The organism is Serratia sp. S4, assembly GCF_000347995.1.
Taxonomy (GTDB): Bacteria; Pseudomonadota; Gammaproteobacteria; order Enterobacterales; family Enterobacteriaceae; genus Serratia; species Serratia quinivorans.
Genome location: NZ_KB661120.1, coordinates 3,279,107 through 3,336,777, shown reverse-complemented (window position 1 = coordinate 3,336,777; position 57,671 = coordinate 3,279,107). Strand labels below are relative to the sequence as shown.

Sequence of the window (57,671 nt, the reverse complement as noted above, 5' to 3'; positions counted from 1 at the left end):
CCGGAGCTGCGGTCTTTATCCTCAGTTCCATGTCTACCGATCCTTCCAGCGCCGGACGAGTTGCCGCGCAAATTGTCTCCGGTATCGGCTTTTTGGGTGCCGGGGTGATCATGCGTGAAGGGTTGAATATCCGCGGGCTGAATACCGCCGCCACGCTGTGGTGTTCTGCGGCGATCGGCGTGCTGTGCGGCCTTGGGCAGTATTGGAACGCGGTACTGGCGACGTTGGTGATCCTGTGTGCGAATATCCTGCTGCGCGAAGCGGCGCAGCGTATCAACCTGCAACCCCAGCAGCAGGCGACCGATCTGGAAGTGTGCTACCGCATTCAGGTCACCTGCGGTGAGCAGGATGAAATACTGGTGCGTACCCTGATATTGCAGGCGCTAAATGGTGTGGCATTAAAATTACAATCGCTGCGCAGTGCGGATATTTCCATTCCCGGTCAGTTGGAGGTTTGCGCGGAAATAACCGCAAATCCCTCGGTGCAAAAAGAAATTGAGGGCATAGTCTGTCGTGTCAGCCTGGAAAAAAGCGTGAGTGCCGTGCGCTGGCGCATTGCTTCCGAATTGCCTGTTTGATTATTGATAAATATTCACTTTATTAAGTGATAAGGAGGCGTCATGGACGGTGACCCCGAAAGTTTGATTATTCAACGTTTCTGGCGTGGAAATAAACCGCGTTAATTACGTCAATTAAATAAATTCCACTTTGTGCTTATTCACCCATTAATTGGGCGGGGTAACCCTGTGCGCAGAGTAAAATAAGAGAATAGCGTTATGACCTATATTAATGAAAACGTACGCCGTCGTGATAAAAAAACGACGCCTTACGCCATCGCCCAAGAGGCGAAAAACAGCGTTGATCAGACGCTGGCCAATTTAAAATGTAATCGCAATGGTTTGACCCAGGACGATGCGGTCGAACGCCTGGAGCAGTATGGCGTTAATCAGGTGGCTCATGAGAAGGCGCCCCATGCGCTGGTGCAGTTATTCGCCGCGTTTAACAACCCGTTTATCTATGTGCTGATGGTGCTGGCCGCGATCAGTTTCTTTACCGATTACTGGCTGCCGGCCCGGCGCGGTGAAGAAACCGATCTTACCGGCGTGATCATCATACTGGTGATGGTTTCACTCAGCGGGTTACTGCGTTTTTGGCAGGAGTACCGCACCAACAAGGCGGCTGAGACGCTAAAGTCGATGGTGCGTACTACCGCCACGGTACTGCGCCGCAGCAGTTACAGCGCGCAGGCTTTGACGCTGGAGATACCGATCCGCGAACTGGTGCCGGGCGATATTATTAAGCTCTCTGCCGGCGATATGATACCGGCGGACGTGCGTCTGCTGGCCTCACGCGATCTGTTTATCAGCCAGGCGATACTGACTGGGGAAGCGATCCCGATCGAGAAATACGATGCGCTGGGCAATGTCAGTCAAAAATCGAGCGAAGACGAAGTTTCCAGTGAACATGCGCTGCTGGAACTGTCGAATATCTGCCTGATGGGCACCAACGTCGCTAGCGGTACCGCCACGGCGGTGGTGGTCGCGACCGGCGGGCGCACCTATTTTGGTTCCTTGGCAAAGTCGATAGTCGGTTCCCGTTCGCAAACCGCGTTTGATCGCGGAGTGAACAGCGTCAGTTGGCTGCTGATCCGCTTTATGCTGGTGATGGTGCCGATTGTATTGTTGATCAATGGCTTCACCAAGGGCGACTGGAGCGAAGCGGCGCTGTTTGCTTTGGCAGTAGCGGTCGGGCTGACGCCAGAGATGCTGCCGATGATCGTCAGTTCCAATCTGGCGAAGGGCGCCATTGCCATGTCACGGCGTAAAGTGGTGGTCAAACGTTTGAACGCCATCCAGAACTTTGGCGCGATGGACGTACTCTGCACCGACAAAACCGGCACCCTGACCCAGGATCGCATCATCCTCGAACACCACCTGGACGTCAGCGGCGTCAGAGACAATGAAGTGCTGCATCTGGCCTGGCTGAACAGCTTCCACCAGAGCGGGATGAAAAACCTGATGGATCAGGCGGTGATCCGCTTTGGGCGTGGCAAACCGGGCGTTGAAGCATTGGGGCGTTTCAGCAAGGTTGACGAGTTGCCGTTCGATTTTGTGCGTCGCCGCCTGTCGATCGTCGTAGCGGATGAAAACCACCAACAGCGGCTGATCTGTAAAGGGGCCGTGGAGGAAATGCTGGAAATCGCTACCCATGTACGTGAAGGGCAGCAGATTTTACCGCTGGATCAGGTGCGACGTGAGGCACTGCAGGCGCTGGCCGCCCAGTATAACGAGGATGGATTCCGCGTACTGGTGTTGGCAACCCGGGAGCTTGGGGAACAAAACAATGCCTTGCCGCTGAGCGTGACCGATGAACGCGATATGGTGATCCAGGGCGTCCTGACCTTCCTTGACCCACCGAAAGAAAGTGCGCAAGAAGCTATTGCTGCACTGCAGGAAAACGGTGTGGCGGTGAAAGTCCTGACCGGTGATAACCCGGTGATCACCTGCAAGATTTGCCGTGATGTTGGCCTGGAGCCTAGCGAACCGCTTTCCGGACCGCAAATTGCCGAAATGGACGATGCCACACTGGCGCGTGAAGTGGAGCAGCGCACGGTCTTTACCAAACTGACGCCGCTGCAAAAGTCGCGGGTGTTGAAAATGTTGCAGGCGAATGGTCATACCGTCGGTTTCCTTGGTGACGGCATTAATGATGCCCCGGCGCTGCGCGATGCCGACGTAGGTATTTCGGTGGACACCGGCACTGATATTGCCAAGGAATCGGCAGACATCATTTTGCTGGAAAAAAACCTGATGGTGCTGGAAGAGGGCGTGATCAAAGGGCGCGAGACCTTCGGCAATATCATCAAGTACCTGAACATGACCGCCAGCTCCAACTTCGGCAACGTGTTCTCCGTGCTGGTGGCCAGCGCATTTATTCCGTTCTTGCCGATGCTGGCGATCCACCTGCTGATCCAGAACCTGATGTACGATATTTCTCAGCTGTCGCTGCCGTGGGACAAGATGGACAAGGAGTTCCTGCGTAAACCGCGCAAGTGGGATGCGAAAAACATTGGCCGCTTTATGCTGTGGATTGGGCCGACCTCGTCGATTTTCGATATCACTACCTATGCGCTGATGTGGTTTGTCTTCGCTGCCAACAGCGTGGAGCATCAGGCCCTGTTCCAGTCCGGGTGGTTTATTGAGGGGTTACTGTCGCAAACGCTGGTGGTGCATATGCTGCGTACCCAGAAAATTCCGTTTATTCAGAGCACCGCTGCATTGCCGGTCCTGCTGACCACGATATTGGTGATGGCGTTGGGGATTTATCTGCCGTTCTCACCGCTTGGCGCCCTGGTTGGGCTGCAGCCGCTGCCCTGGGAATACTTCCCGTGGCTGGCCGGTACCTTGATCAGCTACTGCGTTGTCGCGCAGCTGATGAAGCGGTTCTATATTCGCCGTTTCGGTGAGTGGTTGTAATTATTGCGGGCGCAGCCTACTGCGCCCCTACAGCAGTTTCTTCACCAACAGACCCAGCATGATGGTCAGCGTAAAGGAAAACAGCGTACCGAGCAGCACATACTCGGTACGCATTTTGTCATCACTCTGGCGTAAATCACCAAAGCGAAAGATTGACTTGGCCGCCAGCAAAAAACCGATAGCCGGGATCTGCCCTATCAGCACAAAGGTCAGGATCAGCGTTCTTTCCAGATAACCGATTTGTTTGCCTGCGCGTAACAGCGAATCGTTATCCGCTTTGGCTGACGGCGGCATCTGTGGCGTCCAGCGAGCCAGCAATTGCCCCATCAGAATGCCCATCGGCATATAAATCAATAAATAAGCCAGTAGCACCAGCCCGGATTGCCAGCGAGCCGCGGCGCTAGCCAGCACGCTAATCAGGGCGAGGGCATTCGGCGTAAGCAACAGCCACAGCAAAACAATCACCGTCAGGTGCAGGCCTTGATCGAGCAAAAAACCACGTGCCTGGCTGAGGCGGGTTAACAGGGTGACTTTCAGCAGGTCGGTCAGCCAGTGGCTGATGGCAATAACCAACAGGGCGAACAGCACTTGAGCGGAAGAGATCCCGCCATACAACAGAGCAAAAACGGCCACGACCCAGGCAGCCAGCACGCCGTGCAGCAGGGCATGCAGCAGCAGGAAGCGAGAGCCGGCCCGATGACGTATTTTATCCTCAACCCAACTACGCGGTTGCAGTGGGAAGTCGGCAAGCAAGTGGGCTATCAGCAACCAGATCAGCAGGGGCAGGTAGCTTAAATCCATATTCAGGTGATCCTGTTAATCGCGTGAATAAATCGCATGATTTCCTCGTAGGCCGCGCGTTTGAGCGTTGCGGAGACCGTGGAGGCGGCCTTTTGCAGTTTCTCTGCCACTTCCTGGTTACTGGTGGCGAACATACGGGCCTGGACTATCCGCGCTTCGGTCTGCGAAAGGCGGCTAACCACATGATCTAACATTGGCAACAGATCGCTGACAATGGTATTGGTCTGATCGTTATCATTTTTCAGAGCCAGTCGGCAATTTTTCATCAGGCCGTCCAACGCCTGACCCGAATTCACAAAGGCACTGCCATAGCCGGCGCTCTGAGCCTGCTTTGTGCCCAGGCCGACAGCGATACGGGCATCCCAGCGTTGGGCGTCCATGGCTTTGAGCGCGATGCGGATATACACCGCCAGCAGCAAACCAGACTGCGGCTCGGCCACTGCCTGAAAGGCATCGCCACGGAAAATATCGAACTGCTGAATAAGCTTAGCCTGTTGCAGCTGGCTAAGCAGGGCATTTAAGCCGCTAAGGTAGTGAGTGGTGTCTAACTGCCGGGAATTGACCAGATCGCCGGTGATCACGCTGACTTGGGCTGGCATGTGTTTGTCTGCTCTGAAGCGGGGAGTGATGGTTGAATTTCGCATCTAAATACGAATATGTCAATAATTCGTATCTGAATGCGAATATGTGGATTATTCGCCTCTCAATACGAAAAATGAGGGTCGATTGAGTGGGTCTGAGTTGTTCAGCCGGGAATACGCGGGCCAGAAGGCTCGCCACCGGCGAAGCGGGAGGTATAGCGGTTATGAGCGGGTGTTTAGAAGCTTTGTACCAACACTTCGCGCGGCTGTTCGCTGCCGTGCTTCAACAGATAGTCGAAGGATTTCTCGCTGCTTTTCAGTTGCTGCAGAAACTCCTGCGGGGACAGATCGTGTTTTTTGCCGCTCATATAAGCCAGCGCCAGCTCTTTTGCCTGATAACGTGAGAAGTTGTACATATTGGTTAGCCCTCGAAACGGTGGATTTCAGTGCTAACGATTGTAACCAAAGAGCACATAATGAACAGACGCTTTGGCGTATGGATTCGATAGCTAAAACTTAACCTGACGTTTCGGCATAGTATCAATGCGTCAAATCTCCGCGGACAGGAACTCGACAACGCTGCGGTTGAAGAGATCCGGACAGGCAATATTGGAGATATGCGAAGCAGGCAGGCATTGCAGTTCGGCATGGGGGGCGTTGGCGACCAGGAATTCGGCGTCCGCTATCGTAGTCACCGGGTCCAGTTCTCCGGCTATCACTCTCATTGGCCGCGTCATAGAGACAATTTCCGCACGGAGATCAGCCAGCGCCAGTGCATCGCAGCAGGCGGCATAACCTTCGGCATTACCGGCCGCCAGCCCGGCGACCAGTGGGGCAACCCGTTCAGGATGCTGCTGTAAAAAAACTTCGCTGAACCAGCGAGTGGGAGAGGCGGCGGCGATCGGTGCCAGCCCGGTGTGGCGTACCTGTTGGGCACGCTGCTGCCAACCTTCGGCACTGCCGATGCGGGCGGCAGTATTGGCGACCACCAGTCGCCTGATGCGTTGCGGGTGGTAGCGGTTGAGCCATAACCCGGTCAGGCCGCCCATCGAGATGCCGCAAAAATGGGCGCTTGGTGCATCCAGATGATCGAGCAGGGCGATCACATCCTGGCCCAGATCCTCAAGCCGCAGCGGAAGCGTTGGCAACGGTGTGGCACCGTGCCCGCGCTGGTTATAGCGCAAGACGTGAAAGCGCTCAATCAACACCGGCAGTTGCGCCTGCCACATGTCGAAGGTGGTACCGAGCGAGTTGGACAGCACCAACAGCGGCGCTCCGGCGTGGCCATCAAGGCGATAGTTGATATCCATGCTGTTTCTCCGTCTCATACCCGTTCGATAATCAGTGCAATACCCTGGCCGACGCCAATACACATAGTGCACAAGCCATAGCGGCCGCGCGTCTTTTGCAATTGCCAGGCGGCGTTCATCACCAGCCTGCCACCGGAAGCACCCAGCGGATGACCGAGGGCGATCGCACCGCCATTGGGATTCACCTGAGCGGCGTCGTCACTCAGCCCCAGTTCACGCGTCACCGCCAATGCCTGTGCCGCAAAAGCTTCGTTAAGCTCAATCACGTCCATTTGGTCGAGGCTCAGCCCGGCAATTTTTAATACCTTGCGTACCGCTTGAGCCGGGGCAAAGCCCATAATTGAAGGCTCAATACCGGTAACGGCGCTGGCGATAATACGGGCCATGGGTTGCAGTCCGTGGCGAGTCATCCCGGTTTCGCTGGCCAGCAGCAGCGCGCAGGCACCGTCGTTCAGCCCGGAAGCATTACCGGCGGTCACCGTTCCCTGAGGGTTAACCACCGGTTTCAGCTTCGACAGGGCTTCCAGCGAGGTGGCGCGCGGGTGTTCGTCCTGAGTGAACAGTAACGGTGCGCCTTTTTTCTGCGCAACGCTGACTTCAATCAACTGCTCGGCGAAAAAGCCGCGCTCCTGCGCGCTAGCGGTGCGCTGCTGGCTGCGCAGGGCAAAGGCGTCCTGATCCTGGCGGCTAATCCCGAATTTGAGGGCGACGTTTTCGGCGGTTTGCGGCATCGACTCCACGCCATATAGCGCCTGCATCTGTGGGTTGATAAACCGCCAGCCCATGGTGGTGTCTTCCAGTTTCATCATTCGGCTGAAGGCGCTTTCCGCCTTGCCCATCACGAAGGGGGCACGGGACATGCTTTCTACACCGCCGGCGATCATCAGTTCACTTTCGCCGGTTTTGATCGCCCGGGCCGCCATTGCCACGGCGTCCAGACTGGAGCCGCACAGGCGGTTGAGGGTACAACCGGGGATCTGTACCGGCAGCCCGGCCAGCAGCAACGCCATGCGCGCCACGTTGCGGTTATCCTCTCCGGCCTGATTGGCACAGCCAAGCAGCACGTCGTCCACTGCCGCCCAGTCAAGTTGTGGGTGGCGTGCCTGCAACGCTTTGAGCGGCAGGGCGGCCAGGTCGTCGGCGCGAATGCTGGCCAGGCTGCCGTTGAGTCGACCAAAAGGCGTACGGACGGCATCACACAGGTAGGCGGGGATCATGCGGTGGTTCTCCGTGCTGAAGGGCAAAGGTCAGTTCGACCGGGGTGACTGCTTGCAATTGCTGCGGGGTCAGCCCGCCGAATATTTCGCGTACCACCAGACCCTGAGATGTCACGTCCATCACCGCCAGATCGCTGTAGATGCGATCGATACAGCCGACGCCGGTCAGGGGATAAGTACAGTGCTGAACAATTTTGCATTCGCCTTTTTTGGTCAGGTGTTCGGTCATCACAAACACCTGACGGGCGCCAATCGCCAGATCCATTGCGCCGCCGACCGCCGGGATTGCCCCCGCTGCGCCGGTACTCCAGTTGGCCAGATCGCCGCGTTCGGAAACCTGATAGGCGCCGAGCACGCAGATATCCAGATGACCACCGCGCATCATGGCAAAAGAGTCGCCGTGATGGAAAAAGCAGCCGCCTTTGAGCAGGGTAACCGGCTGTTTACCGGCGTTGATCAGTTCGGGATCTTCCTGGCCGGCCGCCGGTGCCGGGCCCATACCGAGAATGCCGTTTTCGCTGTGCAGGAAGATCTCTTTATCCGCCGGCAGGAAGTTGGCTATCTGGGTTGGGATCCCAATGCCCAGGTTGACGTAGGCACCTTCCGGGATATCGCGGGCAATACGTTCGGCCAACTGTTGATGTGTAAGTTTGGTCATGGGGGCGCTCCTTAAGCCGACGCTGGCGCAGGGTGATCGGGCGTAGTCACCAGGCGTTGCACGAAGATCCCCGGCGTAATGATATTTTCAGGATCCAATTCCCCCAGCGGCACCATGCGGTTGACTTCGGCAATGGTGCAGGCGGCGGCCATGGCCATAATCGGCCCAAAGTTGCGCCCGGTTTTGTTGTACAGCAGGTTACCCCAGCGATCGGCTTTATCGGCCTTGATCAGCGCGAAATCCGCCTTCAGCGGTAGCTCGAACACATAGTGTTTGCCGTCGATCTCGCGCGTTTCTTTACCTTGCGCCAGTTCGGTGCCATAGCCGGTCGGGGTGTAAAAACCGCCGAGCCCCGAACCGGCGGCCTGAATGCGCGCCGCCAGATTGCCCTGCGGGATCAGCTCCAGCTCCAGCTCGCCACGGCGGTACAAGTCATCAAATACCCAGGAGTCCGACTGGCGCGGGAATGAACAGACAACCTTGCGCACGCAACCGGCCTTTAACAGCGCCGCCAAGCCAAAATCCCCGTTACCGGCGTTGTTGCTGATCAGCGTTAGCCCGCGCGGCCGATGGCGGATCAGAGCGTCCAGCAGCGTATAGGGCTGACCGGCCGGGCCAAAACCGCCGACCATAATGGTCGCGCCATCGGGAATATCGGCGACGGCGGCATCGATGGACGCCACGTATTTATCGATCATCTGCTCTCCTGATTGCGCAACGGTAATTTCTGCGTGACGCTTATGGGCCTGGATTTACCTTAAGGGATGAAAAAAACAGCGACAAGTGCGAATATCAGCGTATTGTGCGATTATCGAAACATTAGTCCTTTGGTGATCAATTCTGTGATACGGATAACTATATTGAGTCGGAGGTCAGGATGAGTGATGCGTCGGAGTCTGGTGCTGGAGAACTGCGTCGGTTGCAGGAGATCGGGGAGTTAAGCAACGATCAATATAAGGGTGACCCCAATTTTATGGCGTCGTTGGCCAGGGGACTGGAGGTGCTGCAGGCCTTCCAGCCGCAGTATTCACAAATGTCGGTTTCTGAAATCAGCCAAATTACCGGTATCCCACGTGCGGCGGTGCGGCGTTGCCTGTACACCCTGCGTGCGTTGGGATTTGTGCATTGCCCTGACGGCCGCCATTACCGGCTGCTGCCGCGGGTGCTGACCATCGGGCACGCCTATCTTTCTTCTTCCGAACTGGCGAAAGCGGCGCAGAACTCGCTGGACTACCTCAGTAAGCTGCTGAATGAATCCTGCTCGGTGGCGACGCTGGACGGTGACAATATCCTGTATATCGCCCGCGCTTCGGTGAAGCGTATTATGACAATCGATTTGGGGCGCGGCAGCCGCCTGCCGGCCTATGCGACTTCGATGGGACTGGTCTTGCTCAGTTCGCTGGATGAAGAACAGTTGGACGATTATCTGTCGCGGGTCAGTTTCGAACCGCTGACCGAATTCACCGTGACCAGCGCCGAGCAACTGCGTGAACAGTTGGCTAAAGTGCGTCGGCAAGGCTATGCCATCAACGATCAACAGTTGGAAATTGGTCTGCGTTCTATCGCGGTGCCGATGCATTCCCGCAAGGGCGGCGTAGTCGCGGCGATGAACGTGGGCGTCAACGCTTCGCAGATTTCGGCGGCGGAGTTACGTGAGCGGGTGCTGCCACAGCTGCAGCGCACGGCAATGGAGCTGGCGCTGCTGCTGTAGCTTGCGGTTGGATGAGCACCGCTGAATGGTCAGGCGGTAAGGGGGACCAAAAGCAGGCTCAACCGGCTGGTGCGGCCTGCGTTTTTACCAGGACCAACGGACACCGAGGTTGGCGCTCCAGGGGGATTCAATTTTGTCCCCTTTACTGTAGCTTGCATCGGTATACATCTGGACATCAGGGGTAAACTGCAGGGAAAGCCCCATGCCGTATTCACCCCGGGTACCGGACAAATCGTTGTTGAATCCGTTCCCATTAATACTGACGGGGTTGGTGTTTACGAATTCCTGAATGGCGGCCATACGTAGCCAGGGTTGCAGCGTCATGCCATTCTCCAGAGGCAGCGTTCGCCCTAAAACACCATTCAGGATTGCCTGTTGGGATTTGGCGACGCCGCTGGTGGCCTGCAAGCCATTGTCGAACGTATAGGATTGCCCCTTCACCCACAGCGTAGCCAGTTGCAAAGAGGGTTCAACAAACCAACCGCTACCCAGCACAAATTGGCGGCCGACTTCCAGCGACAGACCAAAGCCAGGCGTGTTGTAACCGCCCCTGGTTTTTTCCCCGTCAGTCATTCGGACATCAGCATGGCTACTAAAATTATTGGCTTTGAGTAGCGCATCGACAAACCAGCCCGATTCCAGTAGCCAGGTATTGTAGCCACCAATAAAGAAGCTATTGATGGTGCCAGTGCTGCCCTGACTGAAATCGAGCGCATTGCGACTCACGCCGCTGAATAACCCTGTCAGCCATTGGCCATTATTGGTGTCGCGTGCGTTGTCGACACCCACGGAAATGCCTGATTGTGTTTGGCGGTAACCAAGGCCTGCGCGATCATTAACCCGATAGCGGCTCCCCAGTGTGCGAACCCAGGCGCCACCCCGTTGTTTTCCCTGCCGCACCTCTCCCATACGGGTGCGAAGGCTGGTCAATTCGCCATACCAGAGGGTCGGTGTGGCATTGAACAAACCCAGCGCGGTGTGGGTGACAGGCGTCACTACCGGTTTTTCTTCGGCATCATATTTTTGCGCCAGCACCCAATCATTGTCGCGTTGTTGCAATTCATACTGATAGGTCCCGGCGTCCACGGCACCGTTGTTCAGCGCAAAGTGACTCTTGCCGCCACCGGTCGTTACCAGGGTTAAAGCGCTGTCCGTAATGTCGGGTTCCCGGCCACTGTTTTTGATCATCAACAGATGTTCCCCGTTAGCTTCCCCGCTGACGGCAATTAAATCACCGTTTAATGTCGCTAAATCCGTATTCATGACAAAGGCCCCGTTCCCCGACAGTGAATCCAGCGATAAGGTCTGGAAATTGCTGTCAGCGTGACGAAAGACGACCTGGCCGTCGTTATTTAGCTCCCTCAGCGTGGAGTTATGGGTCACTGTCCACTGGCTGGAATCGCTCAGGCTCAGACGGTTGACCCCGTTGACGGCGCCATTGAGCAATGTGGCCTGACTCAACGCCACATCAACCGGGTTTTCAACGGCAGAACGGATATCCCCGTTGAGCACCACCCGATTGTCGGCAATCAAATCCACAACCCGGCTGTCATTTGGATCAACGCCGCTACCGGCCAGATTCTCCAGTAAAATGCCATTGCCGGCGGTGAGCTGCGAACCGTTTTTTATCGTCAGTTTTAGCGCTGCGCCGTTGGTTTTTATCGCCGGGCCCAGGCCGCTGGACAATGTGACGTTATCCAATACAACGTTACTGACGCCGCCGCTGGAAGTATTGCTGATGTAGAGTCCGGCGGCATCACCTTGTGTGGTCAGCGTACTGTTGCTGATATTCAACGTGCCGGTTAGCGCCCACAGTGCGTGGCTGTCTTGTCCCGCCGTGGTGACCGACAGCGCATTGCCATTAATGACCGAACCGGGATAGGCCAATAATCCGGAGCTGTCGCTGTCGGCAGTTTCAATGCGTGCGTTATCAAGGTTAATGATGCCGCCACGGGCTGCAAAGACACCGATGCTACGCCTCCCGAGTGTGGTGATGTGCAGATTATTGCCTTGTACCCTGGATTCGCTGTACAACCCGTAGCCGCCGGTGCCGGAGGTGTTTAAGCTGGTGTCTGCCAATGTGGCTGGGCCCAAATGCGCACTGAAGGCGTGCGAGCCAACGCCGTGGGTAGTGAAGGTCGCGCCGACGACGTCAGCTGAGGATTCTGGCGTCGCTATCCATAGCGCATCCCTATAGTTTCTGTGTGTGGTAAAGCTGCCGCCCCGAATTGAGGCCTGGGCCGCAACATTGAGATTGAGGGCAAGCCCTCCCTGCGTGTTGATGGTGGTGTTATCAAGCATGACTTGGCCGTTCAATATGTAGATCCCATCCCCTTGTTGGGTATTGATATTACTGTTATTCAATAAAACGCTACCCCGCCCCCCGTTGCTGTTATAGATTTCTACACCCCGATTTTCTCCGTTGGTTGAAATATTAACGCCATTCCCTTCGATCCTTCCATTACTCACTTCCAACGCCGCCTGGACTCCGGTTCCGCTTAAAAAAATATTAACGTTTTCTAACGTGGCATGGGCGAATTCGGCATTTGAACCCGTTAGGGAAATACCTTTACGGTTTGCATCGGTGGCAACAATAGTTGAATGGCTCATTGTTAATGTGCCGTCCGTTAGGGTGACGCCGCCACTGCGAGGGCCGTTGGCTGAAATTTTCAAATTATTCAGTGATAGCCTGGCCCCGTTGCGGCCAAAAACGCCGGCGCTGTAACTGCCGTCGACGGTAATATTGCCGCTGTTCATCACTAAATTCCCGCCATCAACATTGACGGCATGTGCTTGTAGGCCGTTTGTCGTTAACAAGGTTCCGTCCAGGCGGGCACTGCCCCCGGCGCGGATATTCGCCGCATAAAGCGAATTACCGGTCGTACTAAAACTCAGCCCGGTCAGTGACGTTTGCAACAGGCTGCCGTCACCGGAGCTAAACAGAGGGTAATCACCGGCCGTTGTGCCGGTATAGCCGTGGGTAACGTCCAGTGTTGAACCATCAACGACGCGCCAGGGTGAGGCTGCATTGACGACGGCGGAAAATCCACCGGTGGTCGCCAGGGCTAACAAACAGCCGCGGGAGAAAAATGAAGAGGTAAAAGAGGCCATGTTACTATCCTTGAATGGTCTGATTATTTTTAATTCCATGCGAATTGACTTATATATAAAAATTATAACTCGAAAGATTAAATTATATTTTTATATAAATTAATTACTTTGCCGTGAGGGCGAGTTTTGAGATTTAGGTTTAATGGCGTGTAATTATTAACCCAATTGGCGTCCTGTATCAAGAGTTATCTTGTTGCTTTTCGAACTATGTCGACAATATTTTATTCTGTGAGTGATAATAATAAATGGCTGTCGTTAATTAAATCGATATTAATAATATTATAACTTGGACACGGGTTATTCTTGATGCTCTTTTCTGGTGGTATAGAGCCTATTTTACTAAAGGGGGACGCCAACAGATTACCCCCTGTTGGCGTAAGGAGCCGCTAAACGTTGATAGCGGACAAAATGCCACCCTCAGCGTTGTGTCACCAGGACATTCTCATTAGGTCAGGGCATTTAATTCTTTCACTAAACCGAAGGCCAGTTTCATATGATCTTCACTAACGATAAACGCGCGTAACTGCTGGTGCTGATCAAAGCCTTTAGCGATCATTCCCTGCGGCTCAGCGACAATTGTCCAGCTCAAATCCTGCCGATGGGTTTCCCCTGCCAGCTGCAGCGGCAAGCTGGGGGTTTTCACCTTGACCAGCATGGCGGGCAGCTTCACCCCTTCAGCCGCGCCCAGCAGGTTTTTTGCCAGGGTCATGGCGCTGAACTGAATCGGCTGGAGGAATGGCAACAGTTGCCCCTCGATCTCCGCGCAATCACCAAGAGCGTAAACATCCACTTGCGAGGTCTGTAAACGGTTATTCACCTGGATGCCACGATTAACCTGCAAACCGGCCTGACGCGCCAGCCCGACGTTTGGCCGCAAGCCGACCGACGCTATCGCTGCATCAACCCACAATGGGCGACCGTTGCTCAGCGTGGCTTGTATCCCCTCATCATGTTGTGTCAGTGCGCCCAGTTGCTGGTTGAGCAGCAATTCTACCCCCATCTGTTGCAGAGCATGTTGCAGGCGGCAGCTCGCTTCAACCGGCATTAACCCCGACAGCAGGCTGCCGGATCTGTCCACCAGGGTGACCTGTTTACCGGCCCGGCACATGTCCATCGCCAGTTCACAGCCGATCAGCCCCCCGCCCAAAATCAACACCTTCTGCGCCTGAAGCAGGGTCAATTGGCTGTCGCGAAATTCCTGTTGGCTGTTGAGCGTCAGCATTAACTCATGGCCCGGCACCGGCGGCACGATGGCAGCAGCGCCGATCGCCAAAACCAGTTTGTCGTAATGCCAGACTTGCTCGCCACTGCGCACCATTTTTTGCTGCGTATCTATAGCCGTAATACGCGTATGGGGGTGTACCGTCAGTTGGAACTGTTCGGCGAAGTCACCGAAGCTTTGCCGGGTCAGGGCGTCAGCGGTTTGGTTTAGGCTGAATACATGGCTCAGTTCCGGTTTGTTATATTCATCGCAACTGTCGGCGGCTATCAGCCGAATAGGGACTTCGCCATCTTGCCTGCGCAGATTCTTGACCAACTGTCGGGCGGCAAAGCCGGAGCCGACGATCAGGATGCCGGGGTTCATTTTGCCTCCGAAGAGAGTGGGTCGAACACCTCTTTACCCATGGCACATTCCGGGCACAGGAAATCATCCGGCACGTCTTGCCAGCAGGTTCCGGGCGCCACATCTTGCATAGGTTCGCCCAACGCCGGATCGTAGATCCACAGACAGACGCTGCATTGCATGCGCGGGCCAAGATCGGCATCGGCACAGGACACTTCGGGTTCAGACGCCGGCTGAACGGCAGTGACCGCAGGGGCTGAGACAGTCAACGTCGAAGGAGACAATGCCCATTGGCGAGCGATATCCCGGCCATGTTGACGACAGACGGCCAGCATATCGCCGTCAGGGCGCCATTTGGCCTTCAGCGCCAGCGTGGTTTCAAAGCCGCAATCCATCAATCGGGTTTGAATGCGGTCTACCGCACCGCCATTCCAGCCGTAGCTGCCGAAGGCCGAAGCTTTCTTATTGCGAAAACGCAGCCCGGTTATCTCCTCCAACAGCCCGGCGACTTTCGGCATCATCACGTTATTCATGGTCGACGAGCCCACTAACACCCCTTTGGAACGGAATACGTTAGTCAGGATCTCGTTCTTGTCATGACGCGCCACGTTAAAAATCTTCACTGCCACACGCGGGTCGACTTCATTGATGCCTTGTGCCATCGCATCCGCCATCATGCGGGTGTTGTTGGACATGGTGTCGTAAAAAATAGTGATACGATCTTCCTGATAATCAGCCGCCCACTCTAAATAGCGCTGTACGATTTGGGTTGGGTTATCACGCCATACCACGCCGTGTGAGGTGGCTATCATGTCTACCGGCAGGTTGAAATCGAGGATCTCGTTGATTTTTGGCGTCACCAGTCGGCTGAACGGCGTCAGGATATTGGCGTAGTAACGCTGACATTGTTCAAACAATTCATTCTGATCGACTTCATCATTAAACAAATGCTCATCGCAGTAGTGCTGGCCAAAGGCGTCATTGCTGAACAGCACCGCATCGCCGGTCATATAGGTCATCATGCTGTCCGGCCAGTGCAGCATCGGCGTTTCAACGAAGATCAGCTGTTTGCCGTTGCCGATATCCAGGCTGTCGCCGGTGTGTACTACGTGGAAATTCCACTCCGGGTGATGATGGTGGCCGTTGATCGAATCAATACCATTCTCGGTGCAGTAGATAGGCGTCCCCGGGATCTGCGCCATCAGTTCGGTCAACGCCCCGGCGTGATCTTCTTCGGCGTGATTGATGATGATGTAATCCAGGGTTTTAAGATCAATTTCCGCCGACAGATTTTGTACAAACTCACGGCTAAATTTATGGTCTACCGTATCGATCAGCACCGTTTTCTCTTCACGGATCAGATAGCTGTTATAGCTGCTGCCCTTTAGGGTTTTGTACTCTGTCCCATGAAAGTCACGGACTTCCCAGTCACGTTGTCCTACCCATTGGATATTGTTTTTTACCTGAATTGCCATGCTCTTTACCTTTGTTGTCAGCGACTCAATTTCGATACTTGTAATGAGCAATGGGCGTGCCAGTTATTATCTTATTGTTTTATAAATACTAATAATTATTTGATGTCATTTTGACATCGGCGTAGCATTGTCTTTATGACTAGTAAGTGTCGGAATGACAATCATGACCCTCTCCATACAATCCCTCGCCAGCATCGCTATTGAACTGCAAAGCGGCCTGACGCAACGCGACCGCTTTCAACGTTTGATCAATAGCTTGCGTAGCCTGCTGCGTTGCGACGCTTCCGCCTTATTACGTTTTGAAGGACAACAGTTCCGCCCATTGGCTATCGACGGGTTGGCCCAGGACGTGCTGGGGCGGCGCTTCGCGCTGGATGCTCATCCACGCCTGGAGGCGATTGCCCGCGCCGGTGGCGTGGTACGTTTCCCTGCGGACAGCGAATTACCGGATCCTTACGATGGGTTGATCCCAGGTCATGACCAACTGAAGGTTCATGCCTGCATTGGGTTGCCGCTGTTTGCCGAGCAGGATTTAATCGGTGCGCTGACTTTCGACAGTTTGGATCCGATGCAATTCGATCGCTTTAGCGATGAGGAACTGCGGTTAATCAGTGCGCTGGCGGGGGGGGCGCTAAACAATGCGTTATTGGTCGAAGCGCTGGAGCGACAGGCGCTGTCTCCGCTGGCCTCTCCAGGGGGAAGCTCCCCGAGAGAAAATGATGAAATCATCGGGCTTTCGCCGGTGATGCAGCAGCTCAAGCAAGAAATCAGCATCGTTGCCGGTTCCGAGCTCAACGTATTGATCACCGGAGAGACCGGTGTCGGGAAAGAGCTGGTAGTGCGGGCGATCCATCAGGGATCGGCGCGGGCGGCCAATCCGCTGGTCTATCTAAACTGCGCCGCGCTGCCGGAAAGCGTGGCGGAAAGTGAGCTGTTCGGCCATGTCAAAGGCGCATTTACCGGTGCCATTCAACATCGCGCCGGAAAATTTGAAATGGCGGATAATGGCACTCTGTTCCTCGATGAGATTGGCGAGCTGTCGTTATCGTTACAGGCCAAGTTGCTAAGGGTGATCCAATACGGTGACCTCCAGCGGGTGGGGGATGACCGGGTCAAGCGCGTTAACGTGCGCATTTTGGCGGCCACCAATCGTGACCTGAAACAGGCTGCGGTGGATGGGGCATTCCGCCTGGATTTATACCATCGGCTGAGCGTGTTCCCACTTGCCGTGCCGCCATTGCGTGAACGGGTCAGCGATATTGCCCTGCTGGCGGGGTACTTTTGCGAACGCTGTCGCATCAAACTGGGCTTGATGCAGTTAACGCTCTCGGTACAGGCGTTATCCGCGCTCGAGCAGTATTCATGGCCGGGGAATATTCGCGAACTGGAACATTCGATCTATCGGGCGGCGATTTTAGCCCGCGCCGAGCAAAGCAGCAGCGAGCTACAACTGTTACCGGCGCATTTCACTATCAAGGCTGGAGCCTTGCCGGCCAGGATCATAGATGACGCCCTGCCGGAGAGTGCTATTGGGGTGAGTCTTGCCACTCTGACGCAGCATTTCCAGCGCAGCGTGATTGAGAAAACCCTGGTGGAATGCGAGATGAACTGGGCCGCCACGGCACGTAAGCTGGAGTTGGACAGCGGTAACTTGCACCGGCTGGCCAAGCGATTGAATATTAAATAAATACGCTTTTTTTATGATACCTATTTCTCATATGTTGGGCGATTTTATCAATGTTTTTTGAAAACCACACAGATGACTTTATATATGGAAATAATAATGGAAAGTGAAAAGAACACGGCAACGATGAGTTTTGAGATTTTTTCTGGCGCAGAGTAAAGATAATCAACGCCGATGCCTGCACCAGCTAATAAAACAGAGGATAAAACCATCCCAATTAAAACTGATATTGTCCAGTATGTTATCTTCATGCTGAAGACTTTGTAAAAAAATCGAATACTTTAAAAAATAAAGAAATGAAAAAAGAGAAAGTGGCAATGATAATGACTAATTGAGACATGCCTGCCGGCGCGGCAAAGCCTGAACCAGGGTTAAGCACACCAACACCGCTAAGGAAAGGGCTGCTGGAAACTATAGCTAACAATACAAGTAACGATCTAATTGTCTTTATCATATATAACGCGACTCTGATGTATAAGGCGGTAGTAATAAACTACCGCCTATGGTTTCTAGTTTAGATACGGCATGAGCTACCAATTGAACCATTACAATTAGAACTTTTATTTCCGGCATTGCTATTATTATCACCATTAGAACCTTTGTTGGTGAAGCACCCACCAGCAAGTGATCCACCAATAAGTCCTAAGCCGAGACCAAGCGGTCCGCCAGCAGCTCCTGCAATCATGCCGCCGATAATGCCAGCACTACAATTTGTTGTCTCCTGACTCTGTTTCTTATAATAACCACCATTATCAGCTTTTCCACTGGTGTTGCTGGTTCTACCTCTGTTTCTGCCGCCATTATCTACACGGTCGCCACCGTTATTACCACGGCCACCGGCGATAGAGTCTAGCAAAGCTATATCAATTGTTTTCATTATCAACTCCATTTGAAGGTGTAATTTATTTTCATATTCACTTTTGAAAGGGACGGTTAATTTTTAGCTCACAACTATTTTTATATCAAGAGTTATTTCACTCAGGCGGCGCGAAAATTTAATTAATTAGTGGTTTCACTAAGTTTTATAATTAAATGGTTTTATTAAACATGGTCGATATTAATATTTATATTTAAACCCGAGCGGCATCGCCGCCCGGGGGATTATCAGCCCGCTAAATCAAATGGGTTATCAATGGATTTTGCCGGCGGGGTAAACCAGCGTGCGCCTTCGTGGGTGACGTAAAAATGATCTTCAAGGCGGATGCCAAACTCACCCGGCAGGCACAGCATGGGTTCGATACTGGCGCACATGCCGACATCGAGCGGTTGCTGCTGTTTGCGGATCAGATACGGGGCTTCATGAATATCCAGCCCGATACCGTGCCCGGTGCGATGCGGCAGGCCCGGCAGCTGATAGTCCGGCCCAAATCCATAAGAAACCAGCACATCGCGTGCCGCGTCATCCACTTTATGGCAGGGCACACCGGGCGCGATAACGGCAAAAGCGGCGGCCTGCGCCTCATGCTCCGCCTGCCAGGCGAAACGCTGTCGCTCGTTGGCTTCGCCGTACACATAGGTACGGGTGATATCGGACAGGTAACCTTTATAGCGGCAGCCGGTATCGAGCAGCACGATATCGTTGTTTTGCAGCGGGTTGGGTTGCTTCACGCCATGTGGGAACGCGCTATCGGATCCGAACAGTGCAATACAGAAGTACGAGCCGCTGGTGCCCATTTTACGGTGGGCTTTATCGACGAAGTCGATCAGTTCGCTGGCGGTGATGCCAGAGCGCAATATGCTGGCCGCAGCCTGCTGCACCCGCAGAGTAATATTATTGGCGGTTTGCATCAGCGCGATTTCCGTCGCCGATTTACGGCTGCGGCAATGGCCGGTGATCGGCTGGGCACTGATCAGCCTGATATCGCCGGCATATTGTTGCAGGCCGAGGAACAGGGTGACCGAAGCCGTTTCGCAAATTGCCACCTGGCGTGCGCCCGTTAGCCCGCGAGAGGCCAGTACGGTGAAGAACAACCGGTAGGGATCTTCTTCCTCATGCCAGCTAAAAATTTCTGCTTCTATCACCTGTGCGTCTTTGAAGGTGCCAATTTCAAACCAGGGGGCAATATAGGTGATTTCGCCTTCGGCCGGGATCACCGCACCGACCATGCGTTCACTCGCCGACCATTGAGTACCGGTAAAATAGCGCAGATTACTGCCGGCGTTGACATAGCAAGCGTCGATACCGTTTTCGCGCATCAGGCGCTGCGCATGCTGAATGCGTTGCCGATACTCATCGCCGGCGATTTCAGGCGGATTGTCCGTCAACGGTTGCAACTGTTCCAGGGCCTGTTGCGCCGTGCAACCGCCAATGCCTGTAGCCATGCTTCTCTCCTCGCGTAGTGTCAAATGTCAGGGCCGATGCTCCTGCGCACTAAACCTTCATCATAAGTAAACCACAGCAACAAAACTTGGCTTTATTAGATAAGAAAGTTGTCGATTACGGCACAGTTTCTTGCCTGGCATTCTGATGCGCCAGAGTGCCAACCAATTTTGCTGAAAATGGTGAGTTTAGCGAAATAAAAATTATATTCGGTCATTATTTTATCGCTAACTGGTTATATTATCTAGATAATGCAATAACGCATCAATGTGATGCAAAAACGCTCTTGCTAATATCCATTAGCGTTGCTAATTCTTAATGCCCATCGTATTAAATAAATTTATAAACTTTGGAGAGCATATTTAGCATGGCGAAACTTAATCTTTGGGCGTGCTTTCACTTCCTCGGATTATTGTGTGTAAATAATTAAATTATTATCTCTATTGTGCGCACTTAATCTAATAGGTGGGTGGATGTATTCTGACGAATATATTTAATTGCCTGGGTATAAGCGATATTTTAACGAGAGTCCTTATGGAAACAAATGCCGTTGAGTCTAAATTCAGTTTTGGCTCCTATACCCGATTACTGTCCGGCCCCGGACATGCCGCGCTTTCGTTGTTTGGTTTATTGCTGCGCTTTCCCGTGGCGATGCGATCTATTAGCTGCATTATGCTGCTTTCTGCCACGACCAATTCACTGTGGATAGCAGGTACCGTCGCCGGAACCTTAATGATTACCCAGGCTTTGGCCAGCCCGATACTGGGGGGCTTTGCTGACCGATTCAGCCAGCGAAAAGTGCTTATTGTCACCAGTTGCTGTCACGTTATCGCCATAACTCTGCTGATTGCCCTGGTGTTTCTTGATGCCCATTTATGGCTAATTATGGCCGCGGCTATTGGTATTGGTTGTTCATCAGTACCGGTTGATGGCTTTATTCGTACCCGTTGGGCGGCGATGGTCACCGATGAGGCTCTGCGAACCGCCTATGCTTTAGAAACCGTACTCGACGAGATTATTTTCTTGTTGGGGCCATTGGTTGCCATTGTGTTAGCCACGGTATTGCACCCCGCTGCGGGGTTGGCTTTATGTGCCGCATTCACCTTCAGTGGGTCGATGGCGTTGGTGCTGCATCGGCGTTCAGAGCCGGTTATTGTGCAGAAGGTTGACGAAAAAAACCGCAGGGCTATTAGCATGATATGGGTGCGTAGCCTGATGGTTTCTTATGCGGCGGTGGGCATATTCCTTGGCTCGATCGATGTCATGATGATCGCCTTTGCCAAAGAGGTGGGCAATCCCACTCTCGCCGGAGTGCTGTTGTCTATTTGCGCCGGGGGCAGCCTGGTAGGAGGGCTCTGCTATGGTGCGATGAACTGGTCTATCCCGCAGCCACGGCTGCTGTTGCTCACATCCGCCACGCTTTTCGCAGGCACCGTTCCCCTGGTTTTCACCAGTTCCCCGTTGGTTATGGGTGTGTCTGCGTTTATCGCCGGTTTATCGGTGGCGCCGCTATTAATCACCTGCAGTAACCTGCTGGAGTCATTAACCCCGAAAGGCTGTTTATCCGAAGGCTTTTCCTGGCTTTCAAGCGCCGGGTGGCTGGGTTTTTCCTTCGGTGTCTCGGTGGGCGGGCAACTTTCAGATCAAACAGGGGCTGCCCAGGTCGCCTGGATCGCTCTGGCCGCCGGCATGCTCGCCTTATTAGCCAGTCTGTTCAGCCAATCACTACTCAGTAAGAAATCAATGCCAAGCCCCATTTAAGCCAAGGGATTCTCTCACTCTTATTACCGAGACAGGAAAACGGCCATCGTGAACCAGTTAACCACGGGTATGCCCGTTCCACGTATCAGCTTTAATGAATTTGTCGCTATGGGAGTGGAGGCTATTTTCCGAGCCGACGTTCCTGTGATTATTACTGATTTACCGCTTGATACCAGCAATAGTGCTAATGACCTTATTGCTCAACGGTTAGGTGATGACAATGTCACATTATTCCGGGAGGCGAGTAATAAGGAAAATACCGAGCGATGGCAGACCACGAAAATTCAACTCCGTGGTTTTTTGGAAAATGAACAATACCAGCGAGACAACAACACCTGGTACCGCGTGGTTTCCAATATTATGCACCGACCAGAAGATATCAATACTCTTCTCGGCTTTGATGCGTTTTCGCTACTGGCTTCCCGTCGTGGTCTGAATGCGGCCAATTTATGGATAAGTTACCACGGTGTATTTACCCAAAGTCACTTCGACGAACTCGAGAACTTTAATATCGCCCTGCAGGGAAGAAAGCGATTCATTCTTTACCCACCCGGCCGCCGCGATTATTACCCGCGTTCTATCCTAAAGGGATTTGGCGACAAATCGCAGGCCTTCGATTTTAACAATATTGACCCACAGCGTTTCCCACGGCTGGCAGCGAAATCTCCGCAGCGCCGCGATTTTATTCTGGAGCCCGGTGAAATGCTGTATTTGCCGCTGGGCTGGTGGCATCAGGCCGAATCGTTAGACGACCTGAATATCAACGTTAACTTTTGGCTGTGGGATCTGAAAATCCTGCGCAGGCCTTATGTTTTGTATTCCGCGCTCTACACGGCTGCCTACCGTAAGTTCAAAGGCATATATAACTATCAACCCGAACCTGCCAAGAAGGAAGGAATTTGATGACCAGCCGCAAGAAGATCATGCCAACCAACCAATATCGCAACAACGACAAAGCTATCGGTATTGGTAATCCCTTCTGGGATATGTCAGAGCAGAACGGACTCGCAGGGATCGTCGCCGGACTCGAAAACGATCTCCTGTCCACCCCGAGTGGTCATCAATTTGTCAATTTTAGCTGCTGTTCTTACCTGAATCTGGACTCCCATCCCAGGGTGATAGAAGGGGCTATCGACGCGGTACGTCGTTACGGCGTGCTGGATCACTGCATCGCCCGTAGCCGGGTCCAGCTTCCGGTGCTCAAAGAGCTGGAGGAATCGCTCGGTGAACTGTTCCAGGCCGATGTTCTCAGTGGCGTGTCGGCCAGCAGCATCAGTGGGGGGCTGCTACCGCTGATCGCCTCCGGACATTTGGGTAACGGTGTTCGGCCGTTAATGATTTTCGATAAGCATGCTCATGTTTCTTTGGCGGCGGCAAAACCCGCCTGTGCTGATGAAACCGAGGTCGTCACCTGCAATTACCACGATCTGGAGTTCATCAAGGACTGCTGCAAGAAATACCAACGGGTCTGCTACGTGGTTGACGGCAGCGATAGCCTGGGCGGCTATGCGCCGGTTAAAGAGTTGGCCGAACTGCAGGACAAATACGGCCTGATGGTGTTCTACGATGATTCACATTCTATTTCCGCCTATGGCGAACGTGGGATCGGTTACGTTCGCTCACACAGCCCGGCGCTCAATGAGAACACCGTTATGGTGGTCACGCTCAACAAGGCTTTCGGCACCAGCGGGGCGGCGATACTGCTCAACGGCTATTCACAGCCGATGTTGCGCCTGGTCGAGCGCTTTGGCGGCGGACTCAACTATTCGCAAAATCTGAACACGGCGGCCATCGGTGCCAGCCTGGCCTCTGCCGAAATTCACCGCACGGCAGAACTGCCGATGCTGCAAAAGAAATTGTACGACAACATTGCGCTGTTCGATTCCCTGATCCCAACCGAGCAGAGCGGCAATACTTACCCGATCCGACTGGTGCCGATGAGCGATGAAACGGTGATCAGCGAAGGGCGTCAGGTGATTGAAGCCGGTTTCTATGTCTCACCGGTATTCTTCCCGATCGTCGCCAAAGGCACTGCCGGTCTGCGGGTCATGATGCGTGCCGGGCAAACAGAAGATCAAATTCGCCGTTTGTGCAAAATACTGGCTGAAGTAAGGGCTCCCCAATGACGGATAACACACGCGCCATTCCGCGCAGCATTCTGTATACGCCCGCCTTGTCGCTCAACCGGGTAGTCAAGGCGCTGACTTATGATGCCGATGTCCACCTGATCGATCTGGAAGATTCGGTTCCCGGCCCGTCGAAGGCAGAAGGGCGGATTATCTGCCGCACCGCTCTTGATAATGCCCCTCCGTCGGCGAATATTGCCGTGCGCATCAACGCGCTGGGTACGGTGGATGCGCTGCATGATCTGGTGATGCTCTGTGGTGGCGGCACCGCGCCGGGGTTTATCGTCATGTCGATGGTCAGGTCACCTGCCGAGGTGGTTTTTCTGCGTGAGACTTTTGCCTCTGCGGGCAAGTACCCGGAGATTTACCTGACGATAGAGACCGTTGAAGCCATTACCGATCTCGATGACGTCGCGGCCGTAGCCGATGGCCTGATTTTTGGCTCTGCGGATCTGGCGGCCACGCTGGGCGTACCCATCACCTGGTCGGGAATGCTGGCGGCACGTCAGGCGATGGTTCTGGCCAGTGCCAGACACGGCATTGGTTGCATTGATACCGCCAACTATCGTCTTTCTGAACCCGAGGTGCTGGCTCACGAAATCCAGAACATCAGGGATCTGGGCTTCCACGGTAAAGCTACCGTGCACCCCAGTGAGCTTGAGCCGATCAATTCAGCGTTACGGCCTAACGAAGGCGCGTTATTGGCGGCGCGCCGCATCACCGAGGCGGTCAAGGCTGCGCAAGGGGGCATTGCCTTGCTCGATGGTCATATGGTGGGGCCACCCTTCGCCCGCATGGCCCATACCACCCTGGGATTAGGCCAGGCCTGGGCTGCTCGTTTTAACAGGAGCAACTCATGACGCTCTCCGTTGCCGTGATAGGGACCGGCGCCATAGGGATGGATCTGGTCAATAAAATATATCGTTCATCCTGGCTGCATTGTGGGCTGGTGGCAGGGCGTAACAAGGACTCGGCCGGTTTGGCGATTGCCACTGAGCTAGGTTGCCCGATCAGTGCCGGCGGTATCGATGCCATTCTGGCTGCCCCCAAGCCATTCGATGTGGTGTTCGACGCCACCAACGCCATGTCACATGTCAAACACTGGGAGTTGCTACGTCCGCTGGGTACGTTGCTGATCGACCTGACTCCCAGCCACCTGGGGAAAATGATCGTCCCCACGGTGACCGGTACCGAAGCCCTGACCGATCGCAATGTCAGTTTGATCAGTTGTGGTGGGCAGGCGTCGATCCCGATCCTGCATGCCCTGAGCCGACATTTCCAAATTAACGACATCGAGGTGGTGGCGACCGTAGCCAGCAATATTTTGGGGCGAGCGACCAGAGTCAACATTGATGAATACGTAGAAACCACGCAGATTGCGCTCAGCGCTTTCACCGGGGTGGCAAATACCAAGGCGATCCTCAATATCAGCCCGGCCACTCCGCCGGCCATGTTCCGGGTCACTATATTTGCCGATATTCCCGGCGTGACGGCAGAACAGATAACCCCGGTGGTCACAGCGGCGGCGGCGGCGGTGCGGGAGTTTTCGGCGGGTTATCGGTTAACGGCGCTCAAGGTGACCGAAGGGCGAGCGTCAATCTCGCTGGAGGTGACGGCCAGCAGCAAGGTGATGCCAGAATACGCGGGCAACCTGGACCTGATTAATTCCGCTGCCATTCTGGTCGCCGAACAGTATGCGCACTATCGAAATAAAGCGGAGGTGGCCAATGACTATTCTCATTAACGATTCAACCCTGCGCGATGGTCAGCATGCGGTAAAACACCAACTCACTGCGGCGCAGTTGCGAAGCTACGCCACGGCGGCAGACAAAACCGGCGTGGCGATGGTTGAAGTCGGCCACGGTAACGGGCTGGGGGCTTCCTCCTATCAGGTGGGGCGTGCGGCATTGAGTGACGAAGAGATGCTGACCACCGTGCGCGAGTCTTTGCAAAACAGCAAGATGGGGGTGTTTATGTTGCCCGGTTGGGGCACCATCGCCGACTTGACCAAAGCTCTGGCTTACGGCACGGATGTGGTGCGCATTGGTACCCATTGTACCGAGGCGACGCTGGCCGAACGCCACCTGGGTTGGCTGCGGGAACAGGGCGCGGAGGCTCATGCGGTGCTGATGATGAGCCATATGGCCACCCCGGCCGAGTTGGCTGACCAGGCGGCGTTACTGGTGGGTTACGGCGCCCAGGCGGTCGGCATTATGGATTCGGCCGGCAGTCTTTTGCCGCAGGATGTCACCGCACGTATTACGGCCATGCGCATGCAGGTAGAGGTGCCGCTGATTTTCCACGCGCATAACAACCTGGGCATGGCGGTGGCGAATTCGCTGGCCGCCGTTCAGGCGGGCGCCGGCATTATTGACGGCTGCGCTCGTGGGTTTGGTGCCGGGGCAGGCAATACCCAACTGGAAGTGCTGATCCCGGTATTGGAGCGCCTGGGTTTCAACACCGGCATCGATCTCTATCATTTTCTGGATGCCGCAGATCTCGCCGCCAGGGAGTTAATGGTGGTTCCGCCGATGATTGACTCTCTGGGCATCGTCAGCGGTCTGGCCGGTGTCTTCTCCGGCTTCAAAAGCCCGGTGCTAAACCATGCAGGCAGCGCCGGGGTGGATGCGCGCGATGTCTTCTTCGAACTGGGACGACGACAAATTATTGCCGGGCAGGAAGACCTGATCGTTGAGGTTGTCGCCGAACTGAAGAGGGCGGCCTCATGACCATGTTAATCATCGACGCCGCTGAAATGGCGGGGGGTGATCGTCTGCGACAGGTGATGATCGCCCTGAGTGACGTGTTCCAGGATTTACGCAGCGGTAAAGAACAATCACCGCCGCGCACCTTACTGGACCATGGCCGTTCAGAGATGCTGGTCAGCCCGGCCAGTTGGCTGAAACGCGGCGTCGCCAGCGTCAAAATCACCACGCTCACGCCGGGTAACTCCGCCCACGGGCTGCCGCTGATCCACGGTGTGGTGGTGCTGACCGACATCAATACCGGCCAGATGCTGGCATTACTTGACGGCGCAAGCTTAACGGCAGTACGCACCGGCGCAGTGGCCGGTTTGGCGACCGACCTGTGTGCTAATGCCGATGCCGGCAACCTGGCCATTCTGGGGGCCGGGGTACAGGCCCGGGCAGTGCTGCTGGCAATGCTTGCCGTTCGCCCGATCCGCAAGGTGCGAATCTTTTCCCGCACGCCGGCCAGAACCGATCTGTTCGTGCAGTGGGCGCGAACCGTTACGGCGGCAGAGATTGCTATTTGCCATAGCGTGTTCGAAGCCGTGCGTGGGGCGGATATCATCTGCACCACCACCTCAACCTCATCTTCCCAACCCTTGATTGAGGCCGATTGGGTAACGCCGGGGGCGCATTTGAATATTATCGGCGGCACCCATGAAGAGGCTATTGAGGTTGATCCTGCCTTGCTGAAAACGGCGTTTGTGGTGGTGGAAACCGCCGCTGCCGCCAGGGAGGACGCAGGAGAGGTGCGAACCGCCCTCACGCAGGGTTACCTCCAGCCTGAAGATCTTAATGAACTTGGTGCCGTCATTCTTGGCGAGTCTGCTGCGGATGAAGGGCAGACAACCTTGTTTCGCAGTGTGGGGCTGGCGATTGAAGACACGGCCGCCGCGATCGCACTCTACCCATCCACAGAGAAAAAACCATGCTAAGACGAGTTGGCGAAAATGAGTACGTTGAAGAACACGGTGGCGACTACGAGGACTTCGAACCCGGCATGACCATCAAACATTGGCCGGGGCGCACGCTTTCCGAAGCCGACAACACCTGGCTAACCTTACTGACCATGAACCAGCACCCGTTGCATTTCGATCAAGCCTATGGCGCTCAGGTTGAATACGGCCGGGTATTGGTGAACAGCAGCATTACCCTGGCGTTGGTCAGCGGCATGACCGTGCAAGCCTTGTCCGCCAGAGCCGTGGCTAATCTGGGGTGGGAAAAAGTGCGTTTGAAAGATCCGCTTTTTGTCGGCGATACGCTGTATGCCACCAGCAAAATCCTGGCAAAACGGCCTTCAAAATCCCAGCCGAACAAAGGCATTGTCACGGTTGAAACCCTGGGCATCAAATCCACCGGCGAGACGGTGATTACTTTTGAGCGGTCGTTTATGGTTCTGCGACGGGATTATATTGCCGCCCAATCTTCGTCCGCGCAGGATTAAATGCCTGGCTCATCCTCGTTGATCACCGCAGCGGGGATGAGCAGAAAAAATCATGAAATGAAAGCACTGTTACCCAGCCTGAGATCTGCGTGGCAACTCTGGTTGATAGTCCTTCAGGGCTGAGGGTTGTGTACTATGTTTTCTGTTTGCAGCACGCTACACGCCGCTTCCGGTCGTGAGCGCAGCGGAGAGAACAGATGAACAAACGGGAATTAGAAAGCGCGATTGTCACCGATTTTTCCAAACGCATGAGCTACGGCGACTATCTGTGCCTGGACCAACTGCTGGACTGCCAACATCCGTTGTCCAACCCACAGCATCATGATGAGATGCTGTTTGTGGTGCAGCACCAGACCTCTGAACTGTGGATGAAGTTAATGCTGCATGAGCTGCAGGCGGCGCGGATACTGGTGCAACAGGACAAACTCAGCCACTGCTTTAAAATCCTGGCCCGGGTCAAACAGATCCAGCGTTTGCTGTTTGAGCAATGGGCGGTGCTGGAAACCCTGACACCGTCGGAATACGTTGAATTCCGTGACGTGCTGGGCAACTCATCGGGCTTCCAATCCCATCAGTATCGCTCGATTGAATTTTTGTTGGGCAACAAGAATGCCGCCATGCTGGCGGTATTCAGCAACGATGCGGATAAACACGCCGCGCTGAAGGCGATCCTCGAGGCACCCAGCCTGTACGATGAATACCTGCTCTATCTGTCACGTCACGGCCTGCCTATTCCGCAGGAGTGCATCGAACGTGACTGGACCCAGCCTTACCAGCGCAACCCGGACCTGCTGCCGGCATTTAAAGAGATCTACGACCACCCGCAAAAGTATTGGGAAGCCTATGAAATGGCCGAGAAGCTGGTGGATATTGAGGAGAGCTTCCACCTGTGGCGTTTCCGCCATATGAAAACGGTGGAGCGGATTATCGGCTTTAAAACCGGCACCGGCGGTTCCAGCGGTGTCAGCTTCCTGAAAAAGGCGCTGGAATTGACCTTCTTCCCGGAACTGCTGGATGTGCGAACCGAGATTGGTGCCTGAACGGTATCCCGTATTAGCGCGAGGAGAGGGCGATGACGGTAAGAATTGAAGATAAATCAGCGGAAAGAGTGGTGGGTGTGCGAGTGGTCGGGCCTTATCCGCAAACCATCCCTCAGGGCTGCCAACGGCTGATGGCCTGGCAGCAGCAACACCAGGTGCCACTGGGGAAGTGGCTGGTGCTGTACTGGGACGATCCGGCTGAAGTGGCGCCCGAGCGACTGCGGGCCGATGTGGTGTTTACCGTGGCGGATGATTTCGTATTGCCGACGTCGGGCAGTGAGGGTTTTGCGTTACAAACCCTGCCCGCCGGGCAATATGCGATTTACAACGTGCGCGTCAGCGACGGGGATTTCGAACGGGTATGGGGTGATTTCTATCAGCGGGAACTGCCGGCCAGCGGCTATCAGCCAGTAGAAGGGGTGAGCTATGAGCACTACCTTAATGACTGCGAGGCGGATGGTTACTTTGACCTGGATATTTACCAGACGGTGAAAAAAGGCTGAGTTTGCGGTGCAGGGAAGGGAAAATGCTGAGGCGTCAGGGAGAGAAAAGGGGCTGAACCCGGCGAATACCGGGCTCAGCTCTCTTATTATCGGCTAGAAGGTACTGGCGATTTCATACATTAACTTCATATGCGCCCTTGAGATATCCGTCGTGCCGCTATCACTGATGACCGAGACATACTGCTGCTCATTGGTTAACAGGATTTTGGCTTGTAACGGCGCGGATCGTTCGTTCAGGGTGGTAAATAACAGAGTTTCAATGCGATCCAGATTTGGATCCGCTCTGCCCCTGGCCTGGTCCGTATAACGTCTGCCCATATAGAGCTCGGCATTGCTGCGGCATTTGTCTTCATCCTTGATGATTTTTATCCGCGTTTCGTTAACGAACTCAATCAGCTTGATCCTTGCCTTGGCCGTTCTTTTGGTTGCTTCCAGCAAGTCTTTATTGTCCGTCTGCTGACGCTCGGACAAGGTATTTCTGAGCATCAACAGGCCGGCACTGACGATACCGGTCGCGCCGATCGTCGTCATGGCATACCGGACATAGATGTTGGTCATCAGTGTGTCTGCTGCCTGAGCGGCGGCGATCGCCGCATAGGTAGCTCCCGCGCCCGATAATGCGCCCACGGCACCTACTGCCTTGGCGGCATAATCATAGTTACTCTTTTGCCTGTCGTCATAGACGTTGCCTCCATAACCCCGCAGCGAGGTTTTATATTTTTGGAAGAAACCAGAGTTCTCTTGCAGAGTGGTATTGTTGCCATTATTTAATAGCCCCATTTCCATCTCGTTGGTGTTATCTTCACCATTGCGCTGGGCATCACTGCTCTGGCGCAATCGTTCGAAACTGGACATGATTGCCCGTTCGGAGTCATTCTCATACTGGTTGAGCGCTGTATTATCCAGCTCATTAACAAAGGCGATAATTATCCGCAGCTCGTCAGCATTGTATACCGAGAGATCGTTGAGCAGATTGTCTATCGCCAGCGTTGGGTCTGCCATAGTGCTGCCCTCGATTAAATCTCTTTATTCTGTTTAATATCCCAACCGGCTTTGGTTTCTGCACCCTTGGTGCCGCTGGCGCTTTGCTCCCAGTAATGCAGATTGACCTTGGAAGCCTGAAAACGATATTTAACCAGGATATTGTCGGTGTGCCCTACACCGGTAAAGTCCGCCATACTGACCAGGACATCTTCCAGCACGATCCTGGTATATTCGACCTGGGTACCCCCGGCCTTGCAGATAGAAAGTTCAACTTTGGTTACATGTTTACCACTGGAGCAAAACTTCAGAATGGCCGGTGTAGATTTATCAATAAGTGCCTGCACCTCCAAATCCTTGAAGTTTACTTTCCCCGTCCCGCCGCCACCGCCTACGGCCATATTGCCAGACTGGGTCGCCCCCCAGTTGAATGACAGAATATCAGTCCAATTTTTGTGATTAGAATCATTAGATTCGCCAGTAACCCCGTCAACCTTCAGAAATGAGTCAATTGCCATTTTGATACCTATATGAAATTGATTAATTTGCATTGGCGAAGCGGATTTATATCCATCAATGCCAATAAGTGAGGTGATACTTCTGGGCAGTTACAGTATTTGCTAATACGCCCGGAATTAAACTTGAACTCAATGTTAATGGTGATTGCAACGGCTATAGGTGGGTATCTCTCCTTTGGTTTTTAGGGTGAGTTTGGTTGTGCAGCGCAGAGAAGTCGCACTACCACAGGTTTTTAGATTTAGGGGTGAGTTTACGAGCGGTCTTTATAAAACAGTTATTGATGAGATAGGGTGATTGTTTATTGTTATAATGTGCCTTTCTCTATATTTATCAACGCGGGCTGAACCGGAATATATTGATGCAGGTTAATCTCACTAGCCTGAAAGGATTATATCGGATCTGTATAGGCGACAGGGGATCTTTACGGTACAGCATACGACTTAGATCTAAAACCAAAATGTAAATTAGGGTTAAAACCGAATCGTAAAGAGAGTTCCTGTTAATTCAGTAAGTTATTTTATTTCTTCTGCAATAACGTTGCCATTCTCCTTCATCACGAAAGCTGCTTCGATAGTTACATACTATGGTTCCGGTTAAATTATGAGGGTCATAGGCAGCGTCAATGTGTCCCCAAGGCCCACTAACGGGCAACTGTATTGAGGTTTCACTTTTAAACCATGCTCGAAGACTTTTGGTAATTTTACCCTCAGGTTTACTTTGTTCTCCCATCATTAATTTCTCCGGAGCAAAACGCCAACTACAAAGTAAAGCAATGTTTGAAAATGGTTCGGAAAAATCAATTATTAAATATATTTCACCAAGTTTTTTATTATTTGAATTTATTATGGTTCTGTATGAAGCTGTACTGCCATCTGATTTCTCTGGCCACCCTTCCCAAGATACAGAGTTTATCATTAACTCTTCTTTAGTTGTGGTTGGACTTAGAATTATTTTATTTAGTTCTAATTCGCCGCTGTGGGTATTTATTTGCATCTTAAAATCCAAGTTCAAAAGGTTTTCCAATCGGTTCAAGCACGATTTTATAATTCGAGAGAAAATATTGAGTTCCTCCCCCCTTACCGAATCTCGATTGATCCTGTGATAGTGCTTTACCTGTTCCAGCTACAACTTCTCTTTTAACTCTATATGCTTGTATTTTTGATCTAAAGCCAAATTTCTCATGTGGAAGCACCTGCAAACTCTCCCAAAGTTTCTGTCGACTTCCACCTGCGGCATTTAATGTGGCCTTATCAAAGTAGAAACCTGACTGACCAGGAGCGCCACCATAAACAATATCACCTTCTTTTAGCATTGTGTTTGACCATGAATCCCGTCCTTTATAGATACCACGTCCTTGCCACTGTCGACCAAAAGCGGCCTGATTATGATCGTTGTCTTTGGTCGGGGCACATCGCGGTTTCCACCCCCCAAGGATCCACCCACGCTGTTATGTTATTAATTCATAAATATCTTTTCCCTCTTCGTCCATATTTAGGCTGCCAAGAACGCCAAGATCTAAGCTATAAATTTTTTCATTGTTATCTTTTGAACTAATAAAATATCCGATATCGCCATCCTGTCCTATCAAGATATAGTTTGGCTCAAACTCTTTTATTGTATAAGTGTTATTCCTTTCGATGATGTCTTTATGGTTGTATATATATACATGGTCACCTTTTTTAGTTTCTATTTCGTATGCGTCAGAATCCTGCACTTCTTCAGATAAAAACTTTTTGTAAATGCTTGGGAGTGCTATCCCACTGGTTTTCTCTATTTTTTCTATTTCTTTTAGTATGTCATCTTTGTTCATGGATAGTAGCCTCTGTGATAGTAGATAATAAGTTATATATCAAACTCTCATCTTCATTTTCTTTATTGCTCCGTACCCAATTTATCATCCTTTCTTCTTCATTTTTCAAACCACTAAGGTCTGCTCTTTTCTCCCATAAACTAAGTGAGTTGAAAAAATCCCCAGTTCTACTGATTAAGAAAATACAAGGAGAAAAATGACCTATTGATGGTCTTATTTCCATGAAAAATAATTCGCCCATCCACTCTACATTGGGAAGGTTAAAGTAATATGCTCCGGGTTTTTCAATCTCCCCATAGCGGGTTGCCTGCTGCAGTCGGAAACATTCCCTATGACTGGTGCTTCTTTAGGGTGTGTCAAACAAGTCTGGGCTGGTTCAGCATGCTACTTATATATTAACCCGAGTAACTTTATTTTGTATCTTGCAGATTGGGTTTCGCCAGCGGCAGTTACTTCATTTTTAATTATCATAAATAGGATTGTTTCTTTGCCAGGTGGTGACTAAAATTTATTGTTTTTTCGGAATTCTTTCCAATCTTTATCATTTTTGAAACCTGATCTGTAATTACAAACTATCATGCCAACACTGTTCCATGGATCATAAGAAGCGTCAATGTATTCCGAATCATTACCTATAGGTAGTTTTTCTTTTGTTTTTTCAAAAAACCATTTTCTCAATCGTGCTGTTACTTTTCCTTCCGGTTTGTTTTGTACTCCTTCAATTAAATTTTCAGGGGCGAGGAACCATGAGCATAATAACGACTCATCATTGATAGGATTAGTGAATGTAGTAATTAAGTAAACATTACCATCATTACTACCTTTGCTGCTTAATTTAATTCTATATGAGACAACTTCGTTGTTACCATTTCTCAACCAGTCCTCCCACCTTTGATTTTTTGTAATTATATCTTTCCTTTTTTGAGTTTTAGATAAAATAATTTCATTATTAATAATAATATGGTCAGTGTCGACGGTTATATTCATGATCAAAATCCCAGCTCAAATGGAGAACCAATCGGTTCTAATACGGTTCTATAATTAGATAGGAAGAACTGGGTTCCACCTCCACGTCCGAATCCTTTAGATACATCCTGAGACAACGCTTTTCCAGTGCCGGCAATTACCTCTCTCTTAACACGATAAGCCTGAATTTTACTTCTATAGCCGTATGTTGGATGTGGAAGCACCTGCAAACTCTCCCAAAGTTTCTGTCGACTTCCACCTGCGGCATTTAATGTGGCCTTATCAAAGTAGAAACCTGACTGGCCAGGAGCGCCACCATAAACAATATCACCTTCTTTTAGCATTGTGTTTGACCATGAATCCCGTCCTTTATAGATACCACGTCCTTGCCACTGTCGACCAAAAGCGGCCTGATTATGATCGTTGTCTTTGGTCGGGGCACATCGCGGTTTCCACCCCCAAGGATCCACCCACCCCAAAGGGTTCGGCGCATACTGATAAAGGTTTATCCCACCCGCCAACCCAATCGGGTCGTGCTGGGTAAATCTGCCGATATCCGGGTCGTAATAACGGAACAGATTGTAGTGCAATCCGGTTTCGCGATCCAGGTATTGGCCCTGCAGACGCAGGTTTTGGGAGTAATCCAGATGCTGCTGATTTTCCTCATACTTTGTTTTGCCCCAGGCGCTGCTGTGGCCTTGCCAGCGTAGGGTACCGTCGCTGTCTGTCAGGCTTTCCGGCTCGCCGTTGGGTGCGGTGTGGAAGTAAAACACCTGCGCCTGCGGCCCGCCGTCAATGCGTGCCAGTGGCTCATAGCTTCCCTGATCGGCATACACATAGGTGAGCGGCATGCCATCGCGGGTTTCCTGCAGCAGTCGGAAACCTTCCCACAGGAAGGTGGTGGTCTGGCATTTTCCGCCCGGTTGGCGCAGGTCCTGGCTTTGTAGCCACACCTGTTTTTGCGTGCGCCGTCCGAGTGGGTCGTAACGGAACTGCACATGCTGCAAGGGTTCGCTGCGGTGCAGGCTGTAACGTACCACTTCGCAGAGCCGATGTTCGGCGTCGTAACGGTACTGCCAGCGGTAGTGGCCCTTGCGTTTTTCCACCGTGCGGCCAAAGGTATCGTAACGGTAATCGATGCCTTGATAGTGCATAACGCGGTTATGCCGCTGGCGGAATTGCCCCTCATCCAACAGGTTGGAGGCCGGATCGTAGCGGTAGCGCTCGGTGTCTGGCAAGGTGCCGTCCTGACTTAGCAGACGGCCTGCGGCGTCATAGTGATAACGCTGATAGGCGAACGGGTTGGCGTTCTGTTCCTCGCGCGTCAGGTTATTTTGATAGTCGTAGAACCACTGCCGCGAACTGCTGGCAGGGGCCGGACGTTGGCGATTGTCGTGAAAAATCTCCCGGCGATCTTTGCGGCCGAGCCGATCGTAGTGCAGCCGGCTGGTCAGTCGGCCCTGGGTGCGGCTTAACTCACGGTGCAGGTTGTCACGCTCGAATTCGCTAATGGTAACGTCATCCAGTGCCACCTGCAGCAGATGGCCGCTGCCGTAGTACAGCGAGCGCAGGGTGCGGCCGTCGGGCAGAGCAATTTGCGTGCGGTTGCCCATCGGGTCGTAATCGTAGTTCAGCGTGCCCTGGTTACCTTGCTCACTAAGCACCCGACCCAACAGGTCATAGCTGAAGCCAGCTTCGCTCTCCGCTTCCGGCTGAAAATCCCGCCATACATCGCCGCGATAGAAGGCAGCGTGCAGTAACTGGCCGACCGGATTGTAGCGATAGCGGGTACTGTTACCGTTCAGCCTGGTTTATTCCACTCTGATGATTTTATTTAGCGAATAACCGTGTTTTGGGCATGTTGTGCTAGCTTGATTAGCTTATGATGTGTTTGATATTAATAGTCAGCATTATGGTTTATTTTTGTTGTTAGTCACTGATTAATATTAGCCTTGAAAATCATTAGGGTGTTCATTTCTTGGTTTTTTCTGCCTTTCGTAGTAATCAGATTCCATTTCATGTGGTAGTTTTATTTTTAATCCATTTCTTATTTTGCGTGCTATGAAAGATGCGCTAAAAATTCGATTGGCAAACACAGGGGCGGATGCTTCAAATTCTTTTGCCGCATACAAAGCCATTGTGAGTTCTTTAAGCTTAATCTTGTCCTTTTCTTGTCCAGTTACAACGTTCTTCAAGTAGATTAGCTGTTGGACTATAGAGTTATACATAGGTTCTAAGCCTTTATTTATTGTTTTTTATGGCTAAAATTTCAGCATGACGAACCCTCGCTAAAGTCAACGCCCTATTTATGTAATCAATAGCCGTGTCATTAATCATTTCCCATTTTCTATCATGATTTTTAAATGCCCCGATTAAGAATTTTAAAATGACACATGTCAATAGCTTCGGGTGATTATAGTGCGGAGTGGCTGATTCTAGTAACTGGGGGTTAATTTTCCACATAGGCCGGTTTTAATGTCAAAAGAAAATCTAAAATCTTCCCCATTACTATGTAAAAAATAAAATAGCTAATTATTTACATAATAAACATCTGAGAAGAAGTCAACTGCCATTATTTTTCTATAGATATCAATAATATTCCACATTATACTATTGTCTGGGTTGAGTATAAATGCTGCGTTTTTGTTATTATCAAAAGGAGCTTCGACGACAGCGATGGCATTAGCATCTTTTATAAGCAATGGAATGACTTTATCATTGTTTTTCCGTTGGTGCCTCACTCCGTTATATGACCATGAAAAACCATCTGGTAATAGTTTAAGTACGCTAATATTGTTTGGGTTGTTAACTCTGTCGTATTCGATGTTGCTGTATTTTCTTTCAAGATCAATAATCACGTTAATTTTTTACTCACTTCTGTGGTGATATTTTTTTAATTATATTTTACCGCATGGAGTAATTTTATGACCATGTGATGTATATTCCACAGTCAAAAGTCTGAGCATTGGACTGTACAGCGATATCACCCCAAGTATATACCCATTGAACTCCATAGGGGGGCTGGGTGATCACTCTCTCATCTCCATTTTCTTTGTTGCTCCGTACCCAATTTATCATCCTTTCTTCTTCATTTTTCAAACCACTAAGGTCTGCTCTTTTCTCCCATGAACTAAGTGAGTTGAAAAAATCCCCAGTTCTACTGATTAAGAAAATACAAGGAGAAAAATGACCTATTGATGGTCTTATTTCCATGAAAAATAATTCGCCCATCCACTCTACATTGGGAAGATTAAAGTAATATGCTCCGGACTTTTCAATCCCCCTGGTCTTAACAAAAAGTTCAGAGCTGATAAAAGAGTCATAACTGGAAATGGTTAGTAAATGTTTGTTAACAAATAAAGAGCCTGTATTAAAATCAAACGTTATTATATTCATATGTCAATGATTTTTCCTGGTATGAGTTTCCCTCTAGCTTCTTCAGGGATGTAAAACTGCATTCCTCCACCTTTACCCCATTGGGGGTTGGCAGTCGCGCGCCCACTAGCAACAAAGATATCCTCGGAAACATAATATGCTCTTACTTGAGTCCTTACAGGGAAAGCGGGGTTTAGTTTCACTTGTAACGCCTCATGGTAGCCTAAAGTATCACCGCGATACTGTCTGACAGTTGGATGTGAAACTGTGTAAGGAGGTAGTTGATCTCCATTTGGATGCAAGGCATACAATATTGTGCCCTTTTTAAGTGTCCTGTTGTTATAAGTATCTATCCCAGGATAATCACGATTATGCGGCCCTTGCCACTGAGTCGCGTCTTTCGAGGGATCTTTACATGTACGGCTCAAACCCAGCGGATCCACCCACCCCAAAGGGTTCGGCGCATACTGATAAAGGTTTATCCCACCCGCCAAACCAATCGGGTCGTGCTGGGTAAATCTGCCGATATCCGGGTCGTAATAACGGAACAGATTGTAGTGCAATCCGGTTTCGCGATCCAGATATTGGCCCTGAAGGCGCAGGTTTTGGGAGTAATCCAGATGCTGCTGATTTTCTTCATACTTTGTTTTGCCCCAGGCGCTGCTGTGGCCTTGCCAGCGTAGGGTACCGTCGCTGTCGGTCAGGCTTTCCGGTTCGCCGTTGGGCGCGGTGTGGAAGTAAAACACCTGCGCCTGCGGCCCGCCGTCGATACGTGCCAGTGGCTCATAGCTTCCCTGATCGGCATACACATAGGTGAGCGGCATGCCGTCGCGGGTTTCCTGCAACAGTCGGAAACCTTCCCACAGGAAGGTGGTGGTCTGGCGTTTTCCGCCCGGTTGGCGCAGGTCCTGGCTTTGCATCCATACCTGTTTTTGCGTGCGCCGTCCGAGTGGATCGTAACGGAACTGCATATGCTGCAAGGGTTCGCTGCGGTGCAGGCTGTAACGTACCACTTCGCAGAGTCGGTGTTCGGCGTCGTAATGGTACTGCCAGCGGTAGTGACCCTTGCGTTTTTCCACCGTGCGGCCAAAGGTATCGTAACGGTAATCGATGCCTTGATAGTGCATAACGCGGTTATGCCGCTGGCGGAATTGCCCCTCATCCAACAGGTTGGAGGCCGGATCGTAGCGGTAGCGCTCGGTGTCTGGCAAGGTGCCGTCCTGGCTTAGCAGACGGCCTGCGGCGTCATAGTGATAACGCTGATAGGCGAACGGGTTGGCGTTCTGTTCTTCGCGCGTCAGGTTATTTTGATAGTCGTAGAACCACTGCCGCGAACTGCTGGCAGGGGCCGGACGTTGGCGATTGTCGTGAAAAATCTCCCGGCGATCTTTGCGGCCGAGCCGATCGTAGTGCAGCCGGCTGGTCAGTCGGCCCTGGGTGCGGCTCAACTCACGGTGCAGGTTGTCACGCTCGAACTCGCTAATGGTAACGTCATCCAGCGCCACCTGCAGCAGGTGGCCGCTGCCGTAGTACAGCGAACGCAGGGTGCGGCCGTCGGGCAGAGCAATTTGCGTGCGGTTGCCCATCGGGTCGTAATCGTAGTTCAGCGTGCCCTGATTACCTTGCTCACTGAGCACCCGACCCAACAGGTCATAGCTGAAGCTGGCTTCGCTCTCCGCTTCCGGCTGAAAATCCCGCCATACATCGCCGCGATAGAAGGCGGCGTGCAGTAACTGGCCGACCGGATTGTAGCGATAGCGGGTTTCTCCGTCCGGTGTCTGCTTGTTCAACAGTTGTCCGGCGGCGTCATGGCTGAAGTAGTGTGAAAAGGCAGCAGGCGTATTGGCTGCAAAGATGCGCTCAATAACCCGACGGCACTCGTCATAACGATAGCGGGTACTGATACCGTCCAGCCCGGTCTCTTCCTGCAGCAGGTTGGCCGCTGTCCACTGGAAGCAGTAGCTCTCGCCGTTCTCATTGCGCAGGGCGGTCAGCCGACCACGAGTATCGTAGCTGCGCAGCACTTCGCCATCGAGCGGGTTGCGGGTGGCCAGCAGGCGGCCGACGCTGTCGTAACGGTAATGTGTCAGGCGACCATCGGCCCCCTGGTAATGCACCAGCTGACCCTGTGCGTTCCAGCCCAGTTTCTCCTGCCAGCCTTCGGCACGCTGCAACTGTGTCAGGCGGCCGACGTTATCGTAATGGTAACGGGTGCTCTCACCGGCGGCATCGGTGACCTCGGTTAACCAGCCTTGTGGCAGGTAGCTGTAGGTGGTCTGTTTACCTGAACAATCGCGGGCGCGGATCAACTGGCCGTGTTCGTCATAGGCGAAATGGCTGATGCCGCCGTTGGCGTCGACCGACTGTACGACCTGGCCGTAGTCATCGCGCAAATAACGCTGGGTGTGACCGAGTGCATCGACGTCGGCTACCAGCGCGTGGCGCTGATCGTAATAAAAATACTGTGTGCCACCGTTAGGTGCTTTGATACTGACCGGCAGCGCGCGCTGTGGCAGCCATTGTGTCAGGCGGATATTGCCGAGAGGATCTTGTTCTTCGACCAGGTTACCGGCTTCGTCGTAGCGAAATTGCCAGCCATGGCCCAACGGATCCTGGCTCGCGACCAGCATATCTTCGTCGTTCCACTGGTAGCGCCAGACTTCACCGCGCTCGTCGGTGTATTCGGTAATCAACTGCTGGCTGTTCCAGCGGTGGCTGTGTTGCAGACCATCGTATTCGGTGACGGTGGTCAGGCCTGCCGCCAAATCGTAATCTATGGTGCAGCCGCCACCGGCTTCATCGCGGTGTTCCACCACCCGCCAGTCGTCAAACATCGCCCAGCGATATTCGAAATAGGGGCCGCCCACCTGCTGATGGCGGGTCAACAGAGACTGATCGTTATAATGGAACTCGCGGGTAATCAGGCCACCGGCGTCAACCACCTGGTGAAGATCGCCGGTGTCGTTATAGCAATAGCGTACCCGTGTCTGCTGGTTATGGCACAGTGCCGTAACGCGATCGGCAAAGCGAGCATCGGCGTATTCCAGTGCCAACGTCATGGCGTTGGCACTGTCGCTGATCTGGCTCAGGCGTTGCTGTTTGTCGTAGCTCAACAGCAGCGCGTTGTCATATTCGTCGCTCAGCGACATTAGCCGCAGGCGAGAGGGCTCCTGTGGCAGCGGGACAAACAGTCGCCACACGCTGCCATCGGTATCGGCGATGACCAGTTGACCTTCTTCGCCGCTGCGGAACATTAAACCTTCACCGGCGTTGAAGCTGGGTTTGTTCACCTCGGGTAGCGGGAAGCGCAGTTCGCGGCCGGTTTCATCATGCAGGCAGCATTCGACACCGCCTTTGCCGTCGTCAGCCAGATCGACCCAGGTTTCAAACGGTGTACGCCAGCCGTGACCGAACAGGCCCTGATAGCGGTTACGGCTGTTGTAATTACGCTGCCAGACCAGTGGGAAGCGCGCCGACAGCAGCAGATCGATATCCTCTTCGCCGTTCAGGACCTTGGCACCGGTGGCAGCGTGTACTGGATTAAACGCGGCGTGGATCGCTTCCCCAAGCGCATTGGCACCTGCCGCCGCCAGCCCGCCGCCAATCATGCAGGGCAGGTTCTTGACCAGTTTGGACGGGTTGCCGAGCAGCAATGGCAGTACGGTCAGCGCCAGGCCGATGCCTGGCAGTTTGCCGCTTTTGATATCCCGCACCACAACTGCATCGCCGCCGATCAGGACGTTCTTTGAAACGTCGGTCGAGACCTTGGCTTCACAGGTTGAACGGTCGTTACTGCGCACGGCTGGTTGACCGTTAATGAATACCTTGCCAGAACCTTCCGCCAGATATTGCGGGCTGGGGTGCTTGTCGCAAGCGATCTTGTCTTCTTCCAGCGCCTGGCTGGGCAGGCTGGGACCGGCGACGCTGGGCTGCCACAACTGGGAAATGATATTGCCCCCGGCGGCCAGCAGCTCAGAACCGTAATCCCAAAAACTTTGTGGCGGTTGCGGCCCGGGCAGGGCTTTGATCTCATCAGCTGTGAGCAACCGCCCGGCGGCACGAGCGGCCGGTTTGGCGTTAGTGAACACATTGGCCGATCCTGTGAGGATCACGCCGGAGACCACCGGGGGAAACAGCCAGTTGGCCACGGTGTCACAACCGTTGCTGATATGTTCGCCGACGCCGGTCAGGCTGGCGGTGAAGCCGACGATCAGACCGGCACCGACACAGCCGGAGGCCGCTGTTGCCGCCGCACCCAACACCGCCACACCCGCCAGTGCCGGAGCTGCCGCTGCCGCTGCGGCCGCAACGGCGGCTGTCGCCAGTGAGTAAACCGCGACCTCGGCAACGGCGCTGGCGATGTCCGCCAGCGGGCTGGTATGGATCAGTTCGTCATCCTTTCTTGCCGCCCAAATATCGCTCATGGTTATCGGTCATCCTGTCCGGTCAATGCCAGCGAAGCTTTCACCTGCTGCCATTCATGGTCATCCTCGCGGGTGAAAGGCTTCATTGAGGAATACGTCACGATCAGCAGCGTCTGGCTCCCCTCGGGCTGTGCCGCTAACTGATGCTGATAATGGTGGTGGCCGGCGCGGATGAAATTGCTGGTGACCTCGATAGCCCGGATAAGGTGGTTTGGCCCGACGCTGATGCGCTGGCGTGGTGACTGCTGCAAATCGGTGATCTGCGGCAACAGCGCCTGCCACTGTTTTTCAAATTCGTCTTCCAGCGTGCTGTCCTGCGGGATCGCGCCACGGGTGATCACCAGAGAAGCGCCGGTCTGCGGGTTTTTGAGGATATTGACGGTGCAGTCCTGCCAAGGGCCGGTGGGCAGGGTGAAATGACCTTCCTGGAAAAGATAATTCATGGGTATTCTCTAAACGTGTTGAGGGCCGAAAAGTTCGGTGGTCAGGATTTTGGGAACAACTGGTCGACGGCACCCTGGATTGCCGTTTTGTGATCAGGCCCTGGGGCGGCAGTGCGCGCGGCACCGCCCGGTTGATTGAGTTGCAGCTTGCCGCCGGTGTTGATCTCGCCGTCGTTTTTGACCGTGATGTTAAAGCTGGTACCGGTGATGTTGATCTGGCCATTGGCCCGCAGCTCAATGACACTTTCCCCGCATTCCAGCCGCAGTGACTCCCCTGAGCCCAGGGTGAAGGCGTCTACCACATTGTCGGCACGCGTTTTGCCGGTCAGCGACGAAGCGTCGCCTTTAACCCCAGTTGCCTGGTTGAGCACCACCCGTTGCATCTGATTGCCACCGACCAGGTGCGTATGGTTCTTATCGATGGTATGGCTCTCATCGTTCTTCACCTGGGTGTCCATGTTGCGTTCCGCCTGGATCCACACCTGTTCCGAACCGGCTTTATCTTCGAAGCGCAGGGCGTTGGCGTTGTCGGCGGTGCCATCCTTGGTGCGGCTCATAAAACCCATCTGGGTTGCGGCGGCCGGTAGTGCCCAGGGCGGCATGCTGGCGTCGTTATACACGCGACCGGTCACGATCGGCCGGTCCGGATCGCCATTGATAAAGTCCACCACCACTTCGTCGTTGACGCGTGGGATCTGTACTCCGCCGTAACCCTGGCCGGCCCAGGCGCTGGACACGCGCACCCAACAGGAGCTGCCGTCGTCTTTCGGCCCGAAGCGATCCCAGTGGAATTTCACCTTGATGCGGCCGTATTTGTCGGTCCAGATCGACTCACCGGCCGGGCCGACCACTTTGGCGGTCTGCGGGCCGTGGGTTTTTGGCCAACTGGCCTGTTGCGCCGGGTGCCAGGGAATATCCGCCGGCAGCACGGTGAAATCGATACGGTGTTCGCTGTGCTGATCGTCGCCGCTGGCGTAGCGGTTTTCCTTCAGGTTATATTTGGCCTGTAGCGTCAGATATTCGCGGTTGTCGTCCGCATGCGGGGCGTTATACAGCGTGAAGGTGCTACCGGGGGCGATGCCCAGTGCGGTAGCGGTGCCTTCAATCTGCTGATGCTCGGCCTGCCAGGCTTCCTGACGGATACGGGCGTAGAACTCCCCCTGCTGATGCTCGGTATAGCGGCCCGGCCAGTCGTAAACGTCAATCTGGCCCGGCGTCGGTGAGGCGGGGTTCTGACGTGCCTGGAACAGCCAGGCATTGGGTTTGCGGAAGTCGTAATCGTCGAGGCTGTAAATACCCGGCGTGACGTGATCGGACAGGGTCCACTGGCTGATGCCTTCTTCGCTGGTACTGCCGCCAGACGGCGTCAGATGGTAAGGGATCATCTCATAGCCGGGATAGGGCTGATGATGGTGAGGCGCATCGCCCAGCACCAGGGTGTGCTTGCCCATCTCGTGTTTGAAATAGTAATAGATACCCTCCAGCTCCATCAGCCTGCTGATGAAGTTGAAGCTGCTCTCGTTGTACTGCACGCAATAGCCCCATAGACGGTAGTCGCCCGTGAGCTGGTCTTCCAGCTGAATATTATGTTCGGTCAGCAGGGTCTTGACGATCTGCGGCACCGTCTGTTCCTGGAAGATGCGGAAGTTGCGGTCCTTGGTCATCGGCCACAGATCCGGCTGCACGTGCAGGTTATACACCGCATAACGGGTGCCGCCGATCTCTTCGCTGCTGACGGCGATCGACGTGATCTTGCCGTTCAGGTAGCGGGGCGGACCAAGAAAGCCCTGGGTCGGGATCTCCAGCGTCAGGGGTTGGCCCAGCAGCGCTTTGCGGTCGAGGCGGGCGTTTTTGCTCAGCAGTTCGATGGCGAAATCGAAGGGTGAGGAAAGGGCTTCAGTCCCTTCCAGCGAACGGAACAGCAATGATTCCTGGCCCAGTGGCGTATGCGCAATAATACGATCCAACATGAGAACGTCCTCTGTGAATGACGCATGCGTCAATCTCATGAAAATACGGTGAAGGCCCGCGGTGACGGGCCGGAAAAGCGGAGGGTTAGCCTGCGATGACCGGGTTGACCAGCCAGGTGCCGGCGTTCTCTATGCTGAGCTGTTGGCGGCGTAACTGGTCGTTATGGCGGATTTCCAACTGATAGCTGCCCGGTGCCAAATTCAGGCGGGCAAAACCGTTGTCACCGGGGGTCACCTGCTGGGGTTTGCCGTCCAGGCTGACCTGCTCACCGGGTTGCAGTTTGAAATACACCAGTGCCACCGGCGGTGGTGCCGGAGGGGTTTGGGCTGCAGGCGGCTGTTCGGCCGTCTGCGGTGCGCTTTGTGGCGGCGTTATGGGTTTATCCACCGCTGCACTGTCTGGCGTATTGGCCGCTATCGGGGCAGGGGTACTGTCGCCGCCGCTTAGCCAGGCGATGACGCCGATCACCAGCAAAGCGGCCACGCCTGCACCTGCCATCATCGGGCGTGTGAGCTTCATGCCGTGCGCGGTAACGGCGCCTGCCGCTGCGGCACCGGCGGCCGGATTGGTGGCCACCAGCAGGTTTTCCGGTGCGGCGGCCGGGGTGCTGATGATTTCGTTTTCATCGGCAATCGGCAGATGCAGCAGTTCGGCCATTTCGTCGATGGTTTGTGGCCGGTCTTCCGGTTTCAACGCCAGCGCATGGTCGATAGTGCGCAGCAGTTCCAGTGAATACCCCGCCGGGCGCCGCTCGGTCAGCGGTTGGTAGCTGTCCTCGATGCTGCGCACCACGCTGACCGGCGGCGGTGAACCGACGATTAGCGTATGCAGCACGGCGCCCAGAGCGTAAATGTCGGTCCAGGGGCCTTGTTCACCGTCGCTGTTCTCGGTGTATTGTTCAATCGGCGCGAAGCCCGGTTTGAGCATGATTTCCGTTTCGTCGGACAGGTTGCCGATCTCTTTGCGCGCTGAGCCGAAGTCCAGCAGCACCGGCAACTGGTTTTCCTGGATCTGAATGTTATCCAGTGAAATGTCGCGGTGCAGATAACCTTCCTGATGGATGGTGTTGATGGCGCTGAACAGCGGTGGCAACAGTCTGCGGATCCAGGCCTCGTCGATTTTCTCCGGCTGCTGCGCCTGCAGGTTCTTCAGGGTAGTGCCGCTGTAAAACTGGGTGCCCATGTAGGCGGTACCGTTTTCTTCCCAAAAGCGCAGTACGTGCAGCAGCCCTGGATGTGAGAAACGCGCCAGCAGGCGGGCTTCCTGAATGAAGCTGTTTAACCCGGCCTGGAAGGTTTTGCTGAAACGCTCACCGCGTAGCCCGATGCTCAGATCGTCATTGCGCATTGCCAGCGAGGTCGGCATGTACTCTTTGATGGCAATGGTGCGTTCCAGCTGATGATCGTAGGCGCGGTAGACGATGCCGAAACCGCCTTCGCCGATAGCTTCCTTGATCTCGAACTCATTGAACCTATAGCCGATCGGCAGGCTGTTTGAATTCGGTTTGCTTACCCCGGTTCCCGACATAATGATGACTCTCTGTGAACGATGGCCGCCATACCGGCGGCCGCGGCGTTATGCCTGAAATTGACAAATAAATTCGTTTTGCTGCAGCGCGATATGCAGTTGGCGATAGCGCTGATCGTTGGCGCTGCCGGTCAGTAAGGTGTGGCTGATCTGCGGCAGCAGGGTGTTGGTCAAAATAGCGTCGACCATGCGGCCACCGGACTCCACCTCGGTGCAGCGGCTGACGATTTGCTCGATTACCGCATCGTCGAAGGTACAGGCGATATCGTGGTTCTCCGCCAGTCTGCGCTGCACTCGCCCCAGTTGCAGGCGCACGATATTGCCCAGCGTGGCGTCGGTCAGCGGGTAGTAAGGCACCACCAGCAAGCGGCCGAGCAGCGCCGCCGGGAATACCGACAGCAGCGGTTCGCGCAGGGCGCCGCTCAGTGCCTCCGGCTCCGGCATCAGGTCCGCATCGCTGCACAGCCCGGCGATCAGATCGGTGCCAACGTTAGAGGTCAGAATAATGATGGTGTTACGGAAATCGATGTGGCGGCCTTCGCCGTCTTCCATCCAGCCTTTATCGAACACCTGGAAGAAGATCTCGTGCACGTCCGGGTGGGCTTTTTCTATTTCGTCCAGCAGCACCACGCTGTAAGGGCGACGGCGCACCGCTTCGGTCAGCACGCCACCCTCGCCGTAACCCACATAGCCGGGAGGGGCACCTTTCAGGGTTGAAACGGTATGCGACTCCTGGAACTCGCTCATGTTGATGGTAATCACGTTCTGCTCGCCGCCGTATAGCGTTTCCGCCAGCGCCAGCGCGGTTTCGGTTTTCCCGACGCCAGAAGGGCCTGCCAACAGAAAGACCCCGACCGGCTTGTTCGGATCGTCCAGCCGCGCGCGTGAGGTGCGTACCCGACGGGCGATCAGATCCAGTGCATGCCGTTGGCCGATAACCCGCTGGTTCAGCGTATCCGCCAGTTGCAGTACCGCGTCGATCTCGTTTTTCACCATGCGGCCCAGCGGGATGCCGGTCCAGTCGGACACCACTGCGGCCACCACGTTGGCATCGACGGCGGCGAAAATCAGCGGGGCCTCGCCCTGCAGTTCGCCAAGCTGTTGCTGCAACTGCGCCAATTGCGCGCGCAGTTCATCGGCAGAGGGCGCGGGTTGTGGCTCCTCGGTGGCCTCGTCAGTCGGTTCGGCCTCAATTTCTTCCCGATGCAACTGGGCGCGCAGGTCGATAATCTGTTGGATCAGCGCCAACTCCTCCTGCCAGCGGGCAGTGAGCTGTTCGAGTTGTTGTTGCAACAGTGCCAACTGAGCCTCGATATCTTGTGGGCGCTGCGGATTGCCGATGCCGACCTTGGCTTCGCGCCGGGCGATATCCCATTCAATCTGCAACGCTTCAATGCGGTGGCGGCAGTCTTCCACCTGGGCAGGCTCGGCATGTTGGCTGACCGCCACGCGGGCGCAGGCGGTGTCCAGCAGCGCCACGGCCTTGTCCGGCAACTGGCGTGCCGGGATGTAGCGATGCGACAGGCGCACGGCGGCGTCGACCGCCTCATCGAGCAGCAGCACGCGGTGGTGCTGTTCCAGCGGGCTGACGGTGCTGCGCAGCATCAGCAGCGCTTTGTCTTCGCTCGGTTCATGCACCTGCACCACCTGGAAACGGCGGGTCAGCGCCGGATCTTTCTCAATGTATTTTTTGTATTCCGACCAGGTAGTGGCCCCGACGGTACGTAATTGACCGCGTGCCAGCGCCGGTTTCAACAGGTTGGCTGCGTCGCCGGTGCCCTGTGCGCCACCGGCACCAATCAGCGTATGGATCTCATCGATAAACAAAATGATCGGGGTGGGGCTGGATTGAACTTCGTCAATCACCGTTTGCAGGCGTTTTTCGAACTCGCCCTTCACCCCGGCCCCGGCCTGCAGCATGCCGATATCCAGCAGATACAGCTGGACGTCGCGCAGCTGTGGCGGAACGTCACCGGCCACGATACGCAGCGCCAGGCCTTCGACCACGGCGGTTTTGCCAACCCCGGCCTCGCCGGTCAGCAGTGGGTTGTTTTGACGGCGCCGCATCAGAATATCGACAATCTGGCGGATTTCTTCGTCACGCCCGGTCACCGGGTCGATCTCGCCATTACGCGCCTTGGCCGTCAGATCCTGAGCATATTGCGCCAGCACGCTGCCGCCGGTCTGCGCTGCCGTCGGCGTGGTGTCGGCCTGGGCGCTCGGCGTCAGGCTGTTTTCCGCCGAGTGGGCGGTGATAGTGGCAAATTGCTCCATCAGCAGATCGGCGTTGATGCGATCGAACTGTGAGGAGATGGCTTTCAGCAAGTGGCGCAGGCTGTAGGTTTTCAGGATACCGAGCAGCAGGTGGCCGCCGCGGATCTGCGCAGCACCGAATTTCAGCGAGCCATAAACCCAGGCCCGCTCCACCGCGCTGTCGATATGTTCGGACAGATCGGAAATCGCGCTGGCACCGCGCGGCAGGCGATCGAGCGCCTCGACGATGTCACGTGCCAGTTGCCCCTCATCCAGCGCAAAGTGGCGGATCACCTGTTGCAGATCCGCCTCCGGTGCCTGCATCAGTTGATGCAGCCAGTGCGCCAGCTCAACGTAGGGGTTACCGCGCAGCTTGCAAAACGCCGTCGCACTTTCCAGAGAGGTGAATAACAGGCTATCGAGTTTGCCAAATAATACCGAGCGGCTGATTTCAGACATGGTTTTCCTCAGGTCGTGGCGGAGCGCTGTGCGGCTCAGGCCAAAATAATAGTCAGAACGGGTTTTCCAGCGGTTCGGGGCTGAAGATCAGATCGTCAAGGTCGCGTTGCTGACGGGCGTCCTCCAGCCAAGTGCTTAATCCCAGGCGCTGGGCACCGCCGAGTTGGGTACCGCTGAGCTGATCCTTGGCCAGGATCAGCCGCAGTTCCCAAACAAACTCAATGCCCAGATACTGGCGCACCCAGTCGCGCAACTGCCGGCACAGTTCGGCTCCGGGCAGGAAGCCTTCATAGTTTTGTTGCGACATCGGCCCCAGTTCGATGCGGAATTTGTGCTGAATATCGCGCACGGCAATCCCAAGGAACGAAGACTCACCGAGCCGGGGGGCGCCGCGACCGGCCTTCAGACGCGCCTGTTCGCGCGGTTCTACCCGCAGCCAGTGCGGGACGTTTTCCACGATGCGCACCGGCACTTTGAAGTACTGCTGCAAGATTTTGCTTAGGCCTTCCGGATCGCGGCTGTGGCGAATCAGATGACCGGCCATAAAATGCTTGGCATGGGCATTGATGCTGTCGCGCTGCTGCTGCGCCGGCTGGCCGATGCCAATCAGGCTGGAAAGGTATTGGTCGAAACGCCGGTTATCCTGACGATCCAGCGATACCGTGGGCTGTGCGTCGGCCCAGGCACGGTAAAACAGCAGCGTCAGCCGGTGGTGAAACAGGTTGGCAAAGGCCAGCAGGGTGGTGTCCTGGTGGTGATAGACCCGTTCACGCACGTATTCGGTCAGGTGCAGCGGCAGCGGCCCGTTGGGGCCAAACAGGCCAAAGCTGAAAATAGAAACGTCGTGCAGCGGGCTTTGCGGCCGTGGGCTGACCTGTGCCAGCGTCGACGGAGCGAACGACAGTGAAGGTTCCTGCCCCAGCCGCAGCATCTCATGGCGCGGCAGGGGGGCACGGCCCAGCAGGTATGCCTGCCCGCCCTGGGCGTCGAGGCGCCGCAGCAGCTGAAACAAATCGTGTTTATAAGGCGCATTGCCGAGCCGCAGCCAGAAATCCTCCGGCAGGCGATGCAAGGCATTGATCTGTGGCGGTGCCGTCAGTTCCGCCTCGGCGTCAAGAGTGCTCAAATCAGCGTCCTTTTGCCCATGCGCGCCTGCCAGTGCGCAATCTCACCGCGCTGCTGGCTGGAAAGCGTCATTTCGGTAAAGGTGTTCATCGCTACCAGCCGGGAGAACAAACGCTCCAGAACGCTACCCAGCAGGTAGGGGCTGCTGCCGGAGAACGACTGTTCATCCACGGTCAGGTCGATGGCGATACCGCGGGCAAACACGATCGGCCCCGGCTCGGGCACCCGGCGGTATACCGGGCGCAGGTTACAGTGGCGAACGCCCTGGATCTGTTTGGTGATCGCCGGCTCGCTCAGGTTGCCGTACAGGCCGAGCAGCTGACGCAGGCTGGCAGCCCCCTGTTCCGGGTCGCCGTCCATCATGCTGAGGTAGTTCAATTGCAGTTGGCTGATCAGCCGCCAGGTGATCATGCCTTCGGCCAGCGCCGGGCGCGGCGGCGTCGGGCCTTTTTTCAGCGACACCTGTTTGATCGGGATCGAGTCCGGCATCACGAAATTGCCCTGATCCTGCTGCAACAGCATCAGCGGCAGATCGCGACTGGTACACAGCACGTCGGCGGTGAGGTATTTCAGATCGCTGTGCCACGGTGACTGCCGTTCATCTACCAGCGAGACGAACACTTCCGAGCCGACATAGCCGGTGCGGGTGCCGTAACGACGGGCGTGTTCGGACAACGTGCGCTGTTCGCGCCGCAGTGAAAAGTAGGCGCCGTAGTTGCCGTCATCCGCGCTCAGGGTACTGTAAAACGGTCGGAATTCCTGCTCATAGCGTTTTTCGCTGGCGCTGCCACCGAGCCGCTGAACAGAGAACACCTCATAATCAAGCGGACGAATGTTATCGACCACCAGATGATATTCATGGCTTTTTTCGCTGACCGTGATGCGTTCGGCGACCTTGGGGAACAGATTAATCACCGGCGTGCAGTGCAACGCCAAATGGGCGACGTCGATTACCCGTTCCAGCGCCGCATCCTGACGGTCAAGCAGCACCAGGATCTCAAACTGCCGCAGCGTTTTTTTGCCTTCGCGTACGCTTTGCAACAGCGGGCGTATGCCATTGACGCTGAAGAACTGAAAGCGCGCCGGAAAGGCAAAATATTCCTGCAGCAGGCGATAGCCTTCAAAATTACGCAGATCGTTCGGCAGCAGCGCCTGATCGGCGGCAAAGCCTTCCTGCCGCAACCCGTCCATTGCCAGCACCCGCCGTTGCGGTTGCGCTTCCACCGTCTGGCAAATCAGCCCGACGCTGTGCTGCATCAGCAGTTCCAGCAGTTGCTGTGCCTGCAAGTCCGGGCCGGAGAGATAAAACATCAACTGGTCCAACTGCAGGTTGTTGAGCGTGACGCTGTCATAGCACTCCAGCCGGATGCGCAGCGCGCTGACGCAGCCACTTTGTTGCAACCCCAGGCTGGCCAGCGGAATATCGGCCGGGATGCCGCCCAGTTCGACGCTTTTCAGCCGCACCGGCTGCAGCGTGACGTCGTGTGCGGTGGTGTAGCTGCAGGTGATGCCACTCTTTTTCAGCGACTGGCTGTCCATCATGGTGCCGCGTGGCACTACAAAGCCGTTGCTGATATCGCCCTTGTTGCTGTCGGGTTGCAGCTCGGCAATCGCCATCGATGGCGTTGGCGACAGATAGTTGGGGTAGATAATCTCCAGCAGACGCTGGGAGAAGCGCGGAAACTCCGCGTCCATCTTCAATTGTACGCGCGAGGTGAGAAAGGCGAAGCCTTCCATCAGCCGCTCGATATAAGGATCCGCTACGTCGATACCGCGCATGCCAAGGCGGCCTGCCACTTTGGGATACTGCTCGGCGAACTCTGCGCCCATCTCACGCAGATAGGCCAGCTCGCGGTTGTAATAGTCTAAAAGTTTACTGTCCATCGGCTTACCCTATGTCTTTCAGATCGAAGTGGCCGTTCTCCAGGTCCACGTCGGTACGGAACAGAAACTCCAGCGGATAGGGCACGCACCACAGGCGCCCCTTGATTTCAATCGACAATACGTTGTGCAGCTCCAGCGAGCCGGTGTCTGAAATGCAGCGCACCTGCAGCCCTTCGGGCAGGATGCGCGGTTCGAAATTGAGGATGGATTCGGTCAGCGCCAACTGGATATCCTGCCATTCGATGTCTGACATGCGTTTGCCGGCCAGCGAGGCGATGCCGTAGTTCAGGGTTGAACGTCGTACCTGCGGAAAATCGCCCAAATCGAGGCTGGACTCGCTGTTCACGCAGTTAAACAGCCACTGCAGGTCGCGTAGCACCCGGCGGCGCAGTTCGCTGTGCGAGACCAGGTTGCGCACCTGAGCTTCCTTTTTTTTCTGCGGTTCGTCGTCGGTCAGCATGTCGAGCAGCACCGGCTGCATTTTGTCGCGCGAGGTCAGGCGTTCGCTGTCCTGGCGGGAGCGATAGCCCTGACGGCGCAGGTCACCATCATCATGTTGGGTTGGCCGCTTGCTGTTCATCGTCAGGCGCTCGCGTTAAAACTCAGGTGGCGCAGGCTGTGTAGCGGGAACTCATCGTTCTCGCTCAGCCAGGTTTTCAGACCCTGTCCGGCGTAGTGCGGCCCTTCGCCCAGCGCTTGCCATTCGGTGCGTTTGCCGAGCAACAGCGCATCGTCACTGTCTGCAATCAGGGGATAGCGGGCAGGCAGTTGGCAGACCTGCTCGCGACCGTCGTTCAGGCGCACCAGTGCATGGCTCCACACCAGATCGACGGCGCTTTGTGGGGCCTGGAACTGAATTTCCGCAATCTCGGCGAACGGCAGCCAGTAATAGGTGCCGTTCAATGCCAGTTCGCAAACCGGGCCGAGACGACCATCACCGTCGGTCAACCAATCAAACGCCACGGGCTGTGGCCGTTCAGCCAGGGTCAGTTGCCCGGCACTGGCCGGTGCCGCTTCCAGCGCGTCGCCGCGCAATGCCTGCGCCTGTTCGGTTTCGCCCAGGGCATCGTGACGCAACGCCTGGATCATGGGTTGCAACCAGGGCTGACTTTGTTGCAGCAGCGCGGGAGGGGCCTCGCCGGCGAACACCGCCTGACGCTGCAGTTCCGCGTTGACCGATTGCATTAACAGCAATGTGGTGGGCTGGGCGATGGGCTTCAATGCCTGCCAGGATTTCAGCTGCGCATTGGCGCGCTGCCAGTTGCCGGCCAGACACAGCAGTTGCACCAGCGCGGCACGCAGATCGGCATCCGCCGGTCGCGTTTTGATCTCATTTTCCACTGAGCCGATAGCGGCGCTGACCGTGCCGCCTTGCAACATGTTTGTTAATGATTTCACAGGGCTTTCCTTAATAATCAGTGAGTGGCGTTGTTAACCGACAGGTAGCTGCCACTGGCAGGGTCAAGGCGATCGTCGGCCAGCTTTTCCACCAGCTTGAAGTTCAGCGGCGTGGCCGGGCTGGCAAGCAGTGGCTGCCAGGCGCGCTGTGCCTGCTCAATACGTTGTTTGACTTTGGCGGTGTCTGCGGCTTCTGCACGCGGCATTTCGACGATCACTTCACCGTTAAATGACCAGGCGTGAAGCTGCGGGGCGAAAGGTAACAGCGCGAAACTGCCTGGTGCCTGCGGGTTGGCACCGAGGACCAGCCGCTGCACGTTGGCGCTGACCACGTTCAAGGGGTGTTCACCCACGTTGATCTTCACCAGCGGATAGCCCTGATAGAACGACAATGCCGGTGAGGCGGTTTTGCCATCTTGCTGTAACGTGACGCTGCTGCTGCCGTTTAACCAGCCGTCATCACCACAACGCAGGGCGTCGCCACTCGGGATAAACAGCGCGCTGCCGTTGGCTTCTTCGCTCCAGTAGGTGCGGAAATGGCAGCCCTGCGGCAGGTCAAACTTGGGTACCGGTGCGCTGTCTGCCTGCGGCGAGGTGACCGCCACGGCGGCGGGGATCACCGGCGCTGGGGGGGCAGCCGGTTCGACGGCCTGCTGTTTGTGTACCGGCTTCCAGCCCCGTGCCTTGCTGGCTTCGCCGGACGCCAGTTTTTCACCGCGTTTGTCGGTCAGAGTCCAGGGGAGTTGGCTGGCTTTGGCGCACTGCTTGGCCAACAGATTGCCAACTCGCGGCAGGAAGTCGTCCAAGACTGCGGGATCTTTGCTCTGTGCCGAAACGATGCGCAGCGGGATGGTTTTGCCGCACCAGCTTGCCGGTTGGCTGTTTTTGACGTCATCGATAAACACTTCCAGCTTCTGGCTGGGGGAGTAGACCAAGCGATAATTCGCCGCCTGCGCGGCCGGTATCGCCATCAGGGCGATAAATCCGGGCATCCAGTATTTCATAGGTAACCTTGCTGTGAATTTGTACCTGACTCAGTCGCGGGACAGAAACCGCTCCGCATCCGCCAGAGAATGCAGCAGGGTGGTTTCCTGCGGTGAGCCAATCCAGACGGCGATAGCGCTGTAGTTATCGCTGTTATTATTTTTCTTCCATGCCTGCTCCATCAGGGCAATCCACTCGCTGGGGGAGTTGACCATATGTAGCGATTGTTCCAGTTCAGACTGGCTAAAGCTGTGCCAAAAACCGTCGGTACACAGCAGGAAAACGTCGCCGTCTTCCAGTTGCAACACGTCGCTGTAACTGGCGTCGCGTTCTTCATTCAGTCCCAGGGCGAAATACAGCAGGTTGCTGTTGATGCCGCTGGTTTGGTAGCCGGCGTCCTGCATTTGCTGGATCAGGCTGTGGTCGGTGGTCACCGAATGCAGGTAGCCGCGCCGGAACAGGTACAAACGGCTGTCACCGGCGTGCGCCCAGTAAGCCAGTTGGTAATCGCGATCGATAAACAGGCTGACCAGCGTGGTGCCCATCTTGCCGTATTCGTCCGACTGCCGTTGCTGCTGGTGGATGGCGGCATTGGCACTGGCAATGTGTTGGCGAATGCTCTGGGCATTGAGATGTTTTTCGCCGTCGAAGTTTTGCAGGATGGTGTCGTGTGCCAGTTTGGCGGCAACGTCACCACCGGGAAAACCGGCGATGCCGTCACAGACCACGAAACAGGCGGCGCGGTTACCGACCACTTCACCGGTCTGATCCTGATTAGAGGCGCGGCCGCCCTGATTGGAGGTAGAGGCTATAGTGATATTCATTACGCGTCCGGTTGGGTCTGTGAGTCTTTATATTGATTCACTTCAACGTCATAGGCGTGCAGGAAGGCTTCACCGAACAGGGTGTGAAAGTCGTCTTCGATTTCGCCGGAGGTCTGCTGATAGCTTTTCACGAAGTAATCCCACAGCGCCGCCTTGCGGCTGGCCGGCAGGGACAGGCGAGGTGCCGCGCCCTCCTTACGCGCCTCCTCTTCGAGGCGATCTGGATTGAACGACTGCAGCATGGCAGCGATGATGGCGCGAATACCGGCGATCATGCCTAACTGGTGTGCCTGCAGGTCGATCAGTGCGTCGCGTACCGCCTGTTCCGGCGGCATAAACCCCGGCATTTTGCTGCCGAACATCTGCATCAATACCGTTTTGCCCGAGGGCAGCAGTTTGAACGGGTTATTGGCCTCGTCGAGGATCATGGTCATCTCGGCCTTCACTCCGCGCTTAAGGATTGAGCGGGAAGAGAGCAGGGCGACGGTCCCCTGAGAAAACAGGCTCAGCAGTCGACCGGCCTGGCGGAGCTGTTGCTCATCAAAGTGCGGCTGTGGCTGCAGGTCATCCAGACCCACCCCCTGCAGTAATGCGGCTAACAGTGGGCCTTCCAACCGCTCTCCCGCAGGTGCGCTACCGTTTTGGGCACGCGCAGTCTGATAGGCAATAGGATCGATACCCAGGCGGTTGGCCGGGCGTGGACGCGGTTGCGGTGAAGGCGGTGGGGTTGAAGGCGAAAACTGTGGCTCAGGTTGCGGCATGGGCTGCGGTTGAGCGACCGGCTGCGGCGCGGCTTTGGGTTGTGGTGCTTCCATCGGGGCGGCCACCACCGGTTGCTGTAATGGGGACGCCGGTGGTGGCACCGCAGCCGGAGGCTCTGGCTGTGTCAGGGGGACAGCGCTGCCCATCAGCAGGCCGAGCGGATCGTTGCTGTTCAACGCGTCCGGCGACGTGGGGGCAGAAGAACCGCCAAACAGCGCCAGCGGATCGAGCTCCTGGGCATTTTTTTCCGCCTCAGCGGGTTTGATCGGCGCCGCCTGGCTGGTGGTCGGGCGTTGTTCGGCCAACAGCGCACTTGGGGTGGTATCGGCCAAAATAGGATCGCGTTCGAAAGTGGTGTCGGTGTTGAACAACATTGCCGGATCGGTTTGCTGCGACTGCAGTTGACGTAGTTCGACGTCGCCCGCCAATTGCGCCAGCGGATCGGCCGGGTTCATCTCAGGCTCCGGCGTTTCCAGCAGCGGATGGCGGTCCTGATTAATGACCGGTGCCGGGGGCGCAGTCACCGCCGCGGCTGGCGTGAACTCTTCTACCAGGCTGTCCCAGATCTCATTCGGGATGGGGGCTGCCGCTTTCTCTTTGGCAGCCGGCGTAGTGACTGGCGCGGTGTCGGCGGTTTTAATTGCCGGCTGATCCTGCGGTGCAGCCGCTTGCTGTAAGGAGCTGACCTGGATCTGGTAATCGTCGATGCCGAGAATATCACCATCCTGCAGCTCTACCTGACGACCGCGCTCCAGGGGAATATCGTTCAGCAACACGCGGGTGACGTTGCCACGGTTGGTTACGCGGCATTCGCCATCAGCAGAAATATGTACGATCGCCTGCAACCGGGAGATGGCACGCTCTTCGTCCGGCAATACCAGGTTGTTGTCCACGCTACGGCCAATGGTGCCGCCGGGCGGCAGAAAGTCGCAGCTGCTCTGTGGCGGAACCTGGCCACTTTTATTTTTGACAATAGAAAATCGCATAAGGCATTCCTGCTGATTAGGATATATTGCAGTTAATTATTATTTCGGTGTCTGGCTTACCAAAATTGGCGGTTATTTTGGTAAACCGGTTAGCATGCGGATTTTTTATTTTGTGACTGGCTTTCTATTTTAATATTAATGGCGAGATGACTGCAGGCACGAATAACCCGATTTACTAATGAGCGGGTATAAATAGCCCCCGGCCGGAACCGGGGGAAACAGATTAAGCTTCGCGGTTTTCCTTGATATTCCAACCTGCGCTGCTTTCTGCGCCTTTACCACCTTTATCACTCTGCTCCCAGTACTGCTGTTTAACTTTCGATGCCTGGAAAGAGTAGGTTACGCCCACGGTGTCTTCACCGCCGGCACCGGTGTACTGCACGGCAGTGACCAGCACGTCGTCCAGAGTGATTTTGACGTATTCAACCTGGCTGCCACCGGCTTTACAGACTGACAGTTCAATCTTGGTCAGGTGTTTACCGCTGGAGCAGTGCTTCAGCAGCGCCGGGGTTGATTTGTCGACCAGCGCATTGACATGCAGATCGTTAAAGCAAACCTTACCGGCACCGCCGCCACCACCCACGCTCATGTTGCCTGGTTGAGAAGCGCCCCAGGAGAAAGAAGTAATGTCGGTCCAGCCTTTGTGATTTGAATCTTTAGATTCACCGCTGGCACCTTCAACTTTCAGGAACATATCAATAGCCATAGTATCTTCACTCTTTATTAAGGGTTAACAGTAGTATTAACGTTACGTTGAAAAAATCAGGTAATAGCAGCAGGAATTGAAAATTTGGCAATGCACTACCATTTAATATCCTTGTGCCATGCACCTTATTAAATACCGAATACTATCGGTATTAATTACCGAGCCATCATTAAAAAACGACAATGGCTCAATGCTGATTACTGCGGGTTATCCTGCTGATAACCATCATCGGAATTACCGGCAATGTTTTCACCAGACCCACGGCCTGACTTTCAGCACGTCAGGATGCGTCGTTCTGCTTCAGTGAAGGCAGTTTCGATACCAGACGCAGGGAGACGGTCAAGCCTTCCAATTGGTAATGTGGGCGCAGGAAGAACTTGGCGCTGTAGTAGCCCGGGTTGTCTTCGATCTCTTCCACCTGAACTTCCGCAGCGGCCAGCGGTTTACGCGACTTGGTTTCCTGCGAGGAGTTGGCCGGGTCGCCGTCCACGTAGTTCATGATCCAGTCGTTTAACCAACGTTCCATATCGTCGCGCTCGCGGAAAGAACCGATCTTGTCACGGACGATGCACTTCAGGTAATGCGCGAAGCGGCAGCAGGCGAACAGATAAGGCAGACGGGCGGAGAGCTGAGCATTGGCAGATGCATCGGCGTCGTAGTATTCGGCCGGCTTTTGCAGCGACTGGGCACCGATAAAGGCGGCAAAGTCGGAGTTTTTCCGGTGTACCAACGGCATGAAGCCGTT

At 54.7% G+C, this 57,671-nt stretch carries 51 protein-coding genes (2 of these 51 running past the window's edge); 14 read left to right on the top strand and 37 right to left on the bottom strand.

Going from position 1 to position 57,671, the window contains the following annotated elements; all coding sequences use genetic code 11:
- Positions 1-578, top strand: partial view of an MgtC family protein gene (locus SERS4_RS0116305; protein ID WP_012145767.1) — the 3' portion only. The gene continues 121 nt to the left of window position 1, outside the view; 578 of the gene's 699 nt are visible here — the last part of the coding sequence; its start codon lies beyond the left edge, outside the window; its stop codon occupies positions 576-578.
- A gap of 198 nt (positions 579-776) precedes the next feature.
- Positions 777-3,476, top strand: a complete 2,700-nt coding sequence (gene mgtA, locus SERS4_RS0116300) for a magnesium-translocating P-type ATPase (RefSeq protein ID WP_017893288.1) — start codon at positions 777-779, stop codon at positions 3,474-3,476.
- 27 nt (positions 3,477-3,503) lie between these two features.
- Here mgtA and SERS4_RS0116295 read toward each other — a convergent pair whose 3' ends face one another.
- The 7 genes from SERS4_RS0116295 to SERS4_RS0116265 all read right to left on the bottom strand — a co-directional run bounded on the left by SERS4_RS0116295 (position 3,504) and on the right by SERS4_RS0116265 (position 8,741).
- Positions 3,504-4,277: a DUF3307 domain-containing protein gene (locus SERS4_RS0116295; RefSeq protein WP_017893287.1), complete on the bottom strand. Its 774-nt coding sequence runs from the start codon at positions 4,275-4,277 to the stop codon at positions 3,504-3,506.
- Positions 4,278-4,279: 2 nt separating this feature from the next.
- Positions 4,280-4,876: a SatD family protein gene (locus SERS4_RS0116290; RefSeq protein ID WP_017893286.1), complete on the bottom strand. Its 597-nt coding sequence runs from the start codon at positions 4,874-4,876 to the stop codon at positions 4,280-4,282.
- 218 nt (positions 4,877-5,094) lie between these two features.
- On the bottom strand, positions 5,095-5,274 hold the full coding sequence (locus SERS4_RS0116285) for a hypothetical protein (protein WP_012145763.1): 180 nt from the start codon (positions 5,272-5,274) through the stop codon (positions 5,095-5,097).
- 132 nt (positions 5,275-5,406) lie between these two features.
- Positions 5,407-6,168 (bottom strand): 3-oxoadipate enol-lactonase, encoded by a 762-nt coding sequence (gene pcaD / locus SERS4_RS0116280; protein WP_017893285.1) that lies wholly within the window; start codon positions 6,166-6,168, stop codon positions 5,407-5,409.
- Positions 6,169-6,182: 14 nt separating this feature from the next.
- Entirely contained in the window at positions 6,183-7,385 is a 1,203-nt protein-coding gene (gene pcaF / locus SERS4_RS0116275) for a 3-oxoadipyl-CoA thiolase (RefSeq protein WP_017893284.1), read from the bottom strand.
- Positions 7,363-8,043 carry a 3-oxoacid CoA-transferase subunit B gene (locus tag SERS4_RS0116270; protein ID WP_012145760.1) on the bottom strand — a complete coding sequence of 227 codons (681 nt, stop codon included), beginning with the start codon at positions 8,041-8,043 and terminating at the stop codon, positions 7,363-7,365. Before SERS4_RS0116270 ends, pcaF begins: the two co-directional genes overlap by 23 nt.
- A gap of 11 nt (positions 8,044-8,054) precedes the next feature.
- On the bottom strand, positions 8,055-8,741 hold the full coding sequence (locus SERS4_RS0116265; RefSeq protein ID WP_012145759.1) for a 3-oxoacid CoA-transferase subunit A: 687 nt from the start codon (positions 8,739-8,741) through the stop codon (positions 8,055-8,057).
- Between the two features lie 179 nt (positions 8,742-8,920).
- Here SERS4_RS0116265 and SERS4_RS0116260 point away from each other — a divergent pair, with 179 nt between their 5' ends.
- Entirely contained in the window at positions 8,921-9,754 is an 834-nt protein-coding gene (locus SERS4_RS0116260) for an IclR family transcriptional regulator C-terminal domain-containing protein (RefSeq protein ID WP_017893283.1), read from the top strand.
- An 84-nt stretch (positions 9,755-9,838) separates the two neighbouring features.
- On the opposite strand, the gene SERS4_RS0116255 is transcribed toward SERS4_RS0116260, so the two are convergent.
- The 3 genes from SERS4_RS0116255 to norV form a co-directional block, all read right to left on the bottom strand.
- Positions 9,839-12,865, bottom strand: a complete 3,027-nt coding sequence (locus SERS4_RS0116255) for an autotransporter outer membrane beta-barrel domain-containing protein (protein ID WP_017893282.1) — start codon at positions 12,863-12,865, stop codon at positions 9,839-9,841.
- Between the two features lie 445 nt (positions 12,866-13,310).
- The gene (gene norW, locus SERS4_RS0116250) at positions 13,311-14,450 is read right to left on the bottom strand and encodes an NADH:flavorubredoxin reductase NorW (RefSeq protein WP_017893281.1); all 1,140 of its coding nucleotides are present in this window, start codon (positions 14,448-14,450) and stop codon (positions 13,311-13,313) included.
- Positions 14,447-15,904 carry an anaerobic nitric oxide reductase flavorubredoxin gene (gene norV, locus SERS4_RS0116245; RefSeq protein ID WP_017893280.1) on the bottom strand — a complete coding sequence of 486 codons (1,458 nt, stop codon included), beginning with the start codon at positions 15,902-15,904 and terminating at the stop codon, positions 14,447-14,449. The genes norW and norV overlap by 4 nt, the downstream gene beginning before the upstream one ends.
- Positions 15,905-16,067: 163 nt before the next feature.
- Here norV and norR point away from each other — a divergent pair, with 163 nt between their 5' ends.
- Positions 16,068-17,591 (top strand): nitric oxide reductase transcriptional regulator NorR, encoded by a 1,524-nt coding sequence (norR, locus tag SERS4_RS0116240; RefSeq protein ID WP_017893279.1) that lies wholly within the window; start codon positions 16,068-16,070, stop codon positions 17,589-17,591.
- A 511-nt stretch (positions 17,592-18,102) separates the two neighbouring features.
- On the opposite strand, the gene SERS4_RS27040 is transcribed toward norR, so the two are convergent.
- Both SERS4_RS27040 and SERS4_RS0116235 read right to left on the bottom strand, forming a co-directional pair.
- A complete protein-coding gene (locus SERS4_RS27040; protein WP_071593028.1) occupies positions 18,103-18,465 on the bottom strand; it encodes a hypothetical protein in 363 nt (120 codons plus the stop codon).
- 227 nt (positions 18,466-18,692) lie between these two features.
- Positions 18,693-19,910 (bottom strand): Xaa-Pro peptidase family protein, encoded by a 1,218-nt coding sequence (locus SERS4_RS0116235; protein ID WP_017893278.1) that lies wholly within the window; start codon positions 19,908-19,910, stop codon positions 18,693-18,695.
- A gap of 532 nt (positions 19,911-20,442) precedes the next feature.
- Between SERS4_RS0116235 and SERS4_RS0116230 the strand changes: the two genes are divergently transcribed.
- The 10 genes from SERS4_RS0116230 to sbmC all read left to right on the top strand — a co-directional run bounded on the left by SERS4_RS0116230 (position 20,443) and on the right by sbmC (position 29,529).
- Positions 20,443-21,669 carry an MFS transporter gene (locus SERS4_RS0116230; RefSeq protein WP_037410424.1) on the top strand — a complete coding sequence of 409 codons (1,227 nt, stop codon included), beginning with the start codon at positions 20,443-20,445 and terminating at the stop codon, positions 21,667-21,669.
- A 48-nt stretch (positions 21,670-21,717) separates the two neighbouring features.
- A complete protein-coding gene (locus SERS4_RS0116225; RefSeq protein ID WP_017893276.1) occupies positions 21,718-22,572 on the top strand; it encodes a cupin-like domain-containing protein in 855 nt (284 codons plus the stop codon).
- Positions 22,572-23,795, top strand: coding sequence for an aminotransferase class I/II-fold pyridoxal phosphate-dependent enzyme (locus tag SERS4_RS0116220; RefSeq protein ID WP_017893275.1), 1,224 nt, complete (start codon positions 22,572-22,574; stop codon positions 23,793-23,795). Before SERS4_RS0116225 ends, SERS4_RS0116220 begins: the two co-directional genes overlap by 1 nt.
- A complete protein-coding gene (locus SERS4_RS0116215) occupies positions 23,792-24,655 on the top strand; it encodes a CoA ester lyase (protein WP_017893274.1) in 864 nt (287 codons plus the stop codon). The genes SERS4_RS0116220 and SERS4_RS0116215 overlap by 4 nt, the downstream gene beginning before the upstream one ends.
- Positions 24,652-25,539 (top strand): acetaldehyde dehydrogenase (acetylating), encoded by an 888-nt coding sequence (locus SERS4_RS0116210; protein WP_012145748.1) that lies wholly within the window; start codon positions 24,652-24,654, stop codon positions 25,537-25,539. Before SERS4_RS0116215 ends, SERS4_RS0116210 begins: the two co-directional genes overlap by 4 nt.
- Entirely contained in the window at positions 25,523-26,524 is a 1,002-nt protein-coding gene (dmpG, locus tag SERS4_RS0116205) for a 4-hydroxy-2-oxovalerate aldolase (RefSeq protein ID WP_017893273.1), read from the top strand. The genes SERS4_RS0116210 and dmpG overlap by 17 nt, the downstream gene beginning before the upstream one ends.
- On the top strand, positions 26,521-27,477 hold the full coding sequence (locus SERS4_RS0116200) for an ornithine cyclodeaminase family protein (protein ID WP_017893272.1): 957 nt from the start codon (positions 26,521-26,523) through the stop codon (positions 27,475-27,477). Before dmpG ends, SERS4_RS0116200 begins: the two co-directional genes overlap by 4 nt.
- Complete coding sequence (locus SERS4_RS0116195; RefSeq protein ID WP_012145745.1) at positions 27,471-27,986, top strand: MaoC family dehydratase; 516 nt, start codon at positions 27,471-27,473, stop codon at positions 27,984-27,986. Before SERS4_RS0116200 ends, SERS4_RS0116195 begins: the two co-directional genes overlap by 7 nt.
- A gap of 197 nt (positions 27,987-28,183) precedes the next feature.
- Positions 28,184-29,026 carry a tryptophan 2,3-dioxygenase gene (kynA, locus tag SERS4_RS0116190; RefSeq protein WP_012145744.1) on the top strand — a complete coding sequence of 281 codons (843 nt, stop codon included), beginning with the start codon at positions 28,184-28,186 and terminating at the stop codon, positions 29,024-29,026.
- A gap of 32 nt (positions 29,027-29,058) precedes the next feature.
- Entirely contained in the window at positions 29,059-29,529 is a 471-nt protein-coding gene (gene sbmC / locus SERS4_RS0116185) for a DNA gyrase inhibitor SbmC (RefSeq protein WP_012145743.1), read from the top strand.
- A 93-nt stretch (positions 29,530-29,622) separates the two neighbouring features.
- Here the strand turns inward: sbmC and SERS4_RS0116180 are convergent, their stop codons facing one another.
- From SERS4_RS0116180 to tssC, 25 genes are all read right to left on the bottom strand, one after another.
- Entirely contained in the window at positions 29,623-30,531 is a 909-nt protein-coding gene (locus SERS4_RS0116180; RefSeq protein ID WP_017893271.1) for a hypothetical protein, read from the bottom strand.
- Between the two features lie 14 nt (positions 30,532-30,545).
- The gene (locus SERS4_RS0116175) at positions 30,546-31,028 is read right to left on the bottom strand and encodes a type VI secretion system tube protein Hcp (RefSeq protein WP_012145741.1); all 483 of its coding nucleotides are present in this window, start codon (positions 31,026-31,028) and stop codon (positions 30,546-30,548) included.
- 505 nt (positions 31,029-31,533) lie between these two features.
- Positions 31,534-32,022 (bottom strand): hypothetical protein, encoded by a 489-nt coding sequence (locus SERS4_RS27035; protein WP_071593027.1) that lies wholly within the window; start codon positions 32,020-32,022, stop codon positions 31,534-31,536.
- Between the two features lies 1 nt (position 32,023).
- Positions 32,024-32,341, bottom strand: a complete 318-nt coding sequence (locus SERS4_RS27030) for a hypothetical protein (protein WP_071593026.1) — start codon at positions 32,339-32,341, stop codon at positions 32,024-32,026.
- A 135-nt stretch (positions 32,342-32,476) separates the two neighbouring features.
- The gene (locus tag SERS4_RS0116170) at positions 32,477-32,839 is read right to left on the bottom strand and encodes an SMI1/KNR4 family protein (protein WP_017893269.1); all 363 of its coding nucleotides are present in this window, start codon (positions 32,837-32,839) and stop codon (positions 32,477-32,479) included.
- On the bottom strand, positions 32,826-33,080 hold the full coding sequence (locus tag SERS4_RS27025; protein ID WP_156816656.1) for a hypothetical protein: 255 nt from the start codon (positions 33,078-33,080) through the stop codon (positions 32,826-32,828). The genes SERS4_RS0116170 and SERS4_RS27025 overlap by 14 nt, the downstream gene beginning before the upstream one ends.
- Before the next feature lie 260 nt (positions 33,081-33,340).
- Complete coding sequence (locus SERS4_RS0116165) at positions 33,341-33,826, bottom strand: hypothetical protein (RefSeq protein ID WP_017893268.1); 486 nt, start codon at positions 33,824-33,826, stop codon at positions 33,341-33,343.
- A gap of 2 nt (positions 33,827-33,828) precedes the next feature.
- Positions 33,829-35,478 (bottom strand): RHS repeat-associated core domain-containing protein, encoded by a 1,650-nt coding sequence (locus SERS4_RS0116160; RefSeq protein WP_017893267.1) that lies wholly within the window; start codon positions 35,476-35,478, stop codon positions 33,829-33,831.
- A 273-nt stretch (positions 35,479-35,751) separates the two neighbouring features.
- The gene (locus SERS4_RS25810) at positions 35,752-36,033 is read right to left on the bottom strand and encodes an immunity protein Tsi6 family protein (protein ID WP_017893266.1); all 282 of its coding nucleotides are present in this window, start codon (positions 36,031-36,033) and stop codon (positions 35,752-35,754) included.
- Positions 36,034-36,333: 300 nt separating this feature from the next.
- Positions 36,334-36,663, bottom strand: a complete 330-nt coding sequence (locus tag SERS4_RS0116150) for a hypothetical protein (protein WP_017893265.1) — start codon at positions 36,661-36,663, stop codon at positions 36,334-36,336.
- Positions 36,664-36,727: 64 nt separating this feature from the next.
- Positions 36,728-37,201 (bottom strand): hypothetical protein, encoded by a 474-nt coding sequence (locus SERS4_RS0116145; RefSeq protein ID WP_017893264.1) that lies wholly within the window; start codon positions 37,199-37,201, stop codon positions 36,728-36,730.
- Complete coding sequence (locus tag SERS4_RS0116140; RefSeq protein ID WP_017893263.1) at positions 37,198-41,604, bottom strand: RHS repeat-associated core domain-containing protein; 4,407 nt, start codon at positions 41,602-41,604, stop codon at positions 37,198-37,200. Before SERS4_RS0116140 ends, SERS4_RS0116145 begins: the two co-directional genes overlap by 4 nt.
- Before the next feature lie 2 nt (positions 41,605-41,606).
- Positions 41,607-42,047 carry a DcrB-related protein gene (locus tag SERS4_RS0116135; protein WP_017893262.1) on the bottom strand — a complete coding sequence of 147 codons (441 nt, stop codon included), beginning with the start codon at positions 42,045-42,047 and terminating at the stop codon, positions 41,607-41,609.
- 41 nt (positions 42,048-42,088) lie between these two features.
- Positions 42,089-44,017: a type VI secretion system Vgr family protein gene (locus tag SERS4_RS0116130; protein WP_017893261.1), complete on the bottom strand. Its 1,929-nt coding sequence runs from the start codon at positions 44,015-44,017 to the stop codon at positions 42,089-42,091.
- An 85-nt stretch (positions 44,018-44,102) separates the two neighbouring features.
- Positions 44,103-45,545 carry a serine/threonine-protein kinase gene (locus tag SERS4_RS0116125; RefSeq protein WP_017893260.1) on the bottom strand — a complete coding sequence of 481 codons (1,443 nt, stop codon included), beginning with the start codon at positions 45,543-45,545 and terminating at the stop codon, positions 44,103-44,105.
- Positions 45,546-45,593: 48 nt separating this feature from the next.
- Complete coding sequence (gene tssH / locus SERS4_RS0116120) at positions 45,594-48,257, bottom strand: type VI secretion system ATPase TssH (RefSeq protein ID WP_017893259.1); 2,664 nt, start codon at positions 48,255-48,257, stop codon at positions 45,594-45,596.
- A gap of 52 nt (positions 48,258-48,309) precedes the next feature.
- A complete protein-coding gene (gene tssG, locus SERS4_RS0116115) occupies positions 48,310-49,383 on the bottom strand; it encodes a type VI secretion system baseplate subunit TssG (protein WP_017893258.1) in 1,074 nt (357 codons plus the stop codon).
- A complete protein-coding gene (gene tssF, locus SERS4_RS0116110) occupies positions 49,380-51,266 on the bottom strand; it encodes a type VI secretion system baseplate subunit TssF (protein ID WP_017893257.1) in 1,887 nt (628 codons plus the stop codon). The genes tssG and tssF overlap by 4 nt, the downstream gene beginning before the upstream one ends.
- A 4-nt stretch (positions 51,267-51,270) precedes the next feature.
- A complete protein-coding gene (locus SERS4_RS0116105; protein ID WP_017893256.1) occupies positions 51,271-51,846 on the bottom strand; it encodes a type VI secretion system baseplate subunit TssE in 576 nt (191 codons plus the stop codon).
- A gap of 2 nt (positions 51,847-51,848) precedes the next feature.
- Positions 51,849-52,664: a type VI secretion system accessory protein TagJ gene (locus SERS4_RS0116100; RefSeq protein WP_026142433.1), complete on the bottom strand. Its 816-nt coding sequence runs from the start codon at positions 52,662-52,664 to the stop codon at positions 51,849-51,851.
- Between the two features lie 17 nt (positions 52,665-52,681).
- Complete coding sequence (locus SERS4_RS0116095; protein WP_017893254.1) at positions 52,682-53,668, bottom strand: hypothetical protein; 987 nt, start codon at positions 53,666-53,668, stop codon at positions 52,682-52,684.
- A 30-nt stretch (positions 53,669-53,698) separates the two neighbouring features.
- Positions 53,699-54,472, bottom strand: coding sequence for a PP2C family serine/threonine-protein phosphatase (locus tag SERS4_RS0116090; RefSeq protein ID WP_012145729.1), 774 nt, complete (start codon positions 54,470-54,472; stop codon positions 53,699-53,701).
- Complete coding sequence (gene tagH / locus SERS4_RS0116085) at positions 54,472-56,220, bottom strand: type VI secretion system-associated FHA domain protein TagH (protein WP_017893253.1); 1,749 nt, start codon at positions 56,218-56,220, stop codon at positions 54,472-54,474. The genes SERS4_RS0116090 and tagH overlap by 1 nt, the downstream gene beginning before the upstream one ends.
- A gap of 223 nt (positions 56,221-56,443) precedes the next feature.
- Positions 56,444-56,926 (bottom strand): type VI secretion system tube protein Hcp, encoded by a 483-nt coding sequence (locus SERS4_RS0116080; protein WP_012145727.1) that lies wholly within the window; start codon positions 56,924-56,926, stop codon positions 56,444-56,446.
- A 280-nt stretch (positions 56,927-57,206) separates the two neighbouring features.
- A protein-coding gene (gene tssC, locus SERS4_RS0116075) for a type VI secretion system contractile sheath large subunit (protein ID WP_012145726.1) crosses the window boundary here: on the bottom strand, positions 57,207-57,671 show its final stretch. The gene runs 1,041 nt beyond the window's last position; 465 of the gene's 1,506 nt are visible here — the last part of the coding sequence; its start codon lies off the right edge, out of view; its stop codon occupies positions 57,207-57,209.

Bases quoted from the DNA above. Each gene is read 5' to 3' on its own strand.
- mgtA (WP_017893288.1), top strand. From the start codon at position 777: ATGACCTATATTAATGAAAACGTACGCCGTCGTGATAAAAAAACGACG.
- SERS4_RS0116295 (WP_017893287.1), bottom strand. From the start codon at position 4,277: ATGGATTTAAGCTACCTGCCCCTGCTGATCTGGTTGCTGATAGCCCAC.
- SERS4_RS0116290 (WP_017893286.1), bottom strand. From the start codon at position 4,876: ATGCCAGCCCAAGTCAGCGTGATCACCGGCGATCTGGTCAATTCCCGG.
- SERS4_RS0116285 (WP_012145763.1), bottom strand. From the start codon at position 5,274: ATGTACAACTTCTCACGTTATCAGGCAAAAGAGCTGGCGCTGGCTTAT.
- pcaD (WP_017893285.1), bottom strand. From the start codon at position 6,168: ATGGATATCAACTATCGCCTTGATGGCCACGCCGGAGCGCCGCTGTTG.
- pcaF (WP_017893284.1), bottom strand. From the start codon at position 7,385: ATGATCCCCGCCTACCTGTGTGATGCCGTCCGTACGCCTTTTGGTCGA.
- SERS4_RS0116270 (WP_012145760.1), bottom strand. From the start codon at position 8,043: ATGACCAAACTTACACATCAACAGTTGGCCGAACGTATTGCCCGCGAT.
- SERS4_RS0116265 (WP_012145759.1), bottom strand. From the start codon at position 8,741: ATGATCGATAAATACGTGGCGTCCATCGATGCCGCCGTCGCCGATATT.
- SERS4_RS0116260 (WP_017893283.1), top strand. From the start codon at position 8,921: ATGAGTGATGCGTCGGAGTCTGGTGCTGGAGAACTGCGTCGGTTGCAG.
- SERS4_RS0116255 (WP_017893282.1), bottom strand. From the start codon at position 12,865: ATGGCCTCTTTTACCTCTTCATTTTTCTCCCGCGGCTGTTTGTTAGCC.
- norW (WP_017893281.1), bottom strand. From the start codon at position 14,450: ATGAACCCCGGCATCCTGATCGTCGGCTCCGGCTTTGCCGCCCGACAG.
- norV (WP_017893280.1), bottom strand. From the start codon at position 15,904: ATGGCAATTCAGGTAAAAAACAATATCCAATGGGTAGGACAACGTGAC.
- norR (WP_017893279.1), top strand. From the start codon at position 16,068: ATGACCCTCTCCATACAATCCCTCGCCAGCATCGCTATTGAACTGCAA.
- SERS4_RS27040 (WP_071593028.1), bottom strand. From the start codon at position 18,465: ATGAAAACAATTGATATAGCTTTGCTAGACTCTATCGCCGGTGGCCGT.
- SERS4_RS0116235 (WP_017893278.1), bottom strand. From the start codon at position 19,910: ATGGCTACAGGCATTGGCGGTTGCACGGCGCAACAGGCCCTGGAACAG.
- SERS4_RS0116230 (WP_037410424.1), top strand. From the start codon at position 20,443: ATGGAAACAAATGCCGTTGAGTCTAAATTCAGTTTTGGCTCCTATACC.
- SERS4_RS0116220 (WP_017893275.1), top strand. From the start codon at position 22,572: ATGACCAGCCGCAAGAAGATCATGCCAACCAACCAATATCGCAACAAC.
- SERS4_RS0116215 (WP_017893274.1), top strand. From the start codon at position 23,792: ATGACGGATAACACACGCGCCATTCCGCGCAGCATTCTGTATACGCCC.
- SERS4_RS0116210 (WP_012145748.1), top strand. From the start codon at position 24,652: ATGACGCTCTCCGTTGCCGTGATAGGGACCGGCGCCATAGGGATGGAT.
- dmpG (WP_017893273.1), top strand. From the start codon at position 25,523: ATGACTATTCTCATTAACGATTCAACCCTGCGCGATGGTCAGCATGCG.
- SERS4_RS0116200 (WP_017893272.1), top strand. From the start codon at position 26,521: ATGACCATGTTAATCATCGACGCCGCTGAAATGGCGGGGGGTGATCGT.
- SERS4_RS0116195 (WP_012145745.1), top strand. From the start codon at position 27,471: ATGCTAAGACGAGTTGGCGAAAATGAGTACGTTGAAGAACACGGTGGC.
- kynA (WP_012145744.1), top strand. From the start codon at position 28,184: ATGAACAAACGGGAATTAGAAAGCGCGATTGTCACCGATTTTTCCAAA.
- sbmC (WP_012145743.1), top strand. From the start codon at position 29,059: ATGACGGTAAGAATTGAAGATAAATCAGCGGAAAGAGTGGTGGGTGTG.
- SERS4_RS0116180 (WP_017893271.1), bottom strand. From the start codon at position 30,531: ATGGCAGACCCAACGCTGGCGATAGACAATCTGCTCAACGATCTCTCG.
- SERS4_RS0116175 (WP_012145741.1), bottom strand. From the start codon at position 31,028: ATGGCAATTGACTCATTTCTGAAGGTTGACGGGGTTACTGGCGAATCT.
- SERS4_RS27035 (WP_071593027.1), bottom strand. From the start codon at position 32,022: ATGCAAATAAATACCCACAGCGGCGAATTAGAACTAAATAAAATAATT.
- SERS4_RS27030 (WP_071593026.1), bottom strand. From the start codon at position 32,341: ATGCTAAAAGAAGGTGATATTGTTTATGGTGGCGCTCCTGGTCAGTCA.
- SERS4_RS0116170 (WP_017893269.1), bottom strand. From the start codon at position 32,839: ATGAACAAAGATGACATACTAAAAGAAATAGAAAAAATAGAGAAAACC.
- SERS4_RS27025 (WP_156816656.1), bottom strand. From the start codon at position 33,080: ATGGGCGAATTATTTTTCATGGAAATAAGACCATCAATAGGTCATTTT.
- SERS4_RS0116165 (WP_017893268.1), bottom strand. From the start codon at position 33,826: ATGAATATAACCGTCGACACTGACCATATTATTATTAATAATGAAATT.
- SERS4_RS25810 (WP_017893266.1), bottom strand. From the start codon at position 36,033: ATGTATAACTCTATAGTCCAACAGCTAATCTACTTGAAGAACGTTGTA.
- SERS4_RS0116145 (WP_017893264.1), bottom strand. From the start codon at position 37,201: ATGAATATAATAACGTTTGATTTTAATACAGGCTCTTTATTTGTTAAC.
- SERS4_RS0116140 (WP_017893263.1), bottom strand. From the start codon at position 41,604: ATGAGCGATATTTGGGCGGCAAGAAAGGATGACGAACTGATCCATACC.
- SERS4_RS0116135 (WP_017893262.1), bottom strand. From the start codon at position 42,047: ATGAATTATCTTTTCCAGGAAGGTCATTTCACCCTGCCCACCGGCCCT.
- SERS4_RS0116130 (WP_017893261.1), bottom strand. From the start codon at position 44,017: ATGTTGGATCGTATTATTGCGCATACGCCACTGGGCCAGGAATCATTG.
- SERS4_RS0116125 (WP_017893260.1), bottom strand. From the start codon at position 45,545: ATGTCGGGAACCGGGGTAAGCAAACCGAATTCAAACAGCCTGCCGATC.
- tssH (WP_017893259.1), bottom strand. From the start codon at position 48,257: ATGTCTGAAATCAGCCGCTCGGTATTATTTGGCAAACTCGATAGCCTG.
- tssF (WP_017893257.1), bottom strand. From the start codon at position 51,266: ATGGACAGTAAACTTTTAGACTATTACAACCGCGAGCTGGCCTATCTG.
- SERS4_RS0116105 (WP_017893256.1), bottom strand. From the start codon at position 51,846: ATGAACAGCAAGCGGCCAACCCAACATGATGATGGTGACCTGCGCCGT.
- SERS4_RS0116095 (WP_017893254.1), bottom strand. From the start codon at position 53,668: ATGAAATACTGGATGCCCGGATTTATCGCCCTGATGGCGATACCGGCC.
- SERS4_RS0116090 (WP_012145729.1), bottom strand. From the start codon at position 54,472: ATGAATATCACTATAGCCTCTACCTCCAATCAGGGCGGCCGCGCCTCT.
- tagH (WP_017893253.1), bottom strand. From the start codon at position 56,220: ATGCGATTTTCTATTGTCAAAAATAAAAGTGGCCAGGTTCCGCCACAG.
- SERS4_RS0116080 (WP_012145727.1), bottom strand. From the start codon at position 56,926: ATGGCTATTGATATGTTCCTGAAAGTTGAAGGTGCCAGCGGTGAATCT.